Here is a 57,671-nt window from a genome sequence, read left to right on the forward strand (position 1 = left end):
ATCGACGCTCAAAATCACTTCCGTCTGCTCCGAATCATCGGAATTGCCTGAACAAGAAATCCAGCATATTCCCACACAGCACATACAGACCAGCAATATTATTTTATAGACATTTATACACATAACTCTTCTTTATTCGTTATACAAGTAATCTGCTGATTCTCCAAGTTTACACTCATTTACATTGTTACACGTATAAGTCTTTCCTCCATCCAAAGTTGTCAGCATCGACACTATCACACGCATATTATCCACATTCCATCCCGGTTCCAACTGATAAGATCGTTGCATGGTAGATTCCACTCCCGCATTTACTTCCCCATTAAAACGGTCGCCGTTCAATGATGTGGACACCACTGCGCGCACCACATTATTATGCGTATAATCATTCGCGCCATTCGTTTGAAAGTATTTGATTCCATCCTCTACCAGATAAATCAAACAACGATAAGTGTTTGTTACGTTGGAAGTTAATTTGCCAGTAATCTTCACTGTACGGTCAGAAGCATTATACACAGACTCAACAGCTACCCCACAAGAAGCCGGATAGTTACTTAATTCTTTCTGAAGCTCTTCTTCAATCTGGCTCTTGATACTGATCATTTCTTTAGTACCCTTACGCAGATTGTAAAAGAAACGAGGCAGTCCCGAGAAATTACCGAGAATATTAGTCCGGTAATTATTGGTAGCTGCTGTACTCATGGGATCCGTCATTCCTCCGAAATCCATGTGGAAAGAAGCGATAGCCAATCGCCCCGGTTGTTCAGTCTGAATTGCTTTCAATGTAGTGCTAAGCGCCGGACAGGCCTGGCACCCGACAGAAGTAAACTGCATCCCCAGTAATTTATGATAATAGCTGGTTCCTCCTGATACGGGAGCAACCTGAACGGTCACTTCATTTTCACTGACCATTGCTTTTCCTTCATAATAGCGGGCTTTAAAGACATACGTACCCGGCACTGAAGTGCTGAAAGCACGAACACCATAATCCAGGTTTTCCTCTCCCGATTCCTTTACCAAAATCAGGTTCATTGTGCTTTCTTCACTTACATCTTTTGTACCCAGTTTGACCGTGAAGGTCACTTTTTCTACTCCATCTGCCTGTATAGCCGTCTTATCAGCTGTAATACGCAAAATGCCGTCATCCGTCCCCCCATTCTCCGTTTCGTCCGAATTGCCGGAACAGGATGACAGCATTGCTAAACAAAGGATCATTACAATTGGTAGAATTGTCGAGTATATTTTTTTCATAAGCCTCAATCATTATAGAGATAGTCTATGCTACCATTGATAGAACATTCGGTTATATTATCCACCATATATGCGTCATCCACTTTACGCAATGCATAAACCACTACACGTGATGTGGCAGGGTTCAGGTTCTTTGCATTAGAAATGCTGAAAGTTGCGGCAGTGTGCTCCTCGTTTGCCTTCACAGTAAACCGTCCGTCGGTTGACATCGACAGGTAATTGTTGGAAATAGCTCTTACTGTATAATCGTACGAGGTCTCGTTTCCTCCGGATGCCGTCAAACCATCAGTCACCAAGACATAAACAAGGTCATATTCTCCTCCTTGGCTCGACTTCAGTGCGGCATTCACCGTAATCTCACCCATAGAAGAATTATAAGATGTATTTACCTTAATTCCACAGGTTGCCGGATATTGTCGGATTTGGTCTTGTAAAGTCTGTTTAATAGCACTCACATTTCTGTCTATCGACATGACTTTCAAATCATAGATACAGGTAGGAAAACCGGACGCTCCAAAACGGCCCATGATTGTGCTTGTCTGTGACAAATGGAACGGGTCAGTGGCGGAACTGCTGGAAGAATGAAAAGCCATTTTTACCATACGTCCCGGCATCAGCTCTTCCACTTTCTTCAATGCCGAAGTCATGGCCGGACAATAAGTACACCAAGTTCCCGTCATTTTGAAGACACCTACTTTACGATAGAAAAGTTCATAATTCTTACGATTCTGTGCGGTTACGGAAACTTCATCCGACTCCCAGTCCAGGTAATATGCCTTAAACTTATGTGTCCCGTTCTCTACTGCCGAGAACGTATTGGTCCGTCTCTCCAAATAATCACCGGTAGTTACATCTTCAAAATATACATTCTTCATATATTCGGAAGTCGTCACTACTTTTCCATTGGCATCAGTCACCGTAAAAGTCGCCATATCTGTTCCATTGGCTTCAATCTTGGCTTTATCCACAGTCAAAGTAATAGGTCCTGTCACTTCGCCGTTATCCGGCTCTTCACCATTGTCGTCAGAATTGCCGCTGCACGCTGTAAAACATCCGCACAAGCATATCAGACTTGACATAAAAAACATTGTAAATTTTCTCATATTCTATATTCTAATTAATAAATGTTTCGATGAACTCAAAATGAAGTAGTTATAGTCAGGTTAGCACCTGTATATTTAGGAATCGTCCGGCAAACTCCACCAGAGCAGACGTATCCTTCCTTGTTACGACCATAACTCAAGGCTATACGCGTACGTGACTTGGCATAACTGGCTCCCACATTGTAATAATGGATTTTATCCTTGCCGTGATTATACATATCACTTCCGTAAATGCTCCATGCCGGAGCAAAATTTATCTCCAACAGAGCTGCCATCCAGTCCTTCTGATCTTCTTTTGTAGTTAAGTATTGCAACTCCATGCGAGTTGAAAAAGAAGGCGTGAACTTATATTGTAAATCTGCTACAAAAATATTCGACAGATTAGTCGTTTTATTCGCTCCGTACGAAGGGCTATATTCTTGCATAGAATAAAGCAAGTTCATTTTGAATGACTTTGTCCATTGCTTTTCCACATCAACACTAAAGTCACGAAATGCCAAGTTACCTATCTGGGCTGTTCCTTCTTTTTCTAAAGCATAATAGGTAGAAAAGTTAGCATGTAATTTCAAACCGCGTTTACCTCCAATGACCGTTCCTCTTTTGAAATGATAAAAGACATCCAATTGTCCGCCCATCTCACCGCTAACTGCATTTGTCACATCTCCTATTTGTGGAGTATGAGGATGCAAGTTGGTCAACATATAGGTATATTGCGTACTCATAGCCGGGACATAATTCAACAGATTCGAAGTCGAACCATTACCGGCAATAATCTCACTATTCATCCATTCCAAACGGCGCCCGGTCAGATTTACCCCCAACCCATTGCCGCTATATCCCAGCTCCAGCAATTGCGCATTGGCACGTTTCCTCGCATAAAGTTTGTCATCATGGATGAAATTATAATATTTATTGCCACCGTCCACATATTCACCTTTCGCTGTAAATCCGGAGCGTTCAAAATTTACCCGTCCCGAGAAGCCATTCGAATAAGGTTTTCCCCCTTCTTCTTCGAGGTCGATATTGATTTTCTCATACCGGTTCAATGCCCCTCCTTCGATACTCAAGGATGTATTTTGCCAACTAAGCATTTCAGATAAGGAGAAGCTTACATCTACGCCACGTACTTGTGTGTCGGAAAAGTCCATTCCAAAACGTGGAGTTCCCCAAATGGCCTTCAACCTTACAATATTCTTGTAATTGTAGGTAAAACGTGCTCCCATCACCGCATTATTCAAACCAAGCATACGGTCCTCCCAACTACGGAATAGCAGTCCACTCCCAAACTGCTCATAAAATGTACCCGCTGTTACGGAAAAATCCTTGTCGGCCCAAGATACGTAATAGTTGGTTAGTTTTGCTTTCTCCAATTCTGTCGGGTATCCCACCAGTACCGGTTCATAGGCTTCCAACTGTACACCTACGGCAAACTTACCTTGATAGTAATCCAGTTTCAGATAATTGTTCGAACCGAAATGATCTTCCGGAGATTCTGCTTTTGTCTTACTATCATCCTTGTAGTAAATCGTATTCGTTTCAAAGCTCCCTGTCAGATAACCTTTTTTGTTATCTTGCTGCGCATAGGTTAGAGTAGACGATAACGCTACTAAAGCCAACACCTGAATTCTTATTCTAGTCATGTCATTGCGTTTATCTATGAATAATAACAGTTTCTATTTCTGTAGTTTTTTTATCGCTTTCAGTAGTTCCAGCTCACTTCCCGGCGCGTACCCGGTGTGTGAATAGACAATCTTCCCATCGGCATCCACTACATATACCTGTGGAGTCAGGCTTACATTCATAGCTCGCATGAATTCCTGATTTTTATCGTACAACATGATAAAATCATCCCATCCATGTCCCTCTGCCAATGCACGCGCTTTAGCAGTAGAACGGCTGTCATCTGTCGAAACAGCTACTACACGGAAATTGGCTTCTTCCAACCAATCGGGCAATTGTTCATTTATAGCGTCCAATTCACGAATACATGGTTTACAGGTTGTTGCCCAAAAAGAAATAATCATAGGTGTTTTGTGATTAACCAGGGAGGAGGTATTTACCTGTGCTCCTTTCGTATTTTCAACCTTGACTGATGGTATTTGTGCCATGGTACAAGTTAGAAAAGCGAACAACAGCGTAATGCAGACAATTAATGCTCTCATAAGTTCTTTTATTTGTTATGTTAATAATCTTGTTTTATCTGATGTGTTCCATCTTACAGCCAAATAGCCTGAATTTCTGTATTTGTATCAAGCCGTCCTTATACATATCGCCTATCAAATTGGCATTCTCGAAAGTGACAGTTTTAGTTTCAACATCATATTCTCCGCGATATACGTCAGAAGTACTTCCGTCCAAAGCCAGTCTCCTGAAACGAATAGTATACGGGCCATAAGAAGCGACATCTTCACCCGGCACAATGGACAGGTAGGTTTTCTGCGCCTCCGAATCATATTCATAATACAACCGCCAACTAAATTCCCATTCAATATCATTATCCGGATCAAATCCATTCTTATTCGAACAGACCAGATAGTGTTCGTATGCCTCCGTGCCTTCTTCCGCTGTATTTATTCTAACGGAGAATCCCACTGGCACATTGGAAACATTGGTGGCAGAAGCCGTTCCGGTAAATATCCAAGTTCCTGAAAGCGTTTCATAAAAGCTTGAATCATTGTCTTTGATAGTCACTGTCAGTCGCTTGTTCTCACCAATAGACGCCCCTTTCACATCAGCAATTTCAACATCAAAAGAACGGTCGTCATTAACAAGCTTGTCATCAACGGTCTTAAACTCAAAATTCATTGTTTCCTGCCCGGCAGGAATAAGTAACGTTTTGGTTGTGACAATATAGTTTTCATCCTCTTTGGCATTATGATCTTTTAATTCGAACGTCACACGGATAGTTCCGGTATGTTCGCCCGTCACAACAACAGGCACAGTACACAAACCGGCAGATTCTTTCACCGTCATTGCAGTTTCCTGCAAGTTTACCGTAGCCGCTCCGGAATTAAACTGTTCCTCATCGTCCGAACAGGCGGCGATCAGAACGGCACATAGAAGAAGGGTGTATATTTTCAGATAGTTCATTTTACTCAAGTGTTTGATAATTTACGTTATTCATTGATTAATATCCCGGATTTTGCTGACCTGCCAATTGAGGGTTGGCATCCATTTCTGTTTTAGGAATAGGCCAAAGCATCCGCTGGTCATCCATAAGTTTATCCAGTCCGTCAGTACTTGCTTGTCCCGGGAAAAGCACCAGTCCTTTGCTTTGCGGTTTTCCACGCTTCACACCTTTCCCCCAACGCTTCAGGTCCATCAACCGGTATCCCTCACCTACAAGCTCACGTTCCCGTTCGTTCATGATTTCATTTAATAAAGCTTCCTGATCGTAGGTTGCATCAGTCCATCCCTCGATTCGCGCTTTTTTTAATGCATTCAAAGCGTCATTACCCTTTTTCACTGCAGCTGCCGTTCCAATCTTTGCATTAGCTTCAGTGGCAATCAGATACATTTCAGCAATTCGGAATGGTTTCGGCTGATTCAAATAGCGTGTTTCGCTTCCTAATGCATTGTAATATTCATTGCCCGGATATTTATTAAAGAAATAGATGTCTGCCGCATTACCTGACGATACGGTTAAGTGATATTTTCCGAAATAAGTCTTTAGCCGGATATCTTTTTCATTGTATAAGTCAATCAGTGTTTGTGTAGGAATATAATCCTTCTTTGTAGTCGGATAACCAATGAAAATAGTCCCCAGAGGTACACCGGCATCGTCGGCACTAGTCATGGCAATCTGCCAGATGGTTTCCGTTCCCTTGTCATTCTTCCATACGCTTTCAAAATCTGTTGCTGTGTTCGATAATGGATATCTGTTCGAATTAACCAGGTCACCTGCATATTTGGCTGCATTTTCATAGTCGTCCATTTGCAGGGCAACACGCGCTTTCAAGGCAGTCACTACATCTACCGTGATATAATTCCCACAATTCTTGGGAGCCGTGTTGACTGTCACGTATGCACCATTAATATACCTGTCATAATCAGCAATGCCATTTTTTGCAGTCTCTATACGTTCTTCGGCTTCTTCGAGGTCCTCCAATATCTGTTTGTAAGTATCTTCCAATGAAGATCGTCCCGGATATTGGGTAGCAGAAAGTTTAGGCTCATATTTTACCTGAAGCGGCAGTCCCGGAGTACTTGCTGCGGTAGCTACATCGTAATCGCGGCAAAATAAAGTAGCTAGATAAAAGTAGCAGTATGCTCTTGTAAAATACGCTTCCCCCTCATACACATTGATCTGTTGTCTCTGGGTTTCAGTCAATTCGATTTCCGGGTTCTCATCGATCTTACCTACCCCGTCAATAAAGAAGTTGACACGTCCGATAGCGGCATAGTAGTTCGACCAGATTGTTTCTACGGTAGAGTTGGTACTCTCGAAAGTCCAACGGTGCAACTCACCATATTTATTAGAGAAATCCGCCACTGCATTAAAGGCATCTGCCTGAACTTCCGGAGCTAATACATAGCTTCCTCCTGTCAGTCCTAAATATACGGAATAGATACCGGCACGTGCTTCTTCAAAACCGACTATGGTCGTTAACGCTTCTTCTGTAGGAACAGCATCGTATGGCATTTTATCCATATCACAAGAAGTCACCCCAAGTGTCAGTATAGTCAATGCTATCATAGATATTTTCTTCATATTCACCATTCTTTATGTTTTTAGAAAGTTAGTTCGACTCCGAAAGAATATTGTTTCGTATTGGGATAGTTACCCAATTGGATATTACTGTCTACTTCCGGGTCATATCCTTTATATTTAGTCACTGTGAGTAAATTACGTCCTACAAAGTAGATTCTGGCGTTACTGATTACTCCTGTTTTCTGAATCAGTTTGGCCGGAAGGGTGTACCCGATAGTCAGGTTTTTCATACGCATAAATGAAGCATTTTCCAGTAAATGCGTATCAAACTGCATCGGGGAGTCGGGAGTGGCAATTCTGGTTATATCTCCCGGCTTCTGCCACATGGTAAGCATTTCTACAGTTTGATTGTCCGAACCTGCAAAAGTGGGATTCTCTGTAAAAAAGCGCTCATTATTCAACATATACTGGCCTAGCATAAAAGAGAAGTCGGCACTAACAGAAATCCCTTTCCATCCGAACTGGGTGCCAAAGCCACCGGACCATGGTGCATAGCGTTGTTTACCGACAAAAACTGCATCTTCTTCGGAGTAACTCTTCGTCAGATTTCCATTTTTGTCGTACCACATATTATATCCGTCACGCGGATCGACTCCTGCCCATTTCACATAGTAATATTCTCCCCAAGGTTTGCCGACCTTCATCTTCAAACCGGTATCAGGCAAGGTATATTCATCCAATCCGTTAAACAGTTTAGTTATTTCATTCTTATTATAATTCAGGTTTCCGGAGACACTCCATGAAAAATCTCTCGTTTTCAGAATATCCACTCCCAGAGTAATATCGAAACCACGATTACGCATACTTGCTACATTTTCCACACTGCTTCCGTGTCCGGTAGTATATGACAATGGATACCCCATCAACATATCATCCGTCTGACGGTTATAAAATTCCAGTTCTACAGAAAAGCGGTCAAACACTCTTGTACTGATGCCTACATTCAGTGTTTTCATACTTTCCCATGTCAGGTTATCATTTCCGACGGTAGAAGGAGCAATACCCGGTTGTCCGTTATACAGCAAACCGGAACCAACCAATGCCAACGCATTATAGGCGCTGATACCGGAATTACCAGTTGTTCCATAGCTCACCTTCAACTGTAAACTGTTCAACCATGAAACGTTCTGCAGGAAATTCTCTTTTCTCATATCCCACATGGCTCCCAAAGAATAAAAGTTTGCCCACTGGTTGTTTTTGGCAAACAGAGAAGAACCGTCCCGCCGTGCTGCCAAATCGACATAATAGCGATCAGCAAAACTATAACTGATCGTGCCGAAATAAGAATTGAAAACCTTGTCATACATCGAATGTATCGGCACTTCTGACTCTGCTCCAGCTGCCATCAGCATCATTCGTGAGTCTACCATTTTTTTAGAAGTTGCCGAGAAATTCTCATTCTTTGTGATAATGGACTCCTGGCCTGCCAACACGGTAAAAAGATGCTTGTCTGACAGACTGAACTTATATTCCGCCGTATTGGTGAAAGTAAATGAATAATAACGTTCGAAAGACTCGGACGCCACCCCTGCCCCTTCAAAAGGGCCTTCCGGATAGGCTTTATGGGAGTTACGATAATCAAAGGCATCTACTGCCTGCGAGGTACGTATATTCAATCCTTTTATTGGGTTTATATTAAAGAAGGTATTGCCATTGATACGTACCGTACTCCGGTCATTCGGTTGAAGTTCTGCCAAGTAATACGGATTATAATATCCCATATCGTCAAAATAGTCCAATCGTTTTCCATAGCCTGTAAAGTTGCCTTCTTCGTCTGTCAATATCTCGTTTATTGTTTGGTCAGGACGATAAATACGGGCAGCATACGCTTTATTATAAACGCTATTAGCTTCCGTTCCGAAAGTTGTCGTGTTATATTTCTGATAGGAAAGGTTCACGTTAATCCCGGCTTTCAACCAGTCGGTCACCTTTACTTCCACATTACTGCGCAAAGTCTCACGGCGCAATGAAGAATCGTCCATAATTCCCTCTGTATCATAATGTCCAAATGAAATATAGTAGTTGATCCCTTCGGAACCACCAACCACATTTACATCGTATTGTTGGGTAGGAGCTGCATCTCCGAAGAAAACATCCGCCCAATCTGTAGATATACCATTATCTATATAGAACTTTTTCCGTTTTTGAAATGTAGTATCGTATGCTTTTCCCGGGTCCAGCATTTCCTGCAGGTTAAGCCATTGTTCGGTATTCATCATCTCTATGTTATCCCCAGTCATTCTCGACCAGCCATATTGCGCATTGATACTAACACGGGCTTTCTGTCCCATTTTTCCTTTCTTGCTAGTCATTATTACTACCCCGTTAGCAGCACGAGAACCATATATAGCTGTTGAGGAAGCATCTTTCAATACGGTCATGCTTTCGATGTCGTTCGGATTTAATGCTGTAAATGCTCCGGATGATATAGGTGAGCCGTCGAGAATAAAGAGAGGTTCTGTATTTGAACTGATCGAGCTGACTCCACGCAATCGCATTACAACACTTCCACTTGGTTCTCCACTGGGAGTAAATACTTGTAAACCGGCAACTTGACCTTGTAATGCATCTCCGGCATTAGCAACCGGTCTATTGGCTATCTTGCTATTATTTACCGTTGTTACCGAACCGACTACAGACCCTAGTTTCTTTGCTGATCCGTAACCTACCACAACAACTTCATCCATCAGTTGTGTATCAGACTTTAAGATAACTCTAACAGTCGGTTGAACAGAAACCGACTCCGTTTTCATACCGATATAAGAGATTTGTAATATTTTTGCTGAATTTGGCACATTCAATAATGTGAAATGCCCGTCTATGTCTGTTATTGTACCTAAGTTAGTGCCTTTTACAACAATTGAAGCCCCTACAACAGGTTGTTTGTCATCATCGGAAATCACTGTCCCCGTGACTTTCTGCGTTTGAGCTGTTATCAGCCCGATACCTATAAAAAGGTATCCAAATAGCAGCGCTAATTTTTTCTTCATAAATCTCTTTTTAAATTATTAAATAGCCCTAAAACATTTAAACTCACTTTTTACACTTAGATAAGTTCTATCAGAACTTAATTATAATCCATTGTTTTTGTAGTGTTTTTACATCAAATATGTAATTCTGGAAAGAAATGTTGCTTGATTTTACTTTTTCAATCAATTTAGATGACTATTCCATAAAAAAAATATGTCTTTTCGTTGTTTTTTGCAAAAAGAATATATACTTTTGTTCCATTATATAATACCAAACCGGAACTGTTAATAAATACAATCCGAAAAAGAGATATAATTTGTATTTTAGATTTTTCTCGGTTTGACTTAACCGATTGAGAAATAAACTTTTAGCGAATTATTTGAGAAATAGAGGTAACGATTTAGCAACTGTGCGAATTTCAGTGTTTTGCGTTGCTATGCTGTCAAATAACTCTTTCATTTGCAAATATAACATCTTTTTCCGAAAGTACGAAGTTTCGGTGGCGATTTTATAAAATCAACTTGCGAAAAAAGAAAATCATTCATCCCATTCATGGGTTGTGTCATCGGTGGCGTTGTACTGTTTCCAACGTCCCGACTTCTCGCCGTCGGTGTATTGTCCCTCGATGGTTATATAGGGTTTGCCGTCCCGTGTCGATTCCACACGATAAGAGCCGTCAAGTTTTCCGTTACGGTAGTGTCGTGTAGTCCTGCTGCGAAGCGTGCGCCCATCCTCAAAAATTTCCCATTCCTCACCCTCTTTTTTGCCGTCTATATAATGAGATTCAAAAATCTGCTCACCCGTCTTGCTGTCAAAGCGGCGTTCCCTTCCGCTCTCCACACTCTGCCTATACTCCTTTTCGGTTTCTATTTTGCCGTTACGAAAATAGGTCTTTACAGTTCCGTCTATCTTGCCTTGCTGCATGGGTGTTTCTTTTCGGGGAGTAACGCCATCTTGGTAATACTCCGTGAATATGCCGTTGCGCTTTCCTTTGGCATATATGCCCGATTCACGCAGTACCCCATCACGATAGCGGAGATAATCACCGTTTATTATGCCGTCGGAAAGTTTAACACGCTCCTCGTCAAACCCTCGTATAATGCGATATTCTCCCTGCAACGGCTGTTTACTGCCTTTTTCATAATAGACCGTGCGCCGTGCGTTATCCGTTATAGTCTGTAAATCGTCCCATTTTACTATTTGTTGTGCGGAAGCCGTGCCACACAATAGCCAAAAGAGGTATAGTGTTAATATTCTATTCATTGTATTTTTGCTTTTCGAGGTTGATAATGTTTTGTGGCTAACCGACTTTGAGGACGGTTGAGCCGCTTGTTATCGGTTATTTAAAACTCTGGAATGTCATTCAAATACAATGGAATATTTACAGACTGCCAATTTCTTCCAAAACATTCAACTAATAGTATCAACCCCAATAGTTTTAATACACTTCCGGCATAATATATTTGATCTTTTTTCTTTCCAACCCAATCATAGCCGTTTGATGAATATGCAGATGTTACATTAATCCTAAACTTCTTTTGCAGTATGAAATTTATTGCTATTGCATCAAACTGATTTACTAACAAGTCATGTTGCTCTTTAGGCAATTGCATATCATTCTCATTGATATAGCTTATTGCTAACAACGACAAAGGGTCATTACCAGCTATTTTGAAATTTTCTTTCTCTAAATAGAAAATATAATCTTCATCATCTTTTAATGTATATAGTTTATATTGTTTCGTATAAATCATATAAATGGCACTATTGTATGTATTCATTGCATCTGTAATTCGAAACATATAGATATTATTTATTGAGTTGTAATTAATTTAACCGATAACGGTTCTCAGCTATACGCAGGCAGGGATTTTAACCACTGAACTTCCTACGAAGAACTGAACTTTAAATTTACCACTTAACTGTCCTACGAAGCACGAAACCCCTGCTTGCGTATAGGTGATGTTATGCGGTCGGTTTTCATTTTCTCTTCTTTCTCGTTAATTTATCAAGCAAAGTTACTAAATTTGCAGTCAAGTATTCACCTGTAAGAAGTTACTAATGACAAAAAAGAAATTGCCCGTTCGTTTTACGGGTCAGCACTTTACTATTGATAAAGTGCTAATAAAAGATGCAATAAGACAAGCAAATATAAGTAATCAGGATACGGTTTTAGATATTGGGGCAGGCAAGGGGTTTCTTACTGTTCATTTATTAAAAATCGCCAACAATGTTGTTGCTATTGAAAACGACACAGCTTTGGTTGAACATTTACGAAAATTATTTTCTGATGCCCGAAATGTTCAAGTTGTCGGTTGTGATTTTAGGAATTTTGCAGTTCCGAAATTTCCTTTCAAAGTGGTGTCAAATATTCCTTATGGCATTACTTCCGATATTTTCAAAATCCTGATGTTTGAGAGTCTTGGAAATTTTCTGGGAGGTTCCATTGTCCTTCAGTTAGAACCTACACAAAAGTTATTTTCGAGGAAGCTTTACAATCCATATACCGTTTTCTATCATACTTTTTTTGATTTGAAACTTGTCTATGAGGTAGGTCCTGAAAGTTTCTTTCCACCGCCAACTGTCAAATCAGCCCTGTTAAACATTAAAAGAAAACAGTTATTTTTTGATTTTAAGTTTAAAGCCAAATACTTAGCATTTATTTCCTGTCTGTTAGAGAAACCTGATTTATCTGTAAAAACAGCTTTAAAGTCGATTTTCAGGAAAAGTCAGGTCAGGTCAATTTCGGAAAAATTCGGTTTAAACCTTAATGCTCAAATTGTTTGTTTGTCTCCAAGTCAATGGGTAAACTGTTTTTTGGAAATGCTGGAAGTTGTCCCTGAAAAATTTCATCCTTCGTAGTTCAAAGTCGGGTGGTTGTCAAGATGATTTTTCTGGTTTGGTGTCGTCTTTTAAGCTGCCGCATAATGTTGTGCTAACAGCGAAATCGGCTGTTATTTTCTTCAAGTATATCACCTTGCGAACAAATATAAAAAAAGTGCGGTACACCACGAACGGCGTACCGCACTTTTTTCGGCAAATCGGGCAGGATTTAACATTTATAGCTTGAATCCCTTGCCTTTCCTTTGCGGTTGTATAGGTCGGCGTATGTTCTGCCTTAACTTCTCGAACTGTTCCTTAAACCACTCGGCAATGGGCTTTCGGTCGATGACAAGAACCAATTTAGTCCCGTCCGTGGGGTCTTTCAGCACTTGGAAACCTGCCCTTTCGGTCGTGAATTTCCGTCCGTGTTCCTCCGAGTAGAGTTCCCCCGTATACTCCAACGGCTTTCCCTTGACGAGCGTTGCGGTCTGCCTTTCATCGAACCCGACAAGGCGGCAGAGGTTTTCGATACGGAGCATTTCACGGAAATAGGGAAACCATGCCGCCGCCCTTGCGATTACCGTTTTCAGAAACGATATTTCCTGCTTGTGCCTTGTGTCCTTGTCGGCTATCTCCCTGCCGTGCTTTTGCTGCATTTCCCGTATCTCCCTGCTGTGGTCTGCCTGCATGGTCTGTATCCTATCTTGCAGGGCTTCGATGGTTTCCTCGTGGTCGGCTACCTCCCTATGCAGGGCGGTGTTCTCCCTTTCCAGCGTCTTGACCTTGTTACTGCCGAAAAGAGAACCGACGCTCTCGGCGATGTTGGCGGCTGCGGTGGTTGCCGCCCCTTTCAGCTTCTCGGTCTGTATTTCTTTTTTCGCCCGTCTTAGTTCCTCCCGTGCCGTTTCTTTCTGCTGCTGCAAATCCACCACTTCCGCTTTGAGGTCGTCGGAGAGTTTCTGTATATCCCGATAATACTGCTGCGTGGACTTGTGGCGAGCTTTCGAGCCGTCTATGCCCCTTTGCAGCCCGTATTTCGCCATCGCTTCGGCATAGGTATCTTGGTAGGACTTCAATTTCAGCCGTGTCATAATATCGTCTGCGCACAGCCTCACGGTGTCGCTCGGCTTCTTGCGGTATCGCTTCTTCGTCTGTTCCTCCCTTTTCCTGCGCTTGCGCTCTCCCTTGACGATAGGGACGAGTGTAACGTGTATGTGCGGCGTTTCCTCGTCCCTGTGCAGGTGAGCCGCCACGATGTTCTCCTTTCCGAACGTGTCGGCGAAGTATTTCAGATTGTCGGCGCACCACTCGTCCAAACGCCCCTCTTCCTCTATCCGCTTCATGTCCTCGTGCGTTCCCGACACGTTGATGCGGATAGCCCGTACTTGGTTGCTTCCGATTTTGCGTGTCAGCCCCGCTTCTTCCAGTCTTCTCTGAACAGCCGCCGAACGGTCTTTCACCCCGTCGGGGTATTCGATGAGCCTGCGGTTTAGGTGCGTGCGTGTGGGGTCGGCGTTCTTCGGTATGATGAAACGCTCGATATGTGCGGTTGTTCCGCTGTCGCTGCCGTGCGCCTTTTCCATGTGTAAAACTACGAAACCCATATATTCTTCCTTTCTTTTTTGGCTTGTGAAACAATGATTTTTTGTATCTTCGGGGGCGGCAAATGCCGTCCCCGATGGGGTGTGCAGAGGGGCTTGCCCCTTGCCTTATTGGGGAATTTTCAGCGATACGTAGTATTGCGGCTCGGAAAATTCCCTAATAAGCTACGGTATTTTCTCCGTAAATACCCTGCGGCGTGCCGTCTGCCTTTCGGCTGTGGCTGTTCCTACCACCTGCTTACCCATATAACCCCACCTTATTTTTTCCCTTTCGGTCGGTGGGTGGCGGGGCGGTCGTTTCCGTTTTCAAAGGCTCTTTTGCATGGGGCGGTCGGATACAAGGTTTTCCCGATAAATACGCTCGCAGCGAAGCGAGAGGAAGATTTATCGGGAAACGGCGCAGCCGCCTGACCTTTTAGCCGACATAAAGCCCCGTGCTTGCTTTGCCTTTGTAAACGGAAATGATTGCTCCGCTTTCCTCTGAAAAGAGGAATAGAACCTGCAATATCTATCACCATAGTGATAGATTTGCATGTTGGTATGTTGGTATGCTGATATGTTGGTATGTTTGCATGTTGGTATGTTGATATATCATCATGCTTTCCAACGGCTGTTGGGCTTGCCGTCCGAAACAACCGACACGAATACCGTCGTTTTCTCTTTTCGCCCGTGTATAATCCTCTCTAATAATGCCCTGCGGACTTTCGCCGCCCCGAACGATTCGACACGGAAAGCGAGGGCGGCTATCGTTTCGAGGTTGTAAACCTCCGCGCTGTATTTGTCCGATAGGCGGATAATGCGCTTTATGTCATATATAGATAAAACTCCGCTTTTGCAGAGTGCCTTTATCCCTGCCCGAACCGTCGGGGCGATAACCCCGAACAGTTCGCAGATTTCCCGCTCGGTCATGGCGGTTGCGCCTATATCGCTCGGCAGGGAGATATTGCCCTGCCCGTCCATCGTGATAATGTTCTTTTCTTCTTTCATCGGTATTCTGTTCTTAATTAGATGGCTCGGCAGATATTCTTCTCCATATCCTCCAACTTGTGCGACAAGGTTTCCATGTCTTGGCTTATCTTCTGGGCGGTGATTTTGGCGTAAATTTGGGTGGTCTTTATGTTCGTGTGTCCCAAAAGGCGGCTCACCGTTTCGATGGGTACGCCGTGCGACAGAAGTACGGTCGTGGCGTTCGTGTGACGTGCAACATGGTAGGTCAAGCGTACCTTGAAGCCGCATTGTCTGCCTATCTCTTTGAGTATCTTGTTGCAGCTTCCGTTGCTCGGAACGGGGAAAACATGACCGTCCCGAGCCAGCCCCTTGTATTTCTCTATGATACGCTTGGGAACGTCCAAAAGACGGATGTTCGATTCGGTGTTGGTCTTCTTTCTTCGGGTGATTATCCACAGGTTGCCGTCGAAGAATGTTTGCAGGCGGTCGGTGGTGAGGTTCTTCACGTCGGAATACGCCAAACCCGTGAACACCGAAAAGACGAACAAGTCCCGTACAAGTTCATGGGTGGCGTTCTTCATCGGTGCGTCCATGAGCGTCTGTATCTCCGTTTGGGTGAGGTAGCCCCTATCCACGCTTTCGGGAGAGTTGATATATCCTGCAAAGGGGTTGAACGGCAAACGCCCGTCGTTCCTCGCTATGGAAACGATGTGTTTCAACACAATCATGTAGCCCCACACGGTATTGGTATGGCATTTCTTCTCCGTGCGCAAAAAATACTCGAAGTCGTTGATGAACGTGAGGTTGAGTTCCTTTAACGGAATATCCTCACGCTTGTGGGTATGGGGCAGGAACTCCCGAATATGGTTGCAGACCGTCCGATAACGGGTAAATGTACCCTGCGCCCTGCTGTGCCCGACTTTCTTCTCAAACTCGGCGTTGTGCTGCTCGAACAGCTTTAACAATGTTTCCTGCTTGACGCCGATACCGAGATAGGCGTCTTTGAGTTTGGCGGCGGTAACATAACCGTCCGTCTGCATCAACTCTTGATAGCGGCGGTTTACCTCCACACGGATTTTATCTACCGCAAGGTTGATTCTCTGCGCTTCGACACTCTTGCCCGAAGCACGGCTGTTCCTCACGTCCCACAACCGTGGGGGAACGTCCATCTTACAACTGAACTGTTTAATCTCGCCGTCCACCGTGATACGGCACATTAAAGGCAGGTTGCCGTTCGGCTTCTCGCTGCCTTTCTTCACGTAAAATAATACCTTGAATGTACTACGCATAACTCACTCCTTTTTTTGGTTACAAAATTAGTTATTAGTGAGTTACCGACAGCTATGTAAATCTACGCAAAACGCAGAAACAGAACCTTTTAGCAAAAAATCTGCACCCGTTACGGGAGTAACGAGGTGGTAACTGAACTTCTGCACCGTTTGGCTTCGAGGTGGTATTTCGTTGGCTCTGCCCCATAGAAAAACAAAGCGTAACGAACGCTCTATCAGCTAATTCGCTACGCTTTGCCCAAATTTACTTTTTCGCTATGTGTTTATTTTAAGAACTATATATTTATTTTAATAAGAATAGAATATGAAAAAGCACTAAGTTCTGATAGAACTTAGTGCTTTTTCGTTTTAAGGAGCTACTATTAGCCATTTTACTTGGATTTCCTTCCTATTCTACTTTTCAGTTACATTATAATTATATTTTAAATCTCCCTCAAACATAAAATAAAATCAGAAATATAAAAGAGGCTCATTTAAACTATGTTAAATAGACTTCATCTAAAATTTCTTCATATATGACACTCTGTATATTTCTTTATATAGATAAAAACAAGTAAATATACAATAGTACTATTTATTTACATCAAAAACAAACAAGTTATTTCATGATTTCAAAATTTCGAGAGATTTATTCTAGCTTTATCTCTTGATTTTAAGGAGCACCTCGTTGCATTAAAACCAACGAGGTGTTTCTCGGTGTGCAACGGGTCGTTCCTTTTAAAGGAACGACCCGTTGGTTTAAAACCAAAACCCACTTATGTAACTATCTGAAAAGCAAAGCATTACAAAAGCGTCCTCCCGGCCTTTCTTTTTTAAGTAAAATTTCCAACAAGAGAAAACGGATACCAATATCAAACACGGTACTCCACTGATAAATATTTTACAAATCAAATCTAAAAACAATGGTTACAGTTACTTTTCAGATCAAGCCCTATCTAGCGGCTTACATGTACATGCGCTACAAAAATCACCTCGACGTACCTCCAGACCGCTCTTCTTCCTCACTTTCCGCGATCCATCTTCTCGACACCCAGCCCATCTACCACTTTCTCCACCAGCTATCCATTCCCCACCCTCCCAACGTCTCATGGCACGAAACCGGAAATATTACCTTCACCCTCCCCCATCCCAGAAACGGCAAAAATCCAAATGTATATAATTATATAGGTCATAACAGTGCACTTATCATTGAAAAAGCAATGGAAGTAGAAATGAGGGCCGAACTTTATGAATTTCTACTGGAAAATAAATACTGCCACGGCATCATGTTCAAAAAATCAATGGAAACTTTTGTCGAACATTATAATATGGTAGGGTTAGTGGAAGAAGAAAGTTTGATGAGGGCATTTCAGAGGTGGAGAAAGATGGTGAAGGAGGAGAAAAATAGGTGATTCTTTTATAGGGTGTCACATAAAATGAGACACCCTGCTTTTACTTTTGCACCAAACTTCATTAATAATCAAAACAAAAGTAGTATGGCAATAAAAAAAGTATCAAATGAGTTTATGGCTAAGGTCCTTAACGATGTAGCTTGGAAAGCCTTGTCTAACACAAGTAATAAAATCCTTTTTCATGAGGAATGTATTGAGCATTTTAAAAATTATTGGGATTGGTCAGAACTTTCAAGTAATACTGATCTAAAGTTGAACTATTATCTTATTGACAAGTTTATCGATTTATGGGATTGGAGTGAAATAATCAGTCGATATTATGATGATGCGTCACTCTATACTATCGACTTTCTTGAAAAATATGTTGATAGAATACCCACCAACAACTTGCAAAATTCATATTTATGGTATTCCATCGTAAAAAGACGGATGAAAGAATTGGCTTTTGAGATTGTTTCACAATAATTATTCACTACGTGAACAAAGAGGAAAAATTGTCTTGCTAAAGCTACCAGTAGCTATAAACGTTGAAGATATTTCAACGTTATATAAATATCAATTAAATCAAAATTATAATATAGAAAACGAGGCAATCTTTTCGTATTTTTGTATTAACAAAATAGTTTAAATATGGAATTGAATGATCTTTTAATGGAAATAAGCAAGATTTGCCTTATTGAGCAAGAGCGAATGAAGCATAAGCAGCGAAAAGGCGATTGTTTTAACGTTTTCAACACTCTTGGATTACGGTCTAACGAAGTTAGATTGCATTCCGCATTCCTTGCAGAATTGTTAAATCCTGACGGAAATCATGGCCTAAAAGATGCTATGCTTAAAGAATTTCTTGCAGCCATTGGCTTAAAACGAGATTATATATCTAATTGCAATACCAATATAGTCGAACGATATATTGGTGAGCGGACAGAAACTACTGGTGGACGGATCGATATAATCTTGGAAGATGGTGAATATGCTATTATCATTGAGAATAAAATATATGCTATTGATCAATACCATCAATTACTGCGATACAATAACTATGGTAAACAACGTTTTCCGAAAGGCTTTAAGTTGATTTATCTTACGCTTGATGGTCATGAGGCAAGCAAAGATTCATTAGGAGACAATGAGATTGACTATCACTGTATCTCGTACAAAGGACATATCCTAAATTGGTTATCAAAGTGTGTGATGTTAGCATACGACAAACCTCTGGTGCGAGAGACAATTTCCCAATATATTACACTTATTAAACAAATCACAGGACAAGATATGAATAAAGATAGTAGTGATAAAATCGTAGATTTAGCCATCAATAATATGGAAGCAGTAGTTGCCTTGATGGATAACAGAGCTGAAATAAGTAGCAAATTAAGAACAGAATTCATTTTTAAACCGTTAAAAGAATTCGCAGTTAAAATGGGGATGGAATTTAAGCTCATCAAAGAAGGAGACGAAAGTCCGGCTCTAAAATTCAAAATGCCCCAATGGTCCCATTACATAGTCATTACAAGAGATGACGGAAGAGATTCGGATTGGAAGAACCTTTATATCGGTATTTCACAAAGTTCACTGCTGGGGGCTAAAGAATTACCAATACGGCAATTATCATGTTTTTCAGAATGTAGTAATACGTACTGGCCTTATGGATGGGAATGGATTCTATACACCGATTGGCATTCCACCAGTAGCTATTTACCAATACACACAGGAGAGGTCTCAAATTGGATTATCTCCAAAATCAGACAAATCATAGAAGAGATAGAAGATAAAGGTTTGCCAGTGTGACCGATACATGCTTCACTTTGCCAAAGGACTTTGATGCTAAATCCTATTTCTCTTCTTTCTTTGGAATTGTGCTTGATAAGGATATTAAGGAAGAAAAAATCGTGTTACGTGCTGACAGATATCATCAACATTATCTTCGCACACTTCCACTTCACCCTTCACAACGGGAAATATACACTTCTGATGAATATGCAGATTTCGAATTGCATCTTCGACCGACATACGACTTCTGTATGGAGTTACTAAAAGTTGGCGCAATGATTGAAGTATTAGAACCCCAATCACTTCGTCATCAACTTCATGGCTGTATTAAGGATATGTGGAAAATATATGAAAACGATTAATGAAAGTCATTTAAGTGTTGATAGTTAGTACCAAAGATTGCATTTTAATTCTTATAAAATAAATAATAATGAAAGTATACACTCACTTCTATCTAATGGATGAGAACACTGCTATAGGTTTTCGATGGAGGACATTGTTACAATATGGTAATTCATGGGAGGTTATCGGATCAGTGGTAATGAAAAATCCAGGTGGTGCCAAATTTAAATCCCCCACCCACCAAGCAATTGACGATGCCGAAACGTTAAGACAACTCCGGCACTTTGACGAAAGTAAAGACAAGTGGTATGAATTTGGTAGTGATACCACAATTGACTGTGTAGGCGATCTCTTTGCTTTCTACTATGATCTGCCAAGACGTGAAGATTTGAACGGTGTGATACAAATTTTTAATCTCTTCTATATCAAAGAAGCAGATTTAAGTAAGGCTTTGGTATATTCAGAAGCAACCAGCAATACATTTCGTTTTGCAGATGAAGAAAATGTGACCAATTACGACATAGAGCATCTTGTTCCTCCAGTCTACCTTGGCTTTGGAAATTTGGCTTGGCATAAAAGATATAACCAAAAGGCTGAACAGTTTTTCAATGCCGCTATTAATAAGTGTGGAATGAAATATCTTGACCCTATATTCCAACACAATAATTTTACGCATCCACTTTATCTCATGCGTTATGCAAAGAATAAACCCAAGTATATAAGGTATCGGATGAAGTTCAAACAGAATACGTTGATACCAACAGGCGTGGAAAATGCTATCTCTGATGTAAGATCAACCTTAAGCAAACATATACCTAATATGGAAAGAGCTAAAAGGCAAGAGCAGAGACAAAAGATCGCAGATGAAGTTTTCAACCATTTGAAAAATCAAAAAGGGTATCAGGTGGTAGCAATAAAAGGTAAGAACGGTATTTCACTGTGTAATGGTGCTGTACGGCTTGTTATTAATAGTAACAAAAATGAAGCTGTACATCTATTTGTTAACTGTGGGACCAAAGGCATGAGTAAAGAAAGCATGAAATCTTTTTTCAACAAGATGGAAAATTCATTTGGATTCCAGCGAGCATATGATATACAAAAATACGAAAATCGAATGCATCTTTCATTTGCAAAATTGACAAGCCAAAATCCACTTGAGAAGATAGAACAAATAGTATCATTTGTAGAAACATCGTTATCTAATGAAAAATAAATATCTTTTTCTCGATTTTGACGGTATACTCAATTCTAATAAAAATTATCGAACATTGCAGATGTTGGGTATACCTACACGAGATGAATATGGTACTATCTTTGAGCCCCAATATGTAGAATGTTTGCGTGACATTATAGATATATTTGCTGGAATCTGTTATTTGCAAAAATGTTCGGTCAACTCAATAATCGTGAAAGTCTCCGTTACTTGATTTTAGCTTTGGAAACACATCAAGAAAAGACCCAGCGTTACTTGATAAAAACACTTCTCATTATATAGCAATTCCTGAAGATAACTCATACTGCTACTTATTAAAAAGTAAACGTCCAAGGGATATTGATGGGAGTATTAAAATAAAATAACAGAATAGGCAAACCAGGATTATCTAAAAAGACAATCCTGGTTAAATTTAGTAGTTCGAAAATAGGAGAGCAGACTCATTTGGATCAATATACTTAAACGATTGGGGAGCAGCAAAAGCCTTAAATAATTCGAATGGATTAATTGGTTCTTCATAAAGACGTGGAGAACTGATTTTCAAGGCATACCCATGTGTACGACCTTCAAAGTATTGGTCAAAAAAATCCTTAGTGATACCTGAATCCTTATGAGTCTGGTCCCATAGTGTACTAGGGGTATCATTTAGAATATTCTCTACTGTAAATTCCCCAACAATCATCCCAACAGGCTTTGTTGAATAGACCACTACTTTATCTACACTCCTTGTGAAAATAGCTTTTCTATATTCATATTTTTTCTTTCCTGTAAAAATTTCCTGTACAAATTCAGGTTTAATCGATAATAAGACTTTCATTTATTTTTCCTCTTGATATTATATTCTTAAATTGTTCATCATTTATTTGCATAAATCCCCAATAGTCACCAGCCGAAAGGCCGACCTGTTCAATAAGTTCACCACGGGTAACTCTTCTATCAAATGCAATATTATAAGTCATTTTTATAAGAGTCATCCCATATTCTGTATACCATTTCCGTAGCTCATTTTCATTAAATATACTATAAGCGTTTGCATATTTGATAAATTCCTCTGTAGATTTAAAATCAGAAGCCTTTTTTATTTCTTCTACAATACAGATAGAAGACACAACACTACGATAATATGCAGCCCCTTTTTCGTCTTTCATTCGATAGATTAAAAGAACATCTCCTCTTGACAATTGATCAATATTCCTCATTTTACACAAATAAATCTTATGTATGCTATTTGTGTAAGCAATGTCTCGCACAAGAAAAGATTTATCACGTTCCTCATTATCTAAAATTGAATCAGGAAAGAGCGGAGTATGATATTCAGGTTTTATTGATAGAATAAACTTTCGTACTTTTGAAGTATGAATATAAGGATAATCATACAACAAATCTCCTGAATATACTTTCATAGACTTTACAAATACAAACTCCGGTTCATCCTCATGACCTTTAGTTCCATATACAAGGAATCCATATCTCTTTAACAACCTTATAAGCCCTTCATGTTTCCTGTATATCGTCACATATATTTCATCCGCATCAATATGAAGAGCAGCTACCACTATTTTTTTTACAAATTGTTCTCCCAACTTAGTATTATGAGCTTCTATTTTAAAAGTTCCAACTTTTAGTCTATTAGCTGCAGGCATTGGCGGACATACATCTGTTATATCTTCTAATTCCTGTTTTAAATATAGAAAAGCTTGCAACAGCCCTTCATTATTCTTTTGAATAAAAGCCTTTGCATTATCTTTCTTTTTCTTATTATACCACTTAGAAAATTCGGGATAATCTTCCTTTAAAGAATTAAAAAAGGGATCAGATAAACTGATATTGCAAAAACTTTGTTGCTCCATAGCTTTTCTTTATTACTTATACGTTTGTTCTATTATTCTTGTTATGCGATACAAATTAACGAAAAAACTTCTAGAAGTAAAAGGAGAAGATAATAAATCTTCTAAATGAATAACATCCAAAATCTAGAATACCTTTAAAATATTTGATAAAAAAGACTTTATCTGTTTTAGAGGTGATAGTGAAGCAAGATGATAGAAAATGAACATAGTACATATTTTAGTTTATATCATTTAAACTGAAAATATGTACTATATATTCTTTTACCCTATAATACTTTTAATGTAATCCGTAGGACATACATGATAGAAGTCTTTGAACTTCTTTCCAAAATATTTAGCATCACAATATCCCAGCATTCCTGCAATTTCCGAAACAGTGTACTGTTGGGAGGCTAGCAGTTTAAGTGCCCTGTCCATTTTGAACGAATAGATATAATTTTCCGGAGGATTCCCGGTTATCTCTCGTATCCTGCTATAAAAAGCAGTACGGCTCATTCCTATATCGATACTTAATTTATCTATTGTATATTTATCAGTAGAGAGGTTCTTTTCCAGGATTTTATTGACTTTATCCATAAATATCTGATCCGTATTTTCTGTTTCCATTTCTTCTTTGGTGGGGACCATTGGAAAAACAGCATCTGACAAAAACAATTTGACCCGTTCACGCAAAACCATGCGGTTTTCTACAAGCATACGTATGTTTGCCCTTAGCCTGCAAATGCTTTCTGTTCGTAATTCCAGACGATCCGCCCCACTTCCTAAATGGGACAAATAACTTTCGTTATCAAAGGCCCTTATCAAAAGGACAACCGGTATATACCCTATCATTTTATCTGTTTTGATCCGGAAACTAAGTGCATCTCCATTTGTTCCGTTTACATTATCGTCAATAATGATAGCATCAGGATTTTGGCGGACTACTGTATCCTTCAGCAAATCAGGATCTTTCAAAACTGAAATCTGAAAATACCGCGATAAAGCTTTCCTTAAATAATTCCTGAATGCCCCGTCCGCCATTACCAATAAGATATGGGATGTATCTTTTGTTTTAGCATTCGGGGTATCATCTTTATCACTTTCAGAAGATTTTTTAGCCTTATTCTTCGTATTTGTTGAAGAATGTTTGATAACCGAACATTCCTGATTCCGGCAATGACAATCTGTTGGAATGACAATTTGGAAAGCAAATGATTTGCCATGTCTATATCCGTTTATTTTTCCACCATGCAGGCGAATGATTTTTCTTACAGTCCACAAATCACTATACCCATATATAGGAAATATGACCGGAATAAAAGGAAACATTTTCCCTACTCTTTTGTCTGCTATCTCACAATTAGTAATCTGCAACTGCCAGGAATCTGTTGTATGTGTTATATTGATTGATATGCAACAACCTAAATCGGAACCCAAAATTAGTTTGCTTATAAGATGCTGAAGCGCTGCCGTCATAATGTTTTCATTGATTCTGCAACTGACGCAATCCGAACATTCGCTGACAGTCAGTTGTATACGGCGCGAATCAGCATAAGGACGACATTGATTAACAATAGAAGTAATATAAGAAGAGAGTTCCAAATTTACTGTTGATGTCTTAGGAAGTATTTTTTTGTTTACCTTATTAAGGGTTACAATATTCTGATTGCAATATATGATGCATTCGGTATACCCCAATGCCTCTTCTACTTGTTGGGAAAGCGATTCGGGAAGATTACCGGTTTTAAGTTCTTCCAATTGATTTCGTAACAATATCAACGGGGTATACGTAGTATGGAGCATGTTCATAGCTATCTTAAGTTTTTCATGTGACAACAACTGAACATTATACTCTACCGCAAGATACGCAAACAAAACAATAAATAGCCCAATGCCGAAACTCTCTACAGGAACTGCATAACCAAGCAATGACAAATCAGGCAAAATTACGCCAATAGCTTGTTTACTGTTTACTAAATTGGCTCCACTATCTATAGAAAGTAAAGCGCGAAAGTTTAATAATAAACTCAGGTAACAATCATTCATACTTATATAGGATTTGATTAATACTTACATTTTCAGCAAAACACGTTTGATGACCTTTTAACGTGTCTAAATCCGGAACAAGTATAAACTTTTCAACGTCCACATATGAGGTGGATTCTAACAAAAGCAATGGGTGTTTTCTATCAAAAGTGGTAACAATATCATTTGTTACCGAAATATCAAGGGATAGATTCTAAAATCATCATTTTATTTGGCAAAACGTAGTGATTGTCAAATATTTTATCATACAATAACACAGCCATACGATCATATAATTCCACTTAATCATTAAAATAATGAAATAAGTAGAATTATAAAGCCGCGTATATAATTTGAAAATAATAGACTTCAGATATGTACTGTCAGATCATGATTTACAGGAATACCTCATCATAAGACGGAATAATCTTCGCATCGTAAACGTGAGTGACCGCAAATACATCGTCTTTCTTTATTAACAGCCAGTCTTTATCCTGATCATCCATATTGGTATGTATAAGGACAAATAGCCCTTTGAGTTTATGCCCGTGTAACTTGAATTCAAGTATTCCATTTTTAATGGCAGCGGAAATGTTACGATTATTACCAACGTAAGCATAGGTTCCACTATCCCATATTTCCACCGTACCTGCTCCATAGTTACCTTCCGGTATAACTCCTTCAAAGTGTGCATAACTCAAGGGGTGGTCTTCTGCTTCTATGGCCAACCTCTTATCTTTTGGATTCATGGAAGGACCTTTAGGCACCACCCAACTTTTTAATACTCCATCCACTTCCAAACGAAAATCAAAATGAAAATGACTGGCATCATGCTTCTGAACAACAAAAACAGGCATTCGATTGGGAGTTTCCACCGTCTCCGCCATCGGTTCCGGTGTTTTACCGAATTGCCTTTTTGCCCGGTACTCTTTGAGGTTGATCATAGAGGCTTCAGCCGCCTGCTTTTCTACCATTTTGATATTTTTTCCTTCATCGGGAGAATTCTTTGCCATAATCTGTATTTTTTAGGTGAATAAAAAAACGAATGATTCAATGTACAACAATCAGTATATCTGTTTGTTTGTCGAAATTCATCTATTTTAATGGCTTTATAACTGCATTTAAGTTTGCTAACTTATTTTTATTCTTCTCCCTTTCTTACTGCCTGCATAGTGGGTACAAAAATCCCTTTCAATCGTCCTTTTATAAAAGTATAAAAGCAATTGGAAGGAAATGAATAAAAAGAGATTAATCGGATATCTGTTCGTCACGATGTCTGTTGGTTGTATTCAGGCGCAGGAACAGAAGTCTTCTGTACCCGAATACAAGCTATGGTACGACTGTCCCGCACAGGTATGGACCGAAGCATTACCCCTTGGGAATGGCCGTTTGGGGGCCATGGTATATGGAACACCAGGCACAGAACAAATACAACTAAACGAAGAAAGCATTTGGGCGGGACGTCCCAATAATAACGCCAATCCGGATGCACTGGAATATATTCCGAAAGTGCGTGAGCTGGTCTTTGCCGGAAAATATCTTGAAGCTCAGACACTGGCCACAGAAAAGGTAATGGCAAAGACTAATTCAGGAATGCCATATCAAAGTTTTGGTGACCTGCGAATCGCTTTTCCCGGTCATACACGTTATTCCAATTATTACAGGGAATTAAGTCTGGATTCCGCACGTGCAATCGTACGTTATGAAGTAGACGGAGTGCAGTATCAACGCGAAACGATCACCTCATTCACCGATCAGGTAGTAATGGTACGACTGACCGCCAATCGTCCCGGACAAATTACTTTCAATGCACAACTCACTTCGCCTCACCAGGATGTTATGATCGCTTCTGAAGAGGGAAACTGTGTGACACTCTCGGGAGTCTCTTCCTTGCATGAGGGGCTCAAAGGGAAAGTAGAATTTCAAGGCAGATTGACTGCTAAAAATAAAGGTGGGAAAATAGCTTGTGCCGATGGTGTCCTTTCCGTTGAAGGAGCTGATGAAGCTACGGTCTATGTATCTATTGCCACCAACTTCAACAATTATCAAGACATCACCGGTAATCAGACAGAGCGGGCTAAGAATTATTTGGCGAAAGCAATGGTTCATCCGTTCATTGAATCGAAGAAGAATCATGTTGATTTTTACCGACAATATCTGACACGCGTTTCTCTTGATTTGGGACGAGACCAATATGCGAATGTAACCACCGATAAGCGTGTGGAGAATTTCAAAAACACCAATGACACACATCTGGTTGCCACCTATTTTCAATTCGGACGTTATTTGTTGATCTGTTCTTCCCAACCGGGAGGACAACCCGCCAATTTACAAGGAATTTGGAATGACAAATTATTCCCTTCCTGGGATAGCAAATATACTTGTAACATCAATTTGGAAATGAATTACTGGCCTTCGGAAGTAACGAATCTAAGTGAACTGAATGAACCGTTATTCCGTCTGATAAAAGAAGTGAGTGACACAGGAAAAGAGACGGCTAAGATTATGTATGGAGCCAACGGATGGGTGTTGCATCATAACACGGATATATGGCGTATTACAGGAGCAGTTGACAAAGCTCCTTCGGGTATGTGGCCCAGTGGTGGCGCATGGCTTTGCCGACATCTTTGGGAGCGTTATCTATACACCGGAGATGTGGAATTCCTGCGTTCTGTCTATCCGATACTGAAAGAGTCCGGACGTTTCTTTGATGAAATTATGGTGAAAGAACCCGTACACAACTGGCTAGTAGTCTGCCCCAGTAATTCACCGGAGAATGTACATTCGGGAAGTAACGGGAAAGCTACTACAGCTGCCGGATGCACCATGGACAACCAATTGATTTTCGATCTTTGGACAGCAATTATATCTGCTTCTCAAATACTGGATACAGATCAGGAGTTTGCCTCTCATCTGACACAACGTCTCAAAGAAATGGCTCCCATGCAGGTGGGACATTGGGGACAATTACAGGAGTGGATGTTCGACTGGGATGATCCGAAGGATGTGCACCGCCATATTTCTCATTTGTACGGACTTTTCCCCAGCAATCAGATTTCCCCTTACCGTACCCCCGAACTATTCGATGCGGCACGCACTTCTCTGATTCATCGTGGCGACCCGTCGACCGGGTGGAGCATGGGATGGAAAGTTTGCCTTTGGGCACGCCTGCTTGATGGCGACCACGCCTACAAGTTGATAACTGACCAGCTGACTCTCGTACGCAATGAAAAGAAAAAAGGAGGCACCTACCCTAACCTGTTCGATGCGCATCCGCCATTTCAAATTGATGGAAACTTTGGTTGTGCCGCAGGCATTGCAGAGATGTTGATGCAAAGCTACGACGGTTTTATATATTTGCTTCCCGCACTGCCTACCGTTTGGAAAGAAGGTTCTATCAAAGGAATCATTGCCCGTGGAGGTTTCGAACTTGATTTGAGTTGGAAAAACGGGAAAGTTAGCCGACTGGTTGTCAAATCTCATAAGGGAGGAAATTGTCGTTTACGTTCGCTCAACCCATTAACCGGGAATGGCTTGAAGCGTGCCAAAGGTGAAAATCCGAACCCTCTTTATGCAGTCCCCACCATTCCGGAGCCATTGATTAACGAAAAGGCCAACTTGAACAAAGTGGAAATTGCAGAGACTTACCTCTACGACCTACCTACCAAAGCAGGAAAAGAATATGTATTGATTGGAAAATAATAACTCGACCGATATGAACAAAAACTTATTGAAACTAATTGTCGCCTGTGGAACTGCTTGTTTCCTGGCTTGCGCAGCACCTCAAAAAACAGAAACGGAAAAATGGAGTGAACGCATGGCACGCTCCGAAATGAAACGTTTCCCCGAACCCTGGATGATTGAAAAAGCTAAAAAACCACGCTGGGGATATACCCACGGATTAGTAGTGAAATCCATGTTGGAAGAATGGAAACATACCGGGGACAGCGTATATTATGAGTATGCCAAAATATATGCAGATAGTCTGATCGATGCTGACGGACATATCAAAACCATGAAATATCTTTCATTCAATATTGATAATGTCAACGGTGGAAAGATTCTTTTCGATCTTTACGCACAGACCGGAGACGAACGTTACAAAATAGCCATGGATACTTTGCGCAAGCAAATGGCAGAGCAACCCCGTACCAGTGAGGGAGGATTCTGGCATAAATTGAGATATCCTCATCAAATGTGGCTGGACGGAATTTTTATGGCTTCTCCTTATCTGGTTCAATATGGTGCTACTTTTAATGAGCCCGCTTTATTTGACGAAGCAACAAAACAGATTCTTTTGATAAATAGCAAGACTTATGATCCTGCAACAGGACTTTATTATCACGGATGGGATGAAAGTCGCGAACAGAAATGGTCAAATCCTGAAACAGGTTGTTCTCCTAATTTTTGGAGTCGCAGTATCGGATGGTATGGAGCTGCTATTGTAGATGTACTGGACTTCCTGCCACAGGAAACAGCCGGACGTGACAGCATTATACAAATTCTGCAGGGATTGGCAAAAGCGATTGTGAAATACCAAGATCCTTCATCCGGAACCTGGTATCAGGTAACCGATCAGGGAGCACGTGAAGGTAATTATTTGGAATCATCTGCCACTGCCCTGTTTATCTATACGCTTGCCAAAGCTATCAATAAAGGATATATTGGCAACGAATATATCGAACCGACACAAAAAGCCTTTGACGGAATGGTAAAGACATTTACCCGTTTGGAAGAGGATGGCAGCTATACAATTACCAATTGCTGTGCTGTTGCAGGATTGGGCGGAGATTCAAAAAGATATCGTGACGGCTCATTTGAGTATTATATCAGTGAACCGATCATAGAAAATGATCCGAAATCGATAGGTTCATTCATCTTGGCTGCTATTGAGTATGAGAAAATGACTAAAAAATAAACTCAAAACGATAAAATACAATGAGAAAATTCAAGATTCTTCCTCTTTTGTTGCTGCTATTGACAATGGCAACTTCGGCTGCAGCACAGAAGAAAACACAAAAGACGTATATCCCCTGGGACAACGGCAAACTCATAGTTTCCGAAGAGGGACGTTACCTGAAACACGAAAACGGTGCTCCTTTCTTTTGGTTAGGAGAAACCGGTTGGCTATTGCCCGAACGCTTGAACCGGGATGAAGCCGAATATTACCTGGAACAATGCAAACGTCGCGGATACAACGTGATTCAGGTTCAAACGTTGAATAATGTTCCGTCTATGAATATCTACGGACAATATTCGATGATTGACGGATACAACTTCAAAAACATCAATCAAAAAGGCGTATATGGTTATTGGGATCACATGGATTACATTATCCGTACAGCAGCCAAGAAAGGTCAGTATATCGGCATGGTCTGCATTTGGGGAAGCCCGGTGAACCGGGGCGAGATGACTGTAGAACAGGCAAAAGCATACGGCAAGTTTTTGGCAGAGCGTTATAAGGACGAACCGAATATTATCTGGTTTATTGGTGGAGATATCCGTGGCGACGTGAAAACTGCTGAATGGGAAGCTTTGGCAACCTCTATCAAAGCTATCGACAAAAATCACCTGATGACATTCCATCCACGTGGAAGAACAACTTCCGCAACTTGGTTCAATAATGCTCCTTGGTTGGATTTCAACATGTTTCAAAGCGGACATCGTCGCTATGGACAACGTTTCGGAGATGGTGACTACCCTATCGAAGAAAATACGGAAGAGGATAACTGGCGTTTTGTAGAACGCAGCCTGGCCATGAAACCCATGAAGCCTGTGATTGACGGTGAACCAATCTATGAAGAAATACCTCATGGTCTGCACGATGAAAACGAACTGTTGTGGAAGGATTATGACGTACGTCGTTATGCTTATTGGTCTGTATTTGCAGGTTCTTTCGGACATACTTACGGTCATAATTCCATCATGCAATTTATCAAACCGGGTGTAGGTGGTGCTTATGGTGCAAAGAAGCCTTGGTATGATGCTTTGAATGATCCGGGCTACAATCAGATGAAGTATCTGAAAAACCTGATGTTGACTTTCCCGTTCTTCGAACGCATACCTGATCAGTCTATCATCGCAGGACAGAATAGAGAACGTTATGACCGCGCTATCGCTACACGTGGAAATGATTATCTGATGGTATACAACTATACCGGACGTCCGATGGAAGTTGATTTCAGCAAGATTAGCGGCGCGAAAAAGAATGCTTGGTGGTACACCACGAAAGATGGTAAACTGGAATACATCGGAGAATTTGATAACGGAGTGCACAAATTCCAGCACGACAGTGGTTATTGCAGTGGAAACGATCATATTCTGATTGTAGTGGATAGTAGTAAGAACTATGTGGAGAAGGCCTGGACAGAATTACCAAATGCACAACAAAAATGGGCTAAATAATTTTGTATTATTAGGCGCGGATTACACGGATTTTACGGTTTTCAGAATGACAGATAGGTAAAACAACAGCGTTAATCCATGCAATCCGTGCCTAAATTTATTATATAAACGAATTATGAGAACATACTTATGAATAAAAGAATAGTATCATTTTTCTTTCTTCTGCTCTTTGCAGGTTCACTATACGCAGCCATAGGTATAACTGACCTGCGAACGGAGCAGTTGAAAAATCCGGCAGGTATCGATGTGCGCCAACCCCGATTGAGTTGGCGCATCGAATCGGATGAACAGAATGTGATACAAACTGCGTATCACATTCTTGTCGCATCTTCCCCGGAGCTATTGGAACAAGGAAAAGGAGATATTTGGGATTCAGGAAAGATTGAATCTGACGCTTCCCAATGGATCACTTATCAGGGAAAAATATTAAAATGTAATGCTCCCTACTATTGGAAAGTGAAAATAGACACCAACAAAGGTGCAACAAATTGGAGTGCTCCGGCTTTCTGGACCACCGGACTATTTAATGAAGCAGATTGGCAAGGGCAATGGATCGGCTTGGACAGGGCCGCTCCCGGAGACAGCGAAACACAATGGAGCCGTTTGGCAGCCCGTTATCTCCGTAAAGAGTTTGCAGTAAAGAAAGATGTGAAACGTGCCACAGTACATATCGCCGGAATGGGATTGTACGAGTTGTTTATCAACGGGCAACGCATCGGCAATCAAGTACTGGCACCTGCTCCTACCGACTACCGGAAAACAATTCTGTACAACACATACGATGTTACTTCACTGCTTCAAACAGAAAATGCTATTGGAGTAACTCTCGGAAATGGTCGTTTCTATACGATGCGTCAGAACTATAAACCGTATAAGATACCGACTTTCGGCTATCCTAAACTTCGGTTGAATCTGATTGTGGAATATGCAGACGGCAGCAAAGAAACGATTGCTACAAACACTTCATGGAAATTGACTACCGAAGGTCCTATCCGTAGCAATAATGAATATGATGGCGAAGAATACGATGCCCGTAAAGAGTTAGGAGCCTGGACTCAAACCGGATATGATGACAATAACTGGATGCCGGCTCAACGTGTCAGTATTCCTTCAGGAACATTGCGTGCACAAATGATGCCGGGCATGAAAGTCACAGAAACCTTAAAGCCTGTTTCTATTAAAAAGCTCGGTAACAAATATATCCTGGATATCGGTCAGAATATGGCGGGCTGGGTACGTTTCCGGATAAAAGGACAGACTGGCGATAGCATCCGTCTCCGTTTTGCAGAAAGTCTGCAAGACAATGGCGAACTTTATACAAGAAACTTCAGGGATGCCCGTTCTACAGATGTATATGTTGTCAGCGGACGCGAAACAAAAGATGCTACCTGGGCACCTCGTTTTATTTATCATGGGTTCCGTTATGTAGAAGTCAGCGATTATCCGAATGCGAAGGCAGAAGATTTCGTTGCCGAAGTAGTAGAAGATGAAATGGAGCATATCGGTACTTTCAACTGTTCTGACGAAACTCTGAATAAGATTATCCGCAATGCATTTTGGGGAATCCGGAGCAACTATAAAGGGATGCCGGTTGACTGTCCGCAACGGAATGAACGCCAACCATGGTTGGGCGACCGTACCATGGGCTGTTGGGGAGAAAGCATGCTTTTCGATAATTACGCCATGTATACCAAATGGACGCGTGACATCCGCGAAGCACAACGGGAAGACGGCTGTATTCCTGATGTAGCCCCGGCATACTGGAACTACTACTCGGACAATCTGACCTGGCCTGCCGCTTTACCAATGGCCTGCGACATGCTTTTCACAAACTTTGGAGATAAACGTCCGATCGAAGAGAATTATCCGGCTATCAAGAAGTGGGTATCTCATATCCGGGAATACTACATGACAGAAGATTTTATCATCACCAAAGATAAATATGGTGACTGGTGCGTTCCGCCCGAATCACTGGAGTTAATTCATAGTAAGGACCCTTCCCGCAAGACTGACGGAGCTTTGCTCGCAACGGCTTATTATCTGAAGGTATTACAACTGATGCACCGCTTTGCAAGCCTGCAAGGGCTGAAAGCTGACGCAGAAGAATGGGAAGATTTGGAACATCGCATGAAAGACGCATTCAATGCCCGTTTTCTACACATAAAAGAAGGTACTTCTCCCGTACCGGGACATACCTTATATCCGGACAGTATTTTCTACGGTAACAACACAGTTACTGCCAATATCTTGCCCCTTGCTTTTGGTCTGGTGCCAAAGAACTACATCAATGAAGTAGCTAAAAATGCCGTAACTTCCATTATTACAACCAACAAGGGACATATAAGCACCGGAGTGATCGGTGTACAATGGTTATTGCGTGAATTGAGCCGTCGCGGCCATGCCAATGTAGCTTATCTACTGGCTACCAATAAAACATATCCTTCCTGGGGATATATGGTTGAAAAAGGTGCTACCACTATTTGGGAGTTATGGAACGGTGATACGGCAAATCCTGAAATGAATAGCGGTAATCACGTGATGCTTTTAGGTGACTTATTGCCTTGGTGTTTCAATAACTTGGCAGGTATCCGTGCGGACCGCTGGAAGTCCGGTTACAAGCATATCGTCTTCCAGCCGGCTTTTGAAATTCAGGAATTGAGTAACGTGGATGCATCGTACATGAGTATCTACGGAAAAATAACCAGCCGATGGACAAAGACTCCCACACATTTGGAATGGGATATCGAACTTCCCGCCAATACGACGGGGGAAGTACATCTTCCGGATGGACGGAAAGAAAAAATCGGATCAGGAAAATATCATTTCAGTGTAGACATTCCCACCCGGAATACGGCTATTCTAAGTGATGAGTTCCTGTACGAAAACGCTTCTTTCCCCGAATGTCACGGAGCTACGATAGTAGAACTGAAAAATGGTGATCTCGTAGCCTCTTTCTTCGGAGGAACCAAAGAGCGCAATCCGGATTGTTGCATTTGGGTATGTCGTAAGCCCAAAGGCTCTAAAGAATGGACCGCCCCCAAACTTGCTGCCGACGGTGTGTTTTCACTCAAAGACTCACAAGCAGTATTAGCCGGAATCGATTCAACCTGTACCCCGGTGAAAGATGCAAAAGGAACACTTATTGCCCGCAGAAAAGCTTGCTGGAACCCGGTTCTTTTCCAGATTCCCGGAGGTGATCTGATTCTGTTTTATAAAATAGGTTTGAAAGTGAGCGACTGGACAGGATGGCTTGTCCGTTCACGCGACGGAGGAAAAACCTGGAGCAAACGCGAAGCGCTTCCAAAAGGTTTTCTTGGACCTATTAAGAATAAACCGGAATATATCAATGGTCGTATCATCTGTCCTTCCAGTACGGAAGGGAGTAACGGATGGCGTGTCCATTTCGAGATTTCCGATGATAAAGGCAAGACCTGGAAGATGGTCGGACCACTGGATGCCGAGTTATCTGTCCCCACCCAAAATCGTAAAAAGGGAGGTGTGAATGTGGATGACCAGGAAGGCGGAGAAGCGATCGAAGGAGAAGGAGCCAAACCTGTTTATGCAATACAACCCAGTATTTTGAAGCATAAGGATGGAAGATTACAGATACTCTGCCGTACACGTAACGCACAGGTAGCAACTGCGTGGAGCAGTGATAATGGTGACACATGGAGTAAAGTTACGTTGCTGGATGTCCCGAATAATAATTCCGGTACGGATGCCGTGACAATGAAAGACGGTAGACATATCCTTATCTACAATAATTTCTCTACATTGCCCGGAACTCCGAAAGGTCCGCGTACTCCGCTCTGTGTGGCCGTTTCAGAAGATGGTATCAATTGGCAGCCTGTTCTTACATTAGAAGATAGTCCGATCAGCCAATACTCTTACCCTAGCATTATTCAGGGGAAAGACGGGAAGCTGCATGCCATTTATACATGGCGCCGTCAACGAATTAAATATGCAGAGATAGATCCGACGAAGTTTTAAATTTTGAACGATCATCTGAATGAAATCGACCGCTCCTTTACCTGCAAAAGAGCGGTCGATTCTTGTATTTATCCATTTTATACTTTACATTTGCCAATAAATAAAAAATAACGATGGCAGATAATTACATAGAGAGACAACAGGAACAATACGAAGCCCGAAAAGCTGCTTGGAAACAAGCACAAAAATATGGTAAGAAGAAACTAACAGCAGTACGTCCGGCTGAATCGAAGTCTCACACTTCAACGGTTTCAAAACCGGAGGATTCAAAAAGAAGAGTATTTATAACAGGCGGAGCGGAAGGAATAGGCAAAGCAATAGTAGAAGCTTTTTGCCTAGCTGGAAATCAAGTTGCCTTTTGTGATATAAACGAAACATCGGGACAGGAGACTGCGAAGGCAACCGGGGCTATGTTCCATAAGGTCGACGTAAGTGATAAAAACGCACTTGAAAGTTGTATGCAAACCATTCTTGCCGAATGGAACGATATTGATATTATTGTCAACAACGTCGGTATCAGCAAATTTTCTTCTATCACAGAAACAAGTGTAGAGGATTTCGACAAAATTCTTTCTATTAACCTGCGTCCTGTATTCATCACTTCCCGGCTGCTTGCCATCCATCGTAAAAAGCAGCCCTCTCCCAACCCATACGGCCGAATTATAAATATCTGCTCTACACGTTATCTGATGAGTGAACCGGGAAGTGAAGGTTATGCAGCTTCGAAAGGTGGTATCTATTCTTTGACTCATGCATTGGCTTTGTCTTTATCCGAATGGAATATCACCGTAAATTCCATTGCTCCGGGATGGATACAGACCCATGATTATAATCAACTCCAACCGGAAGACCATTCACAGCATCCTTCACGCCGGGTAGGTAAACCGGAAGATATTGCCCGCATGTGTCTGTTTCTCTGCGAGGAAAACAATGATTTCATCAATGGAGAAAACATCACTATTGACGGGGGAATGACGAAAAAGATGATTTATATGGAGTAGTTTAAATCAAAAATCACTATCTTTGTAACAGATATAATAATATCTATTATAATCATATTTATTACTTATCAGATACAATGATATGTCTTTATTATACAACTTTGATATAGATACGCCCGAAGATATTCTGCAGTTACTTGCCTGCAATTTACAAAAGAGGCGATTGGAGAAAGGACTTTCAAGAGATGCTTTATCCAAGTTAAGTGGCGTTCCTTCTCCCACTATAGCTAAGTTTGAACAGAAGTTTTCTATTTCATTGAGCTCTTATGTGGCATTAGCAAAAGCATTAGGATATTCCAAAGACGTAAAGGCACTTCTTGCAGAACCACTTTACAGTACAATGGAAGAATTGGACGTTATCAATAAAAATAAAAACAGGAAGCGAGGAAGAAATGAAATTAGTAAATAAGTTATCGGTACTTTATCGTGATCAAAAGATAGGAGAACTTACCATGACACACGATAACCGATGTTGCGCTTTCCAGTACGATAAGAAATGGCTGATATCAGGCTTTTCTATCTCTCCATTAGACTTACCATTAGAATCTAGTTTATTCATCGCCAAACCAGAACCTTTCTGGGGAAATTTTGGAATATTTGAGGATAGTCTCCCTGATGGATATGGTCGTTATTTGTTGAATCGTTTACTCAAAAAACAAGGTATAAATGATGCTTTGCTTACACCTATTCAGCGATTAAGTATAGTGGGAATTTCGGGAATGGGAGCACTTAGTTACGTGCCGGAATCTTATATTGGAGAAGAAAAATCTCTACCTGACTTGGACAACTTACAACAAATGGCTCTGGAAGTACTTTCAGAAAAATCTGAAGAAGGCGAAGATATTTTATATTTCAATAGTGGTAATTCCGGTGGCTGCCGTCCTAAATGCTTGTGGCATGATCGTGAAGGTGCATGGTTAGTGAAATTCCGCCATACATATGATCCGAAAGATATGGGGAGAATGGAATATAAATATAATGAAGTAGCTCGTAAATGTGGAATAAATGTTCCTGATTACAAGTTATTAGATGGCAAATATTTTGCCAGCAAACGTTTTGATATAGAGAATGGAAAACGACTACACATTGCTACTGCTGGTGCGTTACTCAATGAATCAATATCAAATCCAAAACTAGATTACAAGGTATTGTTACACTTAACAGGATATTTGACACAAGATTCACAACAAGTTGATGAAATGTTCCAACGCATGGTGTTTAATGTACTTACAGATAACAAAGACGACCATGTCAAAAATTTCAGTTTTATTTGTCGTGAAGGAAAATGGTCATTAGCACCTGCTTATGATTTAACTCTCTGCAAAGAGGGGTATCACGGTGAACATGCTACTTCAGCAAATAACAAAGGAAATCCGGATATTGAAGATATGTTGGCGGTCGGTGAAAGTATCCGTATCCCCCGAAGAAAAGGAATGGAGATCATCAACCACATGATTAATCATTGCCAAGAGATTCTTTCAACACGTTTCGAGTAACTTCCGCTCCTGTCTTCACAATCGAAGCTGCGTGATGGAACTCCAACATATCATACGTATCGCCGGAAATTTGAATTAAGATATCCGGCTGACAACGTTCTATCTGGTAACGAGTGATTTGTTGCATCATCATTCTCGAAGATTCTGTCAACAGATTATAAGGAGACATTTTCTTTTTCTTTCCGATTTCAATGGGTGCATTCACATCGACAGCTATCAGAATGTCTCCTTCAGTACGTTGCGCATGACTCAATGGAAGAGGATTCAGAATACCTCCATCAATCAATACCATACCGTCTTTTCTTAATGGGCGGAAAAGCATAGGGATAGAAATAGACGCACGAATAGCTTCATGTAAGCTCCCTCTGTCAAACCTGACTTCCTGATCGCGGACAATATCCGTAGCCATCGCTACATAAGGGACAGGCAGGTCTTCAATATTCATGTCCGGAATAATTTGTTTCAGTTCTTTAATAAAACGGTCACCTTTCACTAATCCATCCCGGCTTAAGGTAAGATCCGCCAATTCCCACATCTTGCGTTTATCCCAACTATACAGCCATTCTTTACATTCTTCCATTTTTCCTGAAGCATACATTGCTCCCACCATTGCTCCCATGGAACTTCCTGCAATGGAAGTAATCTCAAAGTTGTGACGAAGTAATTCTTCAATTACTCCTATATGTGCTATTCCACGTGCTCCACCCATGGAAAGGACTAATGCTACTTTTTGCTTATCCATATCATATACATTTCTGTTAGCCATCTACAAAATAACACATTTTCTGCGAAAAAGATGTTTAGTAATCGTGAAGAAATAAATTATAGCAGTGTTTTAGGAGAACTAAAGCATAGCTTTAGATATGATAAAGCTATGCTTTGTCAGTTGCAAAGCATAGCTCTATTATATTCTTCTATTATCCCGGAGATATTCCGGTTATGTAGAAGGTTAAAGGTTTATTTACCTTCATTTTATTTCTTTCCTTGAGCCTTCTTTTCTGCGTTTCGCTTATTCACATAATCTTTGAACATCTGACGCCAGTTGCGACCATGCTCATTAAAATACTGTTCGCATTTGGTTTTATAAATTTCGAAGATAGCAGAAATCTGCTTCATATTCTTGTAGTCAATAGCCTGTTCGCGAGCCAGTTTCAACTGTTCCAAGACGAAAGCCGTTTCCTCCTCCGTCATATTGGGCACGATGGCCTGATAACCTTTCAAGGTAAAAGCAACTTTACCTACCGTGTATTTATCCAGGATTTGTTCAATCTGTTCTTCCGTCAATACTCTGCGCAAATCTTTCATTAGCCTTTCATGCACTTCTTTCGGCATAGCGGAATCTGCTATCATTTCACGGTCGAGCTTGGAAAGTGGTTTGCCTGTCAGAGGATTGATACCCTCGGGAATTGTTGTATAAGGGTGCTCATTGTGCCAGTCACGTACTTTACGAAGATGATTATAAATGGCAGTTACTGCAAAACCTGCCTTTTTATCATCGTTCAATTCTAAAGAAGCTACCCAGTCGATGGCTTTCTTTTCGAGAGAAGCATCTGATTTTAAATTAGCATAAGCCTTCTTGTCAAAATAGGCAGCTACCTTGTCAAAAGAACGGATGGCGCCTTCAGGAAGCAAAGCTCCTTTTTCGCCAAAACTATACATAGCGGATTCCGGTTCAATGGTGACCTTGCTTTCATCCAACATCTTTTTATCCAATTTGAATACTTCTGCGAAGAAGTCATAAACAGCATTCCGCTTATTCGGACCAAAGTCATGTTTCTCTTTGGGAAGATGTACATTCGTTACTTTATCTTTTGCTTGGTAGAATCCGTAGATTCGTTGCAGATAAGGAAATTCAAGAGTAGGAACACTGGCCGTCCAGTCGCCGCCATCCGATACGATCAGTTGTGGACGAGGAGCAAAAGTAGCGGCTAATTCCGCATTACAGGTTCCTCCTGCAGATAATTGAATAGGCATTCCGCTTTCGCAGGGACAGCCACCGTCGAAGTGAGAAGCCAGGCTCACCACCGGAGCTGAAGCGGTGAAACGATCATCCAATACGCTCAACAATACAGCATGGGTACCTCCACCCGAACCACCATTCGTACCGATACGGCTGGTATCAATGTCCTTACGGGAAGCAAGCATGTAGTCAAGAATCAGTAAGCCGTTCATTGCCTGAATAGTGTGCGCCGCGCTACTACGGTGTGCCGCACTGCCAACTTGCAAAGCCGACTCTCCCCATCCGAACAAATCATAGTCTACACAAACAGCTCCCATACGTGCTAAAGTTCCCATACGTTGTTGTTGGTCTTCCCGATAACGTCCGCCACCAAAATGTCCGTTAGGGCAGATTATCAACGCATGTTTTCCTTTCGATTGGGGCGTATAGATAGAACCGCAAATGTATAATCCGGGAAGTGTTTCAAGTGCGAAATTCTGCACGGTATAGCCATCAAACTTACGTATCTTTGAAAGAATAGGTTTGGTTTTGACACATTGAGCCAACAAAGTATCAATACCTAAACGCTGACGTACCTCTTTTTTCAGAGAATCGGCACGAAGTTGAAAGGACTGTTGGTCTGTATAGAGTGTATTCAGATAAGCCAGCATCTTCTCTCCGTCTGCATCTGTACGACGTGGATACTCGTATGCTTTCAGCTTATACATATTTCCTTTCTGCTTAACAAATTTATAATCGAAAGGTGCCAATACATTCGTCAAGGATTCTTCCACGGAATAAGGACGAATACGGAAATCGGCATAAGGCAGCACTTTTCCCACCGTATCAATGTCATATTTCAAACGGACTCCGAAACGGTTCTGTATATCCGTCAGTACTTCATTCAAGGGACGGGCAAATTCCGTCTCGTATGTTTGCGTCTGGGCTTCGGCCGAAAGAGATGCGGCAAGAAGCATAGTAAAAAGGATTCGTTTCATTTATTTTTAATTTATGTAAGTTGTTTTTTCACCACAGATTACACAGATTTTCACAGATTTATTATTCTTATAATTTAGTCGAATTAAAAATCTGTGTTAATCTGTAGTATTTGTGGTGCTTTTAATTACTTCACCATTGACGATTACGTCATCCATCGTGATACGTTCACAATTTTCGAAGATACATTTCTGTTTCCCTTCTTGAATGTGAATATCACGCAAAACGATGTCAGATATCGGCGCTTCTTCCAAGCCCACTATTTTGATCGGAGTCTTTACGTTTGTCACAGTCATTCCGCTGATATGTACGTTACGGAATATCGGAGTGCGTTCACTCTTAGGTTCGACAGGCATTTTACTGTATTTCAAATTCAATACGACAGCTTCCTGTTTAATGTTGCTCATTACGACGTTGCTGACACGAATATCTTCAACGACTCCTCCCCTTCCACGGGTCGACTTAATACGGATTCCACGATCTGTTCCGTCAAACACGCAATTGGAAATAGTAACTTTACGCACACTCCCACTCATCTCGCTGCCGATAACAACGCCTCCGTGACCGGAAAGCATGGTGCAGTTGGTGATAGTGATATTCTCGCAAGGTACTCCCAAACGACGGGCCTGCGCATCTCTTCCCGACTTGATTGTGATGCAATCGTCTCCTACTGATATATGGCAGTCGCTGATATGTACATTGCGGCAGGATTCCGGATTCACTCCGTCCGTATTTGGTGAGGGCGCATTATCTATGGTGATCCCCTTTATGGTTACATTGTCACAAAACTCCGGATTGACCGTCCAGAAGGGAGAATTTATGATTTTCACTCCTTCAATCTTTACTTTCTTACAACGAACGGGCTGAATGAACGGAGGACGGAAAAAGCGACGTTGCAATGTATTTACATAATCCTTGTTCGTTTCAGCATAAATTGCTGTCGTATCGTTTGCTGCATCCCACATTGGCTGATATTTATTCACATCACGCATACCATTGTCTTTCAAATCAATCATGACACGAAAGAACTCCATCCACCATTTCTTCCCTTGTCCGTCCAAAGTTCCTTCTCCTTTGATCGTAATATTCTCGGCATCTACTGCATAAATCAAAGGCTGGAAACTTTTCATCATCACTCCTTCATGACGAACCTCGACAAAAGGAAGATAGTCATCAAAGTTATCGGAAAAGAGCAAGGTAGCTCCGGCTTCCAACTCCAGTGTAATATTACTTTTCAGATGGATACTCCCCGTCAGGTAAATTCCGGCAGGAAAGAAAAGAGTACCTCCGCCACCACGGTTCAAACGGTCAATTGTTGAATTGATTAGCTTTGTATTAAGAGTCTTGCCATTTGCTTTTGCACCGGCCTTCAGCATATCTACACGCTCGGCACGAAGAACTGTGGTTGCACAGAAGCAAAGAAAGACGATAAGAGTTGTTCGTAAATTCATAATCGATATTATTAAAGTATATTTCATCGTTTCCTTCTAAAAAATCATGCTAATAGAATCTTTTTTTCTTCCCAATGTTTGAAAACAATCATTGAGATGTTTTTTTCAAACATGCTACATGATTAAAATAAACATGCTGCATGATTTTTTATATGAATACATTGTTTTTTAATTCTACAAATATATACAAAAAGGTTCTTTTATTTTGCACAAACCAATTGATATGTTCCACTCTGTATCTCTTTCGGTTCTTTTTCGCCCGGGAGGTAAACGACAGCGGTAGTATTCACCGGAACAGACACGTTTAAAGTGAAAGTCCCATTCTCACAAGTCCAGTCCACATTAATAGTACCGTATAAAGTTTCATACGACGCTTTGACATATTTCAAATCTCCCACAGGTTGGGGAGCGATGATGAACTTCTGATAACCTTGTTTTGGAGTGGTAGAAGGACGAATACCGACCAGTGAATTAAAGAACCATTCATCAATCTGTCCCATCATAAAGTGATTCCAGGAAGAACCTTGACGGGGGTCCCATTGCTCGGTCAAAGTTGTAGCGCCGAATTTTAACTGGAAACCATATCCGGGAGCTTCTTCATGATTGAACATTTTATAAATAAGTTCATGTTCCCCATTACGCGCCAATGTCTGAATCAGATAACGGTTTCCCACATCACCGGTAGTCAAACGGTTGCCATGTGCTTCCACATCTTTTATCAGATTCGCGAATACTTTCTCATTCAAATCTGCATCCGGTCGGTAGTTACCTTGTTCATCTGCATCCTGCGTCATTTGGAGGAACAGCGGAAGCGCATTACTACATTGGCTTCCTGTACCATATTGTGCCGTATCTTTATGAAGAAAACATTTATTAAATGCAACCATTATATCCTGTGCCAACGAAGTATAATAACGAATGTCAAAGTCATTACCTACCATTTTCGCGGCTTGTACCAAATACATGACTGTCATGTAATAATGCGCAGTAGCCACCAAAGGAACGGGTGTATTCCGTGAGAATCCCGCACGAAAATCTCCGTAATCATACCAGTCTCCCAATCCGAAAGAAAGAATACCCTTATCTGCACGAGTCTTGAGATAATCCACATAACGACGCATATTCGGATAATATTTCTTAATCAATGAATCGTCTCCATAAGTCTCATAGTACATAAAAGGGAAAATAACCAAAGAACCACCCCACTCCGGAGATTCGGCAAAAGCATCCATACCCGGACCTTCAAAAATCACGTATTCCGGAGCAGTTGTCGGCATGGCCCCGTTGGAATGTTGTGCATCTGCCATATTCTGCATAATCTGCGGAGCGTATGCTGTCAAATCATAGTTATACAACAAACCCGTACCATTCAGATGTACCTGTTCCAGCCACCCAAGTTTCTCACGATGCGGACAATCCGTAAACACAGACTGCATATTGCTGCGAACCGCTTTCTCGATCAATCGATGGGCAGCATTAAATATCCGGTTGGATGATTCGAAAGTGGAAACTTTCTTGGCTGAATTATATACGAAACAGGATTGAATATTCTTTAATACAGGCAATTTCTGCGGATTCTTCTGTCCTTTTAAGACAGCCCCCTCTACCTGAATATATCTAAAACCATAATAAGAGAAACGAGGGTGCCAGGTTTCATCGCCTTCCCCTTTCAGAGTGTATTCGTAATAGTGTTGACGCCCTGTCTGACGCTGATTGCAAGCACCTTCCTCTGTCAATGCTTCGGCTACAATCAAAGTCACTTTCTGACCACGTTTGCCACGTACTGTTATTTCCGGAAAGCCAGCCAGATTCTGTCCCATATCCAACACAAAAGCAGAAGGATCGACTGTTCTCTTAGTTGATACAGAAGCTGATGCAACTTGGTCCGCATTTAGTTTGGTTACCTTTTGAATATCATACCGTTCCATGATTTTCACCGGAGCCGCCATCTGTGGACGAAGTATTCCTTTAGGAGCTTCCTGCATGACTACCGGACGCCAATGACTGTCATCAAAGCCAATCTGATTCCATCCTTTCTGTTCACGACGCGCATCATAATCTTCTCCTCCATATATGCAATTGAAGGTTACCGGACTAAAATCATATTTCCAATTATTATCGGAATGAACCGTCGTACATGTTCCATCTTCGTAGTTAATAACCAGCTCAAATAAAAGTGTGGGAGGACCAAAGCTGATCTGTAATTTGCGATAACGCCCCCCCTGCACATTATAGAATCCATTCCCCAATAAGATTCCTACGACATTTTCACCACGCCGCAATTGTTCCGTCACATCGTATGTGTTATAGTAAACAGTTTTATCATAATCACTCCACAATGGGGCAAACTCACTGTTACCCACCTTTTTGCCATTCAAAGAAAACTCATAGAATCCCAGACCACAAACGTATGCCGTTGCCTCCACTATTTTCTTGCCCGGTTTACGGTTTGCACCCCCTTCTTTCGCATCTCCTACCTGGAATGTTCTTCTCAAACAAATACTTTTCTTTGCCAAAGTGTCCACTGCTTCCCAAGCAGCTTTCACTTCCGGTTTCTTCAGCTCTCCACCGTGGAACTTACGCCCTTCCGGTAAATGAGCATTTTGTCGGGTAATAGCTCCAATCCACTGCCCCGAAGATAATCTTTCGGGTACTGCCCGGAATTTCGCTTCACTGCTCCACTCGGAAGGTGTATCTGTTTCATCCCAAACACGAACGCGCCAACTATAATTAAATGAGTTATCAGGACGTATATCTGCCCCCTTTGTAGAAACTAACTGGCTCTGCGAAGAATAAACCTTCCCACTATTCCAAACGGAACGCCCTGTAAAAGCTTCCCGAATATCAATCTCATAGGCCGATTGTCGTGTCCCATTTTCCGGCGATTCCATCACCCAGCCCAAACGGGGTGAACCTTCGACCACTACCAGTCCCTCCTGCATCTCACAGGTAAGACGACTGATGGTTATATTCTTCGCCTGTACAAAACAAGACAAACAAATTAGCAATGAAAGAAGAATCTTTTTGAATTTCATTTTTCAAGTATCTTTTATTTGTTCGATAAATGAGAATTTATCGGTTAGGCTGAAAGCCTTACAATTATATATTTATTGGGATGCCCTGAAAGGGCTTAATTATATAGCGTAGGGCAACGCCCTACGAAAAAAACACACCAGCCACAAGCCCTGAAAGGGCGGAACTGTATCCAATTATGCCCTTTCAGGGCGCAAATTCAGATTGTCGTTTTTGCGTAGGGCGTTGCCCTACGCTATATAATTAAGCCCTTTCAGGGCACTCCGCAAAATTATCATTTAAGTGCATTTTCACAAACGATTTTTGTCAATGTATTCGCCTGCCCTACTTCCTTACCATCTACAAAAATGCGCAATCCTTTTCCGCAATGATAGCGATCACCATTCTTATCCCAAAGAATCGTCAGATTATGACCATGATATAATACATTATCCAGGCAGAACCAATCCCACTTGTCGGCAGGAATTAAGGGGTTCACTTCAATCGTATTATCCAAACGTGGACGAAGTCCGATCAATCCTGTAATTATCAGGTCGTTGAAAGTGGAATGATTATAATAACGGCTACGTTCCTGATCTCCTTTCAGCCAATAACCGGTCATCTCATCCAAATATTCACCAATATAGGGACGACCACGATGGTACTGTGATTCCACATACAATTCCATCTGACGGAAATATACACTGTCAGACAATACAGTCTGCGGATAATTATTCATAAAGTTAGCCATTGCTGTCAATGTCTGTGCGGAAGCAAACGGCCAGATAGCACCGTCCCACTCACACTTGCCTACTCCACGTGTACGAAATTCCGGATGACGACGTTCTGCGGTTGTCAGTCCATAAGGAGCAGAAAAGCCTTTTTCATCCATAATTTCTTTCCAGGCAATTTCATACTTTTGGGTGGTATCCGGCAGGTTGAAATACCAGGGAATATATCCGATTGCTTCACGCACATTTGCAGAAGAGTCCGTACGCATCGTTTCAAAAAACTGATGACGTGTATTCCACAATTCATTTTCTACCAGATTTTTCAAAGTATCCGCTCTCATGCCATATTTCATAGCCATCCCCTCATCACCGGAAAGAATTCCTATACATGAAAGTGCTTTAGCATTGCCATACATATAACTATTGATTGTCGGCCGGGCATATTTCTTCCTCCGTCCGCCACTGATTGATTCTTCCATACCATCCTGTACGTCACCCTGCCAATACAATCCGTTCTTCAAACGGTTCGTACGTTCCCAACGCTGGTATTCGGTTTCCAGATCTTTCTTCATATCCAGCAGATAGTCCTTATCACCATCTACCATGTAACGAGCCAAAACAGCATCTGCGTTCCATGAGCTGAACTTATCCATTTTCTTCATCGGACCGCCATCATTGCCACGATACCATGTATGAATAATCTGATCCAAATATTTCGGATCACGCAACCAACGGCTTTCATAAATGTGATGTCCAATAGCACAAGCAATCAAATTATATTTATCTGAATAAGAACGCTGAACGAGAAACTCGGTCATGCCATAGCCAACAGGAGTCTCTTTGATATGCTTACGCAATGACCACCAACGATAATAATACATTTCTTCAAAGTTATGTTGCGGACACTCGAACAAAGGAATATTTTCCTCCATCCATTCCGAAGCCTTTGCATTGGGAATTGCCTGAACAACATTTTCGTCTTCCATACCGTTGAAATAGTCTGCATAATGACTGAAGTCAGCATACTTTAAAAAAGCAGAAGACGCATCCTTATCTGTAGAAGATGTTTTTACATTGGCAATGCCATATTCAGCCAATGGATCTTGTGCACCTGCATTCGGCAAATCATAAGTCTGGTCGGCAGGAGTATCTACAGTCGGGAATGTACGAGGTACGCCAGTACGGAATACGATTCGCTCCACAGCAGCCACGGGCGCATAGAACATACGCAACCCTACTCTCTTGCCATCTACATATACTTGAATATTACGATCAACAGTAGAAAGGACTGCTTCTACATGATAAATCTTTCCTGCTTCATATTTCATCATATTTGCAAACCGGGAGCCGCCTTTCAATCGGAAAATGCCATCATCAGTAAGTTCCATACGAGAACAGGCTATTCCATTCTCATCCAGAAATTCAATCTGGAGTGTGCCTTTATTATTCTGGGCGGCTTTCAAATCAAATGATACTTTCAATTCTTTAGAAGCCGGAATTTTACGTTCCACTTTGGCATAATCAAACGGATCTTTATCCTGCAACTTCAACCATTGATCCTCCAAAGAAACAGGGGCCCAAACCGGAGAATAAATATTCCAGTCAGTCAGTTCCGCAATTGATTTATTTTTAGAGAAATCATCATCCGCATGTGCTGAAGCATTTATTTCCACCGGGACAGGAATACGGGAAATCCACATATCTTCCTTGTTCACACTGTAAGAAACCCACAAATCACCATCGGCAGGTACCCCATTGCCTTCCTGAATACCACGTGGATATTGAGGACCGTATGATTTATAATTTCCTCCATAACGCATGGGAGTGATTTCACCATGCACCAGATTCAATGTTGTATATTCCAATCCATCTTTACTCAAAGATATAGCCAGCGGCCAACGAAATTCCGACGGATTATATACAGTAGCGTATGTACCATCACTTAAACGCTGTCCCCAAATTTTCGCGTTGCTATTAACGAAACCTTTTGCACGAAGCACAGGCTCTGCCCAAGTATGTCCGCCATCCTCACTGATAGAGGTAAGCGCATGTTTCCAAAGACTGGCAATACGTCCATCCGGCAATGTATAACAATTGAATGCTTTGTATCCTTTCTTCAGCGGGAGAATAGGATCTTCACGGTCGGCTTCTTCCACCCACTGCATCATATACAGCGGATTGTCAAGAATTTCCTGGCAAGCCTTCACAAACTCACGATCCTTGCTTTTCTTAAAATACGGATAATCAGTATTCTTTTCATTAAATCCATGATTATAATAAATGAAATAGATCGGTCCGTAAGAACCGTCTTTCTTTATTTCACGAACCACCCGGCCAATACCGTTTCCATCATTGGGATCATCTTTTTTATCCAAAGCAACTCCATAATTTCCCATTGTAATCAGCTTGCCGGATTTAGAAACATAGAATCCGACACGCTGGTGCATAATGGCAATCAGATCTTTGGCCTGCACACCCGGACGAGACTCTTTGGTGTATCCATCGGGAACTTGATAAGGAGGAAACACAATTTCCGGATTTGTCCAGCGATATCCATCCTTCGATGTCATCAGAAAAGTCTGTGAAGGCGGTACGTGTTCGTCAGAAGGATCTGCCAGGTATTGATAGAAAAACTGTCCATTCCAATAAGCCAGCATCGGCTGATGATTATACGTCCATCCATTGCCGTTCGAAGCATCGGGATGTTCACGATTGGCACGTACCAACTGAATGTTATGTACTCCGACTACCGGAGACAGTTGTCCGTCGTGACAAGCAGGGTTCGATAATTCTTTTCCTGTATAATGAATTCTATCTTGTGCAAAGGCTGTAGTAGTCAACCAACCGGCAGCCAGTACAAAAAGAATTTTAGCAGAGTTGTTCATGATTTATTCTGATTTAAAATTGTTTCCGGGTTTATTTCTTTTCTTCCAGCAATGCTTTTACGACTGATTCCGGAGCCGTAAATATGGTTCCATGCTTATGCCCTACAGGGATGCTTACCTCTTCTGTTACATCTGTAAAGTTCCGGAAATCCTTCGTACGCATAGCGCCATATATTTTTTTCTTATATACATCAAAATAGATTAGATAATCGTCTCCCACTTTCTCTACAGACGGTCCTTCTACAAAGGATTCAGTGAAAGGTTGGGATGCGGGCGAATAAGGACCGGTCATAGAATCGGAAAAAGCGATTTTCAGATTACGTTCCGGTCGGGTGTTATCCTTGAGTACCATTACATAGTCATTCTTTGCCCGTTTCACGATAACGGCATCAATGGTACTGAATCCCGGATCATACAAAAGTTTTGCTTTCGAGACGGTTTTAAAATCTTTTGTAGTGATATAGTATAAACGATGATTATTATTCTCTTCTTCTATCCCCTTTTCGAAACGCCCGGGGACACAGGAAGCCCATACGACCATAAACTGATCGTTCTCGTCGTCATAGAAAATTTCCGGAGCCCATACATTAATAGTAGTCGGTTCGTCTGCCATTACAGGAATCATCTGTTGTTCCGACCAATGGATCAGATCTTTGGAATGTGCGTAGCCAAATCCTAAATCACCTTTCCAACTTGTAGTCCAGACCAAATGGTAGGTTCCATCCGGAGTACGTACCATCGAGGGATCCCGCATGAGCTGGTGCTGTCCCAGTTCCGGCTTTAGCCAAACTCCCGGAATACTGTCCCAGTGAATTCCGTCCTCACTATATAAGTATCTCAACCCCTCATCAGCCGGTTCATGAAACGAAGTGAACATGTAGTAGTCTTTGTTCCCCCCACAAGAAGCCAGAAACAGAAGACTTATTGCGGCTAATGTATTTCTTAACTTTTTCATTTCTATATTCTATATTTGTATCTTTTATACAGAGGAGACGATGGAAAGCGCCGTTTGTACTCAAATATACTAGAAGAATCAATAGATTCAAAATTTATATACGATAAAAGGGCGACTCTCCGAGCCACCCTTTCCACCATCAAACAAACTAACCATTTACAATGGGAAAGAATTTCACTTCTTTTTATAGTATCTTATTTTTTAATTATATAGAACCTCCACGGGCTTTTATACGTTTATACCATTCCTCTCGTTCTTTCTTCAGGTCATATCCACGTTTAGCCAGATAGTTATTGATACGTCCTTTGTATTTTCCGAAAGCAGCGTGTTTCTTATTCGAATTTTCTGCATCCAACGCAAATTCACGAGCCTCTATCAACCAAGCATAGATTTGAGCTTTTTCTTCTTCTTTCAAAGTAGGAATCATGTCCAGATGTGAGTCATAAGTCACTTTTACTACTCCATAAGTCATGCCATCTTTAACAGCTTCTATTTGCTTTTCATCAAGAAAGAGAGATAAATTGGCAGGAAAAGCGAAATGTGAACGATATAGCGCCGCATCTTTTTCATTTTCCGCAGCTTTCAAAGCTTCATTTTTAGCCTCACCAGTCAACCCGGATTCTTTTACTTTCTTGACTTTCGCATCCCGCACCTCATAAATATCATTTAATTCGAAGTAACGATTGGCTATGACATTGCGAACATCTTCGGCTGTTTTCGCATCTGTAAGTCCGAGTTTATCAACGATCTTTTGTGACCGGCTGACAATAGATTTTACATATTCAGGATCACGATTCTCTTTATTTAAGTCGACTGCCTGTGCAGACATCCAACCGGAAATAAAAAGCAATGATAGTATCAGTATCTTTTTCATAATTACATTAATTTTCCTTTTTCAGCCAATGTATCGTAGTTGTTCTTCATATCTCTCCAATCTACTTTATGCTTTGTGCTGATACCGTTGATATATTTTTCAATATTCGTATATCCGTCACCAGTACAGTCTTTATTGGCATCACTCGGATCGTTCGGATTTAATCCGTTAGCAATTTCCCATTCGTCCGGCATACCATCTTTGTCTGTATCAACATAAGGAGTACCTTTGTATTCAGGATACCCCCCCATCTGGCGAACATCAGTAATAATACCCTGCTTATAAGAATCTTTCGGCAAACGACGATACTTGAACTGTCCGTCTTCTCCCATTGACTTAGGAGACAAACCTGTCAAGTCACCATAAGCGTCTTTAGGAAGTTTCTTTTCATAATAAGGAATACCTGTTCTTACTTCTTCAATCACGCGTTCGTCAACAATATCACGACAAGGAATATTCGCACCTACATGTTTCAATACATAGTCATAAGCATCTTTAGCCCCCATGATATTGATATACGGCATCTCGAACGGCTTATAGCTACGCATGTATTCAGTATATCCGTCAGTGTTTGGTTGAGTTTCAATCTGAATACCGCCATTCCAGTTGTCTTTAGTTATTTCAGGATAGCCTTCCATTATATTTCCGTCGGCATATACTCGCCCATATTCTTTATGATCCAGCTTACTACGTCCTGCTTCCGGTTTCAAGATACGATGTCCTACATTGGAATCCTTAGGAGTAGCAGGTCCCGGTTTGTAGTAGTTGTTAATCATATTGAACATCGCGGTATAATCACCACCATCGGAAGAACGGTGCACCCAATTGAATACTACATTATTAACGAAATTGAATATGCCATTCCAGCCGATAGAAGGATTACGTCCGGAGTTACTAGCCCAAAGGTTACGGGCAAATGCACAGTTCTCACCACCTAACGTGCTACCAAACGCATGATTGTACGTATCCAACGCTTTTGCCGAGATAGTATTTTGAATAGTTACGTTTACAGTAGGAAGTTTCAAGTCTTTGCTTTCATATTGTCCTTCACTCGGGTCGTACATGTGGCGATAGAAAGAAATGTTTTCATCCAATCCCCACGTACAGGAGCAGTGGTCGATCATTATATTACCAACAGGGTTACCTCCGAAAGAGTCATCACGATGCCATACTTTCGTTTCTCCACGACGGAAACGCATGTGACGTACCACCACATCATGTGTATCTACCCAAAATGATTCTCCAGCAATACAAACACCGTCTCCCGGAGCTGTTTGTCCGGCAATAGTTACGTAAGGAGCACGGACGATAATCGGAGATTCCAGACGGATGATACCGGCAACATTAAATACGATAATACGTGCACCACCAGTTTCACATGCTTCACGGAAAGAGCCCGGTCCACGATCATTCAGATTTGTGACAGTTATCACTTTACCTCCACGACCACCGAAACTGTACATACCACCACCTTCAGCACCTGGGAATGAAGGGATATCAGCCTGTGGCAAATCGTACGGACGACCAGCCCAAGGAATATATGGACGTCCTTCTCTAGCTTCTTTTTGTACTATCGGCAACGCTTTTGCCCATGCTTCATCAGAGCGTTTCCGCTCTTCAGTCATCATTTTTGTATAGTTTTCTTTGGCTTCGCCAGATATTTGTGGGTATTGCGCCCATGCAACGGTCGGAGTCAACATTGTTGCAGCAAAAACTGCTAAAAGTACCTGTTTCTTCTTCATTTTTATTTGGTTTTGTGAAGTTGTTAATTCAAAAATACAATAATAAGACGAAAGAAGAAAAGATTTGTAATCAGTGATGATGATCTTTTATCAAATGCGGGGGAGAGAAACGACTTTCCAGTCTCCAATGGTCCGTGTAGTACTATCGAGAATCACTTTGCTGAAAAGTGTCTTTTTCTGCCGGTCATTTCTCTATCGGAAGAAAAAACGACGAAGGAAGGAATGTGTCACACACGAAATCCGAATAACCGGAATAGCTTGGTGTAAAAGAAAAGAGGGAATCTTAAGATTCCCTCTTTTCACATTTTCTCTTCTATTAGCTGCCGTCAGAGAGCCGGATCGGGAGCTTCGCCACTGTCGCTGCCACCGGAAGGAGGAGTTACTCCACCGCCTTCATCAGGATCGGGAGCTTCACCTTCACCAGGCGTTATCGTTCCGTTGCCTCCGGAAGGCTTTGAGGGAGCCGTAATACCTTTACGACGATTATAAGCAGCTTTTGTTTCGGCTATGACTTGGTTGAGAGCAGTAAGAAACGCTGAAGCTTCCGTTATGGAGGGAGTCAGTATATTGACAGCGGTTATGTGCATCACCAAGTCATCGTAGAGTGAATCAAGCTGCGCACGCACAGTCTTTGAGTCCGCAACCGATTCTGCTGTACGAGTAACGGAACGGGCGTCTGTCAGTGCCGAATAGTTTTTATTGGCGGTTTCGAGTGCCGTTAATATGGCATCCAAATTGAGTGCCGTAACGGCGGTTTTCACGGCTTCCTTGCGGAAATCAAGCAGTAGTCCGCTGATGGCTGCCGTTTCCTCCATATTGCGCATGCGTGCCAGTCCGGTATAAGGGCGCACCGTGATTTCCAAGGTATTATATGCATCTCGTTGCGCTGCCAACGGTGAGTTTTTGGCCGCACGGACAGTAGCCAACAAATAACTGACATACGAATCGCGTTCGGCATCCAGTTTCAGTAAATCCTTTGTTTCGGCGTTGGCCGTGGAACGGTTCACCAGGTCTTCCATTTGTACCAACTTCGGCTTGATGCTGTTCACGATGTTTGTTACTGTCAGTTTGGAAATACTTCCTGCGGTGAGGAGTGTCAGCACACGATTCATGAAATTGGTGTACTCAGTGTTGTTCAGTTGTGACAGTGTGATACCGTCTGCTTTTTGATAACTTCCCATAATTTTTTCTTTCGGGATTCATACTTGTTCTATCTATCTCTGAAAAATTCGAAGTCCGGACAAGCCCGCGAAATGGTTGCTGTAAATTCGCGGACGTTTTGCATACCTGTGAAAGCATTTTTTAAAATTTGCAGGCGTTTTTCAAGCTTGCAAAAGCGATTTAAAAAGTTTTCCGGCATTTTACAAGCTTGGGAAAGCGTTTCTGGAAGTTTGCAGGCATTCAGCAGGCTTGGGGAAGCGTTTTGAGAAGTTTGCGAAGGCAAAGATAACTAAAATCAGCTGATTTAACGAACAAAAATTCACCAATTCCTGCCGTCTTCTCAAAGAAAAGAGGGAGGAACCGGTGAATTTCTATGGTTTTCGATGCCGAAGCATCCTGTGATTCATCTCCGATGTAATTATCCCTGCACCGAAATGCAGGGTTCTTATCGAAGGAAGTTGAGTTTTTTATTCAGCCAGCGGGTCAAAAGTACCGTTTGCGCCACCGTTGTTGTAATCTCCCCAGCCGATGGTTTGCAGCAATGTACTATTATTACCCTGGATACCTTGATGGAAACCAAGGATATAATACCTTGGAAGGAACGCGATATACAATGGAGAATGGCTATCATCATAAGAATCGCCTTTCTTTGTCTTACGGGTCAAATAATTTGAATAAAATTCTTTCAGCCTATCCTGTTCGCTGGCAAGATCCTTTCTCAAATCCATTGCAGCCGGACGGGTAATTCCAGCTTTTACTAACGGATCGTCGTCAACATTTGTTCCACCAATGCCACCGTTTACAGTTGTACGGAATTCAAGATTCTCGCGACGTTGTCCGTTGAGTGGCTTAAAACCAAGATATGTACATGTGTTTCCACCCCAGCCAGTCAGTTTCCAAGTAGCAGGCGCACCTTCAGGAAGTTCTATGCCGCCATCAAACAACATCCAGCGACGCATATCATCGAAACGTTTTCCTTCGTATGCCAATTCAATTTGACGTTCATACATGATAGCTGCCATACATTTAGCTTGGTCACCGTCCAAACCTGCTTCCAATCCATAATTATTTTCAGCTTTATAACCAACACGAGCACGGATTTTTTGTAATTGATCAACGGCAACTCCCATCTCACCCGCATTACATGCTGCTTCTGCATAATTAAGTAATACTTCCGCATATCTAATCTCCATATACGGCGCGGCAGAACGTGTGAATCCCCCGGACTTTTCATCATAGACATAACGGGCAATAGCATTCACATCTCTGTCATCAGAGCGTTTACGTACATAAAAACCTTTTACATCATTAAGGAGACCATCAGCGCCATAGGTCACACTGCTATTGGCTTCAATATCATCTACATAAGCTGCATCCGTATACCAGGTATAGTTCCAAAGTTCATAATCAGGACCATTGTGCGGGTATCGGTTCCCTTGTGTCGTAGGATTACCGACAAACGACCAACGAACTCCCGGGAAAGCGAATGTACGATAGAAGCGCGGATCACGATCGACGAAAGGAAATTCGCGATAATAAGGTATATCTGATTTAGTTAACGTATTGTATGTTTCACAAGTTGCAGGTATCTTGCCGTCAGACATAGGAAACATATCTACCAACATGGCGGAAGGTGTTTTGCCACCTCCTCCTCTAGCATTGTACGGCCGGATGCCATTTTCCCATGTATTATTCTTACGATAATCAGGAACTCCTTCCGTCAGCGTGTTGTGTAGCGTTACAAATACAGCTTCTTGACTCGGCACTTCAGTAAAAAGATTAGCCCAACCGGAAGCGTTCACACCGGGATTACTTTCATTAGCCAAGCCATATCCGGCAGCTGTCAGCACGTCAATAGATCTTTTTATATCATTGTAAGCCTGTGTCCAACGAGACAAATCATTGGAGCGATTAAATAACGGACTGGCATATAGTACACGTACTCGACCCAACAAAGCCACTGCTGTACCGGAAGTAACACGACCGTAATTATCACCAGACATCCATTGTCCGGCTCCCGTAAAAGGTGCTAACAATGTTTCAGCTCTCTCCAAATCGTCACAAATAAATTTGAAACAATCCTTTGCGGAAGAACGGGGAACAACAGAACTTTCAACAGGTTCCTGTACTTCCGTAATGATGGGCACACCACCATACCATTTCACCAAATTATAATAGCACCATGCACGAAAGAAGTAAACCTGCCCTAACAACTCATTCTTTTCTTCCTGCGAAAGCGTGCTTCCTTCAATGCCTGCAATGACATCATTAATATTACGAATACGTCCATAAGCGGAAGTTATAGGATCACCTTTCGTTCCTTCAAAGTAATCAGGTACAGGATTATTTCCGGTTTGATAAGTCAACGGCTTGAGTGGATCGACAAAAGCACTGAATCCACTATATTCTTCAGTCGACTTAGATTGGTCGTCTGCTAAACCGGTACTGTTATACATTGAACTGGGAGTAGCCTTAGGATCTGGCAGACATACTCTATAAACATCTGCTACACGTCCCAGTGCACCACTCCAATAATTATAAGCATCGGCAGTAGTGCTGTCAAAGTTCTGCTTGTCTTGCATGAACTGGTCGCTACAAGAAGTAAACGCAGTCATCGCCCAAAAAGCTACGCTGATACGGAATATATTTTTTCTTTTCATTTTACTGTTCTTTTAGAATGTTAAATTAACACCAATCGTGAATTTACGCAGGGTAGGATAATTCCCATAAGTAGTCATCGGATCAATAAAATTATCCGGATAAGGATTATAGAAACTTAATAGATTCTGTCCTGTAATGTTAAAACGGCAACTTTCGATACCTATCATTTTTGTATATTTTGACGGTATACGGTAAGCTAATGTAACGCGATTCAGTTTGACACGTGTTCCGCTTACTCTCCAGAAAGAAGAAGTTACTGCATTCACGCTGCCCCATCTCAAGTTCGGATATTTTCCATTGCGATTGGCTTTCACCACTACATTACCTGCTGCATCTACTACGTCGTTATACACAAACATATTGTCTGTAGTCCAGAACGAAGGCATATTTGCATATTCCAAATCATTATACTTATTAGCCGATGTTCCTTGGTTTCCTAAAGAAATTGCATCATCAGGCAAGAAACTATAACCACCCCAGCTCGCATTAAACTGAGCTGTCAAAGAAAGCCCCTTCCATTCTGCGTTCAGGTTCATTGTCATGCTGTAAGGATTGCTTCGGTTGGACAACCGCACCTGGTCATCTTCAGAGCTAACCACACCATCCGGTCCGGCGTATGTACCATCATCTTGTCTGGCTCCACGCACGTCTTTATAAATCAACATACCCGGTTTTACATCTTCTTTAACGTTACCCATATAGGAAGTAATATTGTACTTGGCAAAATACTCGTCAATATCCTGATAGCTGCGGAACATACCGATACACTGCATACCCCAGATGCCTTGATCCAAACGATCACCCTTCTTATAGCTCTTATAAGTAGGCTTCTGATCCCAGTCTCTTACCAAAATCTCATTATCACTATACCCGGTGTTCAACTGAATTTTATACTTAAAATCCTTACCTATCTTGTCTCTCCATGTAGCAGACAGTTCGATACCATAAGTATTCAATTCTCCATAATTCACTTTCGCAGAATTAGCTCCCACTGTAGATGGAACAGAGGCATTATAACTAAGCAACATCTCACGGTTCCATTCATAGTAAGCGTCAATATTGAATGATAAACGATTATCGAGAACATTGAAATCAAGCCCCAAATT

42 protein-coding genes (2 of these 42 running past the window's edge) are annotated in these 57,671 nt (G+C 41.5%); 14 read left to right on the forward strand and 28 right to left on the reverse strand.

Features of this window, described 5'->3' with window-relative positions; all coding sequences use genetic code 11:
- The 10 genes from DW173_RS02085 to DW173_RS02135 all read right to left on the reverse strand — a co-directional run.
- On the reverse strand, positions 1-123 hold the 5' portion of the coding sequence (locus tag DW173_RS02085) for an Omp28-related outer membrane protein (protein ID WP_032841695.1). Its footprint begins 942 nt before the window's first position; the window shows 123 of its 1,065 coding nt (coding positions 1-123); its start codon is at positions 121-123; the stop codon falls past the left edge of the window.
- 9 nt (positions 124-132) lie between these two features.
- A complete protein-coding gene (locus DW173_RS02090) occupies positions 133-1,251 on the reverse strand; it encodes an Omp28-related outer membrane protein (RefSeq protein ID WP_008640461.1) in 1,119 nt (372 codons plus the stop codon).
- Positions 1,252-1,256: 5 nt separating this feature from the next.
- A complete protein-coding gene (locus DW173_RS02095; protein WP_008640462.1) occupies positions 1,257-2,354 on the reverse strand; it encodes an Omp28-related outer membrane protein in 1,098 nt (365 codons plus the stop codon).
- 35 nt (positions 2,355-2,389) lie between these two features.
- The gene (locus DW173_RS02100) at positions 2,390-3,994 is read right to left on the reverse strand and encodes a DUF6029 family protein (protein ID WP_008640463.1); all 1,605 of its coding nucleotides are present in this window, start codon (positions 3,992-3,994) and stop codon (positions 2,390-2,392) included.
- Between the two features lie 33 nt (positions 3,995-4,027).
- On the reverse strand, positions 4,028-4,516 hold the full coding sequence (locus tag DW173_RS02105; protein ID WP_055235047.1) for a peroxiredoxin family protein: 489 nt from the start codon (positions 4,514-4,516) through the stop codon (positions 4,028-4,030).
- A 34-nt stretch (positions 4,517-4,550) separates the two neighbouring features.
- The gene (locus DW173_RS02110) at positions 4,551-5,444 is read right to left on the reverse strand and encodes a Calx-beta domain-containing protein (protein ID WP_008775753.1); all 894 of its coding nucleotides are present in this window, start codon (positions 5,442-5,444) and stop codon (positions 4,551-4,553) included.
- A gap of 37 nt (positions 5,445-5,481) precedes the next feature.
- Positions 5,482-7,065: a RagB/SusD family nutrient uptake outer membrane protein gene (locus DW173_RS02115; protein WP_225472586.1), complete on the reverse strand. Its 1,584-nt coding sequence runs from the start codon at positions 7,063-7,065 to the stop codon at positions 5,482-5,484.
- A 20-nt stretch (positions 7,066-7,085) separates the two neighbouring features.
- Positions 7,086-10,055, reverse strand: coding sequence for a SusC/RagA family TonB-linked outer membrane protein (locus DW173_RS02120; RefSeq protein ID WP_120143581.1), 2,970 nt, complete (start codon positions 10,053-10,055; stop codon positions 7,086-7,088).
- Positions 10,056-10,572: 517 nt separating this feature from the next.
- Complete coding sequence (locus tag DW173_RS02130; RefSeq protein WP_117667712.1) at positions 10,573-11,298, reverse strand: toxin-antitoxin system YwqK family antitoxin; 726 nt, start codon at positions 11,296-11,298, stop codon at positions 10,573-10,575.
- 80 nt (positions 11,299-11,378) lie between these two features.
- A complete protein-coding gene (locus tag DW173_RS02135; protein ID WP_117870086.1) occupies positions 11,379-11,837 on the reverse strand; it encodes a hypothetical protein in 459 nt (152 codons plus the stop codon).
- 259 nt (positions 11,838-12,096) lie between these two features.
- Between DW173_RS02135 and erm(F) the strand changes: the two genes are divergently transcribed.
- Positions 12,097-12,897: a 23S rRNA (adenine(2058)-N(6))-methyltransferase Erm(F) gene (gene erm(F), locus DW173_RS02140; protein ID WP_004295323.1), complete on the forward strand. Its 801-nt coding sequence runs from the start codon at positions 12,097-12,099 to the stop codon at positions 12,895-12,897.
- A gap of 197 nt (positions 12,898-13,094) precedes the next feature.
- On the opposite strand, the gene mobV is transcribed toward erm(F), so the two are convergent.
- The 3 genes from mobV to DW173_RS02160 all read right to left on the reverse strand — a co-directional run bounded on the left by mobV (position 13,095) and on the right by DW173_RS02160 (position 16,696).
- Positions 13,095-14,462, reverse strand: a complete 1,368-nt coding sequence (gene mobV, locus DW173_RS02145) for a MobV family relaxase (RefSeq protein ID WP_120143582.1) — start codon at positions 14,460-14,462, stop codon at positions 13,095-13,097.
- A 591-nt stretch (positions 14,463-15,053) separates the two neighbouring features.
- Positions 15,054-15,446, reverse strand: coding sequence for a hypothetical protein (locus DW173_RS02155; protein ID WP_117703096.1), 393 nt, complete (start codon positions 15,444-15,446; stop codon positions 15,054-15,056).
- Positions 15,447-15,463: 17 nt separating this feature from the next.
- Positions 15,464-16,696, reverse strand: a complete 1,233-nt coding sequence (locus DW173_RS02160; RefSeq protein ID WP_117703095.1) for a site-specific integrase — start codon at positions 16,694-16,696, stop codon at positions 15,464-15,466.
- A gap of 902 nt (positions 16,697-17,598) precedes the next feature.
- Here DW173_RS02160 and DW173_RS02165 point away from each other — a divergent pair.
- The 6 genes from DW173_RS02165 to DW173_RS24060 all read left to right on the forward strand — a co-directional run bounded on the left by DW173_RS02165 (position 17,599) and on the right by DW173_RS24060 (position 21,694).
- A complete protein-coding gene (locus tag DW173_RS02165; protein ID WP_120143584.1) occupies positions 17,599-18,087 on the forward strand; it encodes a hypothetical protein in 489 nt (162 codons plus the stop codon).
- Positions 18,088-18,171: 84 nt separating this feature from the next.
- Positions 18,172-18,552, forward strand: coding sequence for a hypothetical protein (locus DW173_RS02170; RefSeq protein WP_120143650.1), 381 nt, complete (start codon positions 18,172-18,174; stop codon positions 18,550-18,552).
- A gap of 165 nt (positions 18,553-18,717) precedes the next feature.
- Positions 18,718-19,875 carry a PD-(D/E)XK nuclease family protein gene (locus DW173_RS02175; RefSeq protein WP_120143586.1) on the forward strand — a complete coding sequence of 386 codons (1,158 nt, stop codon included), beginning with the start codon at positions 18,718-18,720 and terminating at the stop codon, positions 19,873-19,875.
- A complete protein-coding gene (locus tag DW173_RS02180) occupies positions 19,872-20,219 on the forward strand; it encodes a helix-turn-helix transcriptional regulator (protein WP_225449447.1) in 348 nt (115 codons plus the stop codon). The genes DW173_RS02175 and DW173_RS02180 overlap by 4 nt, the downstream gene beginning before the upstream one ends.
- Positions 20,220-20,287: 68 nt before the next feature.
- A complete protein-coding gene (locus DW173_RS02185; RefSeq protein ID WP_120143588.1) occupies positions 20,288-21,412 on the forward strand; it encodes a hypothetical protein in 1,125 nt (374 codons plus the stop codon).
- A 171-nt stretch (positions 21,413-21,583) separates the two neighbouring features.
- Positions 21,584-21,694, forward strand: coding sequence for a DUF4372 domain-containing protein (locus tag DW173_RS24060; protein ID WP_232505095.1), 111 nt, complete (start codon positions 21,584-21,586; stop codon positions 21,692-21,694).
- A 130-nt stretch (positions 21,695-21,824) separates the two neighbouring features.
- Here DW173_RS24060 and DW173_RS02195 read toward each other — a convergent pair whose 3' ends face one another.
- From DW173_RS02195 to DW173_RS02210, 4 genes are all read right to left on the reverse strand, one after another.
- On the reverse strand, positions 21,825-22,229 hold the full coding sequence (locus DW173_RS02195; RefSeq protein ID WP_022199604.1) for an ASCH domain-containing protein: 405 nt from the start codon (positions 22,227-22,229) through the stop codon (positions 21,825-21,827).
- Positions 22,207-23,262 carry a hypothetical protein gene (locus DW173_RS02200; protein ID WP_022199603.1) on the reverse strand — a complete coding sequence of 352 codons (1,056 nt, stop codon included), beginning with the start codon at positions 23,260-23,262 and terminating at the stop codon, positions 22,207-22,209. The genes DW173_RS02195 and DW173_RS02200 overlap by 23 nt, the downstream gene beginning before the upstream one ends.
- A 261-nt stretch (positions 23,263-23,523) precedes the next feature.
- On the reverse strand, positions 23,524-25,287 hold the full coding sequence (locus DW173_RS02205; protein WP_120143589.1) for a helix-turn-helix domain-containing protein: 1,764 nt from the start codon (positions 25,285-25,287) through the stop codon (positions 23,524-23,526).
- A gap of 374 nt (positions 25,288-25,661) precedes the next feature.
- A complete protein-coding gene (locus tag DW173_RS02210) occupies positions 25,662-26,279 on the reverse strand; it encodes a DNA polymerase ligase N-terminal domain-containing protein (RefSeq protein WP_120143591.1) in 618 nt (205 codons plus the stop codon).
- A 220-nt stretch (positions 26,280-26,499) separates the two neighbouring features.
- Between DW173_RS02210 and DW173_RS02220 the strand changes: the two genes are divergently transcribed.
- From DW173_RS02220 to DW173_RS02250, 7 genes are all read left to right on the forward strand, one after another.
- Positions 26,500-28,968, forward strand: a complete 2,469-nt coding sequence (locus tag DW173_RS02220) for a glycosyl hydrolase family 95 catalytic domain-containing protein (protein WP_120143593.1) — start codon at positions 26,500-26,502, stop codon at positions 28,966-28,968.
- Positions 28,969-28,981: 13 nt separating this feature from the next.
- The gene (locus DW173_RS02225) at positions 28,982-30,184 is read left to right on the forward strand and encodes a glycoside hydrolase family 105 protein (RefSeq protein WP_120143652.1); all 1,203 of its coding nucleotides are present in this window, start codon (positions 28,982-28,984) and stop codon (positions 30,182-30,184) included.
- A 20-nt stretch (positions 30,185-30,204) separates the two neighbouring features.
- The gene (locus DW173_RS02230) at positions 30,205-31,671 is read left to right on the forward strand and encodes a glycoside hydrolase family 140 protein (RefSeq protein ID WP_120143595.1); all 1,467 of its coding nucleotides are present in this window, start codon (positions 30,205-30,207) and stop codon (positions 31,669-31,671) included.
- A 129-nt stretch (positions 31,672-31,800) separates the two neighbouring features.
- A complete protein-coding gene (locus tag DW173_RS02235; protein WP_120143597.1) occupies positions 31,801-35,661 on the forward strand; it encodes a family 78 glycoside hydrolase catalytic domain in 3,861 nt (1,286 codons plus the stop codon).
- A 113-nt stretch (positions 35,662-35,774) separates the two neighbouring features.
- Positions 35,775-36,662, forward strand: coding sequence for an SDR family NAD(P)-dependent oxidoreductase (locus DW173_RS02240; protein ID WP_120143598.1), 888 nt, complete (start codon positions 35,775-35,777; stop codon positions 36,660-36,662).
- A gap of 82 nt (positions 36,663-36,744) precedes the next feature.
- Positions 36,745-37,071 carry a helix-turn-helix domain-containing protein gene (locus DW173_RS02245; RefSeq protein WP_120143600.1) on the forward strand — a complete coding sequence of 109 codons (327 nt, stop codon included), beginning with the start codon at positions 36,745-36,747 and terminating at the stop codon, positions 37,069-37,071.
- Positions 37,055-38,158: a type II toxin-antitoxin system HipA family toxin gene (locus DW173_RS02250; RefSeq protein WP_008022224.1), complete on the forward strand. Its 1,104-nt coding sequence runs from the start codon at positions 37,055-37,057 to the stop codon at positions 38,156-38,158. The genes DW173_RS02245 and DW173_RS02250 overlap by 17 nt, the downstream gene beginning before the upstream one ends.
- Here the strand turns inward: DW173_RS02250 and DW173_RS02255 are convergent.
- The 11 genes from DW173_RS02255 to DW173_RS02310 form a co-directional block, all read right to left on the reverse strand.
- The gene (locus DW173_RS02255; protein WP_008640511.1) at positions 38,118-38,924 is read right to left on the reverse strand and encodes a patatin-like phospholipase family protein; all 807 of its coding nucleotides are present in this window, start codon (positions 38,922-38,924) and stop codon (positions 38,118-38,120) included. The genes DW173_RS02250 and DW173_RS02255 overlap by 41 nt on opposite strands.
- 206 nt (positions 38,925-39,130) lie before the next feature.
- A complete protein-coding gene (locus tag DW173_RS02260) occupies positions 39,131-41,095 on the reverse strand; it encodes a DUF3826 domain-containing protein (protein ID WP_120143602.1) in 1,965 nt (654 codons plus the stop codon).
- A 96-nt stretch (positions 41,096-41,191) separates the two neighbouring features.
- On the reverse strand, positions 41,192-42,544 hold the full coding sequence (locus DW173_RS02265) for a glycoside hydrolase family 28 protein (protein WP_120143603.1): 1,353 nt from the start codon (positions 42,542-42,544) through the stop codon (positions 41,192-41,194).
- A 200-nt stretch (positions 42,545-42,744) separates the two neighbouring features.
- A complete protein-coding gene (locus DW173_RS02270; protein ID WP_158593283.1) occupies positions 42,745-45,579 on the reverse strand; it encodes a glycoside hydrolase family 78 protein in 2,835 nt (944 codons plus the stop codon).
- A 272-nt stretch (positions 45,580-45,851) separates the two neighbouring features.
- A complete protein-coding gene (locus DW173_RS02280) occupies positions 45,852-49,172 on the reverse strand; it encodes an MGH1-like glycoside hydrolase domain-containing protein (protein ID WP_120143607.1) in 3,321 nt (1,106 codons plus the stop codon).
- Between the two features lie 31 nt (positions 49,173-49,203).
- Complete coding sequence (locus tag DW173_RS02285; RefSeq protein ID WP_004300482.1) at positions 49,204-50,127, reverse strand: glycoside hydrolase family 43 protein; 924 nt, start codon at positions 50,125-50,127, stop codon at positions 49,204-49,206.
- 205 nt (positions 50,128-50,332) lie between these two features.
- Positions 50,333-51,001, reverse strand: coding sequence for a DUF3826 domain-containing protein (locus DW173_RS02290; protein WP_008775771.1), 669 nt, complete (start codon positions 50,999-51,001; stop codon positions 50,333-50,335).
- 2 nt (positions 51,002-51,003) lie between these two features.
- Positions 51,004-52,743 (reverse strand): thrombospondin type 3 repeat-containing protein, encoded by a 1,740-nt coding sequence (locus tag DW173_RS02295; RefSeq protein ID WP_008640526.1) that lies wholly within the window; start codon positions 52,741-52,743, stop codon positions 51,004-51,006.
- Positions 52,744-53,069: 326 nt separating this feature from the next.
- The gene (locus tag DW173_RS02300; protein WP_004311799.1) at positions 53,070-53,924 is read right to left on the reverse strand and encodes a DUF6261 family protein; all 855 of its coding nucleotides are present in this window, start codon (positions 53,922-53,924) and stop codon (positions 53,070-53,072) included.
- Positions 53,925-54,371: 447 nt separating this feature from the next.
- On the reverse strand, positions 54,372-56,564 hold the full coding sequence (locus DW173_RS02305; RefSeq protein WP_004311798.1) for a RagB/SusD family nutrient uptake outer membrane protein: 2,193 nt from the start codon (positions 56,562-56,564) through the stop codon (positions 54,372-54,374).
- A 12-nt stretch (positions 56,565-56,576) separates the two neighbouring features.
- Positions 56,577-57,671 carry the 3' portion of a SusC/RagA family TonB-linked outer membrane protein gene (locus DW173_RS02310; RefSeq protein ID WP_008640535.1) on the reverse strand. The gene runs 2,292 nt beyond the window's last position, so the window shows 1,095 of its 3,387 coding nt (coding positions 2,293-3,387); the start codon falls outside the window, past its right edge; its stop codon occupies positions 56,577-56,579.

The sequence above is a fragment of the Bacteroides sp. AM16-13 genome, assembly GCF_003602705.1.
In the GTDB taxonomy this organism is placed as follows: Bacteria; Bacteroidota; Bacteroidia; order Bacteroidales; family Bacteroidaceae; genus Bacteroides; species Bacteroides xylanisolvens.

Coding starts and splice junctions, on each gene's coding strand:
- DW173_RS02090 (WP_008640461.1), bottom strand. CDS start 1,251: ATGAAAAAAATATACTCGACAATTCTACCAATTGTAATGATCCTTTGT.
- DW173_RS02095 (WP_008640462.1), bottom strand. CDS start 2,354: ATGAGAAAATTTACAATGTTTTTTATGTCAAGTCTGATATGCTTGTGC.
- DW173_RS02100 (WP_008640463.1), bottom strand. CDS start 3,994: ATGACTAGAATAAGAATTCAGGTGTTGGCTTTAGTAGCGTTATCGTCT.
- DW173_RS02105 (WP_055235047.1), bottom strand. CDS start 4,516: ATGAGAGCATTAATTGTCTGCATTACGCTGTTGTTCGCTTTTCTAACT.
- DW173_RS02110 (WP_008775753.1), bottom strand. CDS start 5,444: ATGAACTATCTGAAAATATACACCCTTCTTCTATGTGCCGTTCTGATC.
- DW173_RS02115 (WP_225472586.1), bottom strand. CDS start 7,065: ATGAAGAAAATATCTATGATAGCATTGACTATACTGACACTTGGGGTG.
- DW173_RS02120 (WP_120143581.1), bottom strand. CDS start 10,055: ATGAAGAAAAAATTAGCGCTGCTATTTGGATACCTTTTTATAGGTATC.
- DW173_RS02130 (WP_117667712.1), bottom strand. CDS start 11,298: ATGAATAGAATATTAACACTATACCTCTTTTGGCTATTGTGTGGCACG.
- DW173_RS02135 (WP_117870086.1), bottom strand. CDS start 11,837: ATGTTTCGAATTACAGATGCAATGAATACATACAATAGTGCCATTTAT.
- mobV (WP_120143582.1), bottom strand. CDS start 14,462: ATGGGTTTCGTAGTTTTACACATGGAAAAGGCGCACGGCAGCGACAGC.
- DW173_RS02155 (WP_117703096.1), bottom strand. CDS start 15,446: ATGAAAGAAGAAAAGAACATTATCACGATGGACGGGCAGGGCAATATC.
- DW173_RS02160 (WP_117703095.1), bottom strand. CDS start 16,696: ATGCGTAGTACATTCAAGGTATTATTTTACGTGAAGAAAGGCAGCGAG.
- DW173_RS02165 (WP_120143584.1), top strand. CDS start 17,599: ATGGTTACAGTTACTTTTCAGATCAAGCCCTATCTAGCGGCTTACATG.
- DW173_RS02170 (WP_120143650.1), top strand. CDS start 18,172: ATGGCAATAAAAAAAGTATCAAATGAGTTTATGGCTAAGGTCCTTAAC.
- DW173_RS02175 (WP_120143586.1), top strand. CDS start 18,718: ATGGAATTGAATGATCTTTTAATGGAAATAAGCAAGATTTGCCTTATT.
- DW173_RS02185 (WP_120143588.1), top strand. CDS start 20,288: ATGAAAGTATACACTCACTTCTATCTAATGGATGAGAACACTGCTATA.
- DW173_RS24060 (WP_232505095.1), top strand. CDS start 21,584: ATGTTCGGTCAACTCAATAATCGTGAAAGTCTCCGTTACTTGATTTTA.
- DW173_RS02195 (WP_022199604.1), bottom strand. CDS start 22,229: ATGAAAGTCTTATTATCGATTAAACCTGAATTTGTACAGGAAATTTTT.
- DW173_RS02200 (WP_022199603.1), bottom strand. CDS start 23,262: ATGGAGCAACAAAGTTTTTGCAATATCAGTTTATCTGATCCCTTTTTT.
- DW173_RS02205 (WP_120143589.1), bottom strand. CDS start 25,287: ATGAATGATTGTTACCTGAGTTTATTATTAAACTTTCGCGCTTTACTT.
- DW173_RS02210 (WP_120143591.1), bottom strand. CDS start 26,279: ATGGCAAAGAATTCTCCCGATGAAGGAAAAAATATCAAAATGGTAGAA.
- DW173_RS02220 (WP_120143593.1), top strand. CDS start 26,500: ATGAATAAAAAGAGATTAATCGGATATCTGTTCGTCACGATGTCTGTT.
- DW173_RS02225 (WP_120143652.1), top strand. CDS start 28,982: ATGAACAAAAACTTATTGAAACTAATTGTCGCCTGTGGAACTGCTTGT.
- DW173_RS02230 (WP_120143595.1), top strand. CDS start 30,205: ATGAGAAAATTCAAGATTCTTCCTCTTTTGTTGCTGCTATTGACAATG.
- DW173_RS02235 (WP_120143597.1), top strand. CDS start 31,801: ATGAATAAAAGAATAGTATCATTTTTCTTTCTTCTGCTCTTTGCAGGT.
- DW173_RS02240 (WP_120143598.1), top strand. CDS start 35,775: ATGGCAGATAATTACATAGAGAGACAACAGGAACAATACGAAGCCCGA.
- DW173_RS02245 (WP_120143600.1), top strand. CDS start 36,745: ATGTCTTTATTATACAACTTTGATATAGATACGCCCGAAGATATTCTG.
- DW173_RS02250 (WP_008022224.1), top strand. CDS start 37,055: ATGAAATTAGTAAATAAGTTATCGGTACTTTATCGTGATCAAAAGATA.
- DW173_RS02255 (WP_008640511.1), bottom strand. CDS start 38,924: ATGGCTAACAGAAATGTATATGATATGGATAAGCAAAAAGTAGCATTA.
- DW173_RS02260 (WP_120143602.1), bottom strand. CDS start 41,095: ATGAAACGAATCCTTTTTACTATGCTTCTTGCCGCATCTCTTTCGGCC.
- DW173_RS02265 (WP_120143603.1), bottom strand. CDS start 42,544: ATGAATTTACGAACAACTCTTATCGTCTTTCTTTGCTTCTGTGCAACC.
- DW173_RS02270 (WP_158593283.1), bottom strand. CDS start 45,579: ATGAAATTCAAAAAGATTCTTCTTTCATTGCTAATTTGTTTGTCTTGT.
- DW173_RS02280 (WP_120143607.1), bottom strand. CDS start 49,172: ATGAACAACTCTGCTAAAATTCTTTTTGTACTGGCTGCCGGTTGGTTG.
- DW173_RS02285 (WP_004300482.1), bottom strand. CDS start 50,127: ATGAAAAAGTTAAGAAATACATTAGCCGCAATAAGTCTTCTGTTTCTG.
- DW173_RS02290 (WP_008775771.1), bottom strand. CDS start 51,001: ATGAAAAAGATACTGATACTATCATTGCTTTTTATTTCCGGTTGGATG.
- DW173_RS02295 (WP_008640526.1), bottom strand. CDS start 52,743: ATGAAGAAGAAACAGGTACTTTTAGCAGTTTTTGCTGCAACAATGTTG.
- DW173_RS02300 (WP_004311799.1), bottom strand. CDS start 53,924: ATGGGAAGTTATCAAAAAGCAGACGGTATCACACTGTCACAACTGAAC.
- DW173_RS02305 (WP_004311798.1), bottom strand. CDS start 56,564: ATGAAAAGAAAAAATATATTCCGTATCAGCGTAGCTTTTTGGGCGATG.